Source organism: Paenarthrobacter sp. NPDC058040, assembly GCF_042885775.1.
Taxonomy (GTDB): Bacteria; Actinomycetota; Actinomycetes; order Actinomycetales; family Micrococcaceae; genus Arthrobacter.
The window spans coordinates 530754-586220 of record NZ_JBHVRN010000001.1; the positions used below are offsets into that span (position 1 = coordinate 530754).

Sequence of the window (55467 nt, forward strand, 5' to 3'; positions counted from 1 at the left end):
CCTCCATGACGTGGCTGGACACCAGGAGCGTGGTTCCGGCCTCGGCCATGGTGGCAAACCGTTCCCACAACTCCGCGCGGAGCACCGGGTCCAAGCCCACCGTTGGTTCATCCAGGACCAGCAGCCTGGGATGGGCCACCAAGGCGCAGGCAAGCGAAACGCGGCTGAACTGTCCGCCGGACAGGTCCGCGGCCTTCTGGCGGGCAAAGTCCTGGAGTCCGACGGCGGCAATCGCCTCAGCGACGTCGGCCGCCGTCGCGCTGTGCATCGCGCCGAAGTACCTGACGTTCGCCTCGACGCTCAAGTCGCCGTAGACGCTGGCTCCTTGGGTGACGTACCCGACGTCGTGCCTGAGCGCCGCGTTGCCTGCAGGCCTGCCCAGGACCGTGAGCGTGCCACGCGTCTGCCGCTGGACGCCCACGATGCCGCGCATGAGCGTTGTCTTGCCGCTGCCCGACGGGCCCAAAAGCCCGGTGATCCGCCCTCCGTCCACGGTGAAATCGAGCCCCCGAAGAATCTTGGTCCGGCCACGGGAGATGTGCAGTCCTGACGCCTCGATGGCAGTGGCCGGCGTCGCTCCAGCGTGCTTGGCGACGTGGGACATGGCGACCTCCCAGCTGGTAATTCATCACCTGATGAAATAAAAGTAGGCCGGTGTGTTCAGCTTTTCAAGGGCCCCGAGGGACCGTGAATCCTTGAAAAGGTGTCGCCAATCACATACATTCGTCCCTAGCCGTGTCGTTGGGGTGCGGGTGGCGAGGGGGAAAATCATGACTTTGACCTTGAAGGTTGCTACACGCAGCTGTGCCATCCGCGAGTTCGGCAATGACCAATGCTTCCCAGTCGCAGGCGATCCCATTCCGCTGGAGGGAATGGGGCACTAGTCCCCGGACACAGTCTGCGGCCGGCCGGCCGTTGAGCCACGCCATTGCAGGATGACCAGCCGGGTTCGGCCAGGGGCTTCCAGACGCAAGGGCGTGGCTCTTCTGTGTCCCGCGTTCCAGAGGGGCAGCCCGCAGCCGGTAGATTAGTACACAGTTCTTTTTGCCCTGACTGCCATAGAAACGGATAGGTACCCGTGGTCCTTCGCCTTTCCCAGTTGTTCCTGCGCACCCTGCGCGAAGATCCCGTCGACGCCGAGGTCGCCAGCCACAAGCTCCTGGTCCGTGCCGGCTACATCCGCCGGGCCGCTCCCGGCATCTACACGTGGCTCCCGCTGGGCCTGAGTGTGCTGCGCAAGGTCGAGGAAATCATCCGCCAGGAAATGGCCGCCATTGGTGCCCAGGAAGTCCACTTCCCGGCATTGCTTCCCCGCGAACCGTACGAGGCCACCAACCGCTGGACCGAATACGGCGAGGGCCTGTTCCGCCTCCAGGACCGCAAGGGCGCCGACTACCTCCTCGCGCCCACGCACGAGGAAATGTTCACGCTGCTGGTCAAGGACCTGTACTCGTCGTACAAGGACCTGCCGCTGAGCCTGTACCAGATCCAGAACAAGTACCGCGACGAAGCACGCCCCCGGGCAGGCCTGCTCCGCGGCCGCGAGTTCATCATGAAGGACTCCTACTCCTTCGACGTCGATGACGCCGGTTTGGACGCCAGCTACGCCGCGCACCGCGCTGCCTACCTGAAGATCTTCGACCGGCTGGGCCTGGAAGTTGTTCCGGTCGCGGCTACGGCCGGCGCCATGGGTGGATCCAGGAGCGAAGAGTTCCTGTTCCCCACGGAGATTGGCGAGGACACCTTCGTTCGCTCCGCCGGCGGATACGCCGCCAACGTGGAGGCCGTCACCACCGTTGTTCCGGCGGACATCGACTTCAGCAACGCGCCCGCCGCAGAGGTCCTGGACACCCCGAACACGCCCACCATCGACACCTTGGTGGACGCCGCGAACCAGCTTGCGTCCCGCAGCGAGGCCGACGGCGGTGCCTGGACGGCCGCCGACACCCTCAAAAACGTCGTCCTCGCCGTGACGCTGCCCACGGGTGAGCGCCAGATCGTCGTGATCGGCGTGCCGGGCGACCGTGCAGTGGACCTCAAGCGCGTTGAGGCCAACATCGGCGCCTTCCTGCCCATCGCCGGCGAAATCGGCCTCGAAGCAGCCAACGAGGAAGACCTCAAGAAGCTGCCGTGGCTGGTCAAGGGGTACATCGGCCCCGGCCTGTCCAAGGAAGAACCCGTCCTTGGTCTCGAAGGTTCCTCCAAGCTCCTGTTCCTGGTTGATCCCCGCGTTGTGCCGGGAACCGCCTGGGTCACTGGCGCCAACCAGGACGGAAAGCACGTCTTCGGCCTGGTGGCTGGTCGCGACTTCTCGTGGGACGGCGTGATCGAAAGCACCGAGGTCCGTGCGGGTGACGAAGCTCCGGACGGCTCCGGTCCGCTGGAGACGGCCCGCGGAATCGAAATGGGCCACATCTTCCAGCTCGGCCGCAAGTACGCCGAAGCCCTGGACCTGAAGGTGCTGGACCAGAACGGCAAGCAGGTTGTGGTGACCATGGGCTCCTACGGTGTTGGTGTTACCCGGGCGGTGGCCGCATTGGCCGAGGCGAACCACGACGACCGCGGCCTGGTGTGGCCGCGCACCGTGGCGCCGGCTGATGTCCACGTGGTGGCCGTTGGCCGTGGCGACGAAATCTTCGAGGCTGCGGAGAAGCTTTCCGCCGAGCTGGAGGAAGCCGGCCTCGAGGTCATTTACGACGACCGTCCCAAGGTTTCCCCGGGCGTGAAGTTCGGGGATGCCGAATTGCTGGGCGTGCCCACCATCCTGGCTGTCGGCCGCGGACTGGTTGACGGCGTCGTTGAGATCAAGGACCGCCGCAGCGGCGAAGCCGAGAACGTCTCGGTGGACAAGGCCGTGGACTACGTGGTCAACGCCGTCCGCAGCCGTTGATTTCCGGCTTCGAGTCGATCCAGGCCACCACGCTCATCCTGATCGTGGTGGCCGGATTCGCAGCCGGTTGGATCGACGCCGTGGTTGGAGGCGGGGGACTGATCCAGCTCCCCGCCCTGCTCCTGGTACCGGGCATCACGCCGGTCCAGGCGCTGGCAACGAACAAGATGGGCTCCATTTTCGGCACCACCACGAGTGCTGTCACCTTTTACCGGCGCGTTGGACCCGACCTCAAGACGGCCATCCCCATGGCCGTTATCGCTTTGGCCGGCAGCTTTGGCGGAGCCATCCTGGCGGCTTCATTGCCGGCCAGCGTGTTCAAGCCCATCATCGTGGTGGCGCTCATCGCCGTCGCAATTTTCACCGCCCTGCGCCCCAACGCCGGTGAGCTGACGGCGCTCCGGCATGATGGCCACAAGCATTATGTGGTTGCGTGCCTGATCGGGGCAGTCATTGGGTTCTATGACGGCCTGATTGGCCCGGGCACGGGTTCGTTCCTGGTCATCGCCCTGGTGTCGGCCATGGGGTACGCCTTCCTCGAAGCCAGCGCCAAGGCGAAGATCGTCAACATGGCCACCAACGCGGGCGCCTTGATCTTCTTCCTGCCGCACGGCTCCCTGCTGTGGGGCGTGGGGCTGGTGCTCGGCCTTTCCAACATGGCCGGCGGCTACCTCGGTGCACGGACGGCGGTGGCCAGGGGAAGCCGCTTTGTCCGCATCGTGTTCCTTGTGGTGGTTGCCGCCCTCATCATCAAGCTCGGCGCGGACGTCCGGAACGACAACTTCGCCTAGGCGTCAGGTGGCCGCCTGGCCTGGGTCGGGGAGATCATGGGCGGCCGGGAGGCCCTCCAACGTCTTTCCGGCGAGCGTGCTGGCCACCCAGAGGGAACGGGCCAAATCGCCGGAGTGTCCTGGTTTCCGGGCGTACCACAAGGCGTTCTCCACTTCCCTCGCGACGCTCCATTGACGGGCGGTTTCCGGGTCCAGGCCCGCGGCGAGGCTGAAGTCGGAGCACCGCTCACGGAGTGCGGCTTCCGGTTGGCTTGCCGGCAGGTCCCGGATGCGGTTCCACAGGACCGGTGCAACCGCGAACTCGGCTTCGCCCACCTGTGGCTGGGGGTCGATGGCAAGGTATTCGGCGCCGTCACGCGAGGCAAGGATATTCATGTAGTGCAGGTCAGTGTGTACCAGCACGTCCCTGCCGGAGCGGCGGCCGACTGCTCCTCGCGTCTGGCAGACCTCCAAGGCCGCCTCCAGCAACCATCGGGGGAAGGGCCGGTCAAGCTGTTCCCAATCCTGCGGAAGTTCGTCGCTCCAGCGTTCCGCAGTGGCGGCCACATGCTCAAACGCCCGCCACTCGGCCCGCTCATCGGGGCTGATGGAGAGACGGCGCACAATGCCACCCCATGTGTCGCGGGCGATATCCAAGGGGGCGTCCTGCAGCCAGGCCGCCGCGTCAAGGCGTTCAAGGAGCATGGAGCAGCTGACCCCATCCGACTCCAGCATCCGGACCGCGCCGTGACCATTCCACAGGGACAACGCGTACCGCTCCACTATGGCTTCGTCGTGGGGATACGCAATCTTGAGGGTGCCCTGGACGTCACCGCGCAGCACGGGAATCACCAACGCGCCATGGCCGTTCCAGGGTTCGGCGCCGGGAGGCAAGTCAACAGTCAGGTCCCACCGGTCCAGGGAGTCCCGGATGAGCCCCGGAAGGCTCGCCAGCCAGTCGCGTCCTGCGGAGTCGCGGTTGTACCGGGCATGCAGATCGCCCGGAATAGGGATCACGGCGTGGATTCTCACGCGATCAGCCTAGCGCCGGGAAGCTCCCGGGCTGTCAGAAAACGCCGCTGGCGCCCAACAGGCTGCCGATCGAGAACGTGGCGGCCAAGGCAAGGGCACCGCCAAGGACCACCCGCGCGGCGGCCCGGAATCTCGAGGCCCCGCCGATCCATGCGCCCACTGCGCCCGTGATCGCCAATGCGAGCAGCACCGCCGCGAACGTCAATGGCACGCGCAGGCCAGGAGGCGGAAGCAGGATGGCCAACATCGGGAGGATGGCCCCAAGGGTGAAGGCAACCGCGGAGGCAAAGGCGGCATTCCATGGGCTGACGATGTCGTCCTCATGGATATTCAGTTCCGCGGACAAATGGGCGGCCAGCGCGTCATGCTCAGTCAACTCCCGGGCCACCGTCCGTGCGGTTTCCGGGCTCAGTCCCTTGGCCTGGTAGATCGCCGTCAGCTCTTCCAGCTCTTCATCCGGCTGTTCTGCGAGTTCCCTGCGCTCCTTTTCAATGAGGGCTTTCTGGGTGTCGCTTTGGCTGCTGACCGAGACGTACTCGCCCAATGCCATGGAGATCGCACCACCCACCAGTCCGGCCGTCCCGGCGGCCAGGATGCTGCCTGTATTGGTGGTGGCACCGGCAACGCCCACCACGATCGCGGCAACGGAGACGATCCCATCGTTCGCCCCAAGTACCCCGGCACGCAGCCAATTGAGTCGGTGGGCGAGGTCGTCGCGGTGTGGTTCATTCTCGTGCATCGTGGCAGGTTCTGCTGAGGCCATGGTCCCAGCCAAGCACCGCCATGGCGTCTCCGCCAGCATGGAAAGGCTGGCCTATCCCCGGCCGGTTGTGGGCGAAGGCAGTTGCGGCAAGTTCCCGACGTCGAGGGTGAGTCCCGGCAGGGACGGAAGCGCTGCGCCCCAAGCGGCGCCGCGGCGGGCCGCGGCAAGAAGCGCGTCCATGGACCACTCCCGCATTGGGCCGGTTGAGAGGGCCACGAGGTCGCCGAACACCGGCAGGGAGTCCGCTTCCAAAGCGCCCAAGGAAGCGGCGGGGTCGGCGGCGAACTGCGTCGGGAGGCTGTAGCCGGCCTCGCGGGTGGGAACGTCGCCGCAATTGATCCTTGTGAGGGATTCGGCCTGTTCCAGGAGGCGCTCATGCATGTCGAGCCCCTTGGAGGCGGTCACGGCGGCCGATGCATCGAGCCGCTTCAGCGCTACCTGATGGACATACACAGCCTGGTGCTCGAAACGGACAGCGGCAGCCAAGGCTGCATCGGTTGTGGCCTCGGTGGGCGCGGGCGTTGGACTGACGGAGGGGCACGAGGCCTGGCCCTGCGCGGATGCGGTTGCGTTGGTGACCTGTTCTGCGGCCGGGGCGGGCAGCTTCAACAGCTTCGCCAGCCTTTCGGCGTCGAGCACTTGGGAGGTTCCGACGGCGGCAAGCAGCCGGGCGATGCCGGCGTCGGACTCTTTGGCGTCCTCGAGTCGCTTCCGCCCGCTCGCTGCCAGGTCGGCGATGAAGGACGCGGCCGTAGGTCCTGCCACGGAGGCAAGGCTGGAAGCAGCTGTTGCCGAGCCGGACGCTGCCGGCATGAACAGTGCGCGCGCATGCGTTGTCAGCAATGTCACAGAAGCCGTCCACGTATCGGCTCCGACGCCGGGTGCGGGCGATGCAGCGAGGGAGGAGGCCGAATCACGCAGGGAAAGCGCGTCCTCGAAAGCGCTGCTCCGTGCCGTTTCCGAGAAGGGAATGGCCGCCGGAGCCCCGGAATCCCGGGGAACAAGGACGATTCCGGTGCCGATCACCAGGAGTGCGACGATCGAAACGAGCACGATCCGGGCCCAGTGGCGGGGTGGCCGTTTTTCACCTTTTTGCTCGTTCACAACACACCATGGTGTCACGTGTGCGGCAAACTCCGTGCACCATGTTGTTCTGAAAATCGTTAGGCTAGTACTCACAACAACATCTATCGGGAGGCGGCGGGCAGCGTGAGTGACTCGGAAGCCACGACTTCAACAGACCGTACAGACACCAACTCGACGGCCACCATCCGCAACCCGGAAGAAAGCAGGCTCAAGGCCCTGCTGGAACCGGCTGTCCTCGCCAACCGCCTTTACCTCGAGGATGTCGCCATCCACGTCGCAGGCTCCCACCGCACCGTCCACGTCGTCGTGGACCTCCCGCAGGAAGAAACGGGGGGAGTGAGCCTGGATGCAATCGCGGATGTCTCCCGCGGGCTGTCCGATATCCTGGACAACGATCCCCACGACGACGGACGCCCTTACGATCTCGAGGTGTCCTCGCCCGGCGTGGGCCGCCCCCTGACCGAACCCCGCCACTGGCACCGCGCCCGCGGACGCATGGTCAAGGTGAATGTCATCCAGGGCGAGAACCTCACCGGCCGGATCGCATCGGTGGACGAAGACGCCGTGACGCTCATCCCCGAGCACGAGGTCAAGAAGGGCATGAAGCCCAAGCAGGGCGACCCCATCACCATTCCTTTCGACAGGATCCGCCACGGAAAAGTCGAGATTGAATTCAGCCACCTCCACGAGGCCGGGCTGGCAGACGAACACAATGGACCTTCCGAGGAGGCCTAATGGATATTGACATGAGCGCACTGAGACTCCTGGAGCGTGAGCGTGAAATCCCGCTGGACCTCCTGATCCCCACCATTGAGCAAGCGCTCCTGGTGGCCTACCACAAGACGCCCGGCGCCTTCGAGAAGGCACGTGCCGAGCTCGACCGCAAGAGCGGCCATGTGACCATCTGGGCCACCGAACTCGACGACGACGGCGAGGCCGTGGGGGAATTCGAGGACACCCCGGCCGGCTTCGGCCGCATTGCCGCCAGCACCGCGCGCCAGATCATCCTCCAGCGCCTGCGGGACGTTGAGGACGACAATGTGCTCGGTGAGTTCAAGGGCCGCGAAGGCGAGCTCGTGGCGGGCATGATCCAGCAGGGCAACAACCCGCACATGATCCAGGTCAACCTCGGCACGGTGGAGGCCCTTCTTCCGCCGCCCGAGCAGGTTCCCGGCGAGAAGTACCTCCACGGCAGCCGGCTCCGCGCCTTCGTGGTGGATGTCCACCGCGGCGCCAAGGGCCCGTCCATCACTCTGTCCCGTTCGCACCCCGGCCTTGTCCGCAAGCTCTTCGAAATGGAAGTTCCGGAGATCGCTGACCGCTCGGTGGAGATCGTCGCCTTGGCCCGCGAAGCCGGGCACCGTACCAAGATCGCCGTCAAGGCCAACGCCGCCGGCGTCAATGCCAAGGGCGCCTGCATCGGGGAAATGGGTTCGCGTGTCCGTGCCGTCATGACGGAACTGAACGACGAAAAGATCGACATCGTCGACTTCAGCGACGATGCCGCCACCTTCATTGCCAACTCGCTGTCGCCGTCGAGGGTGACTTCGGTCACCATTACGGACGAGGCCACCCGCTCGGCCCGCGTGGTGGTTCCGGACTACCAGCTCTCGCTGGCCATCGGCAAGGAGGGCCAGAATGCCCGGCTCGCAGCGAAGCTGACTGGTTGGCGGATCGACATCGTCTCCGACGCGGCACCGGCGAAGGCCGACTAGGAAGGACGGCGCGACGCCACCACGCCGGTCTGGAAAGCCCCCGGTTTCGGCTGTCCGGGGTGGGGGGCTAGAATAGATGGAACCGGGCTTACGTCCGGTATCCGTACGTAGAGGGGCATGTGCAGCTTGGGACACATCGTGGCTGAACTGCCTGGACGTGGCCGTGACCAAGTGGCCGGTCCTGTTCGCACCTGTATCGGATGCCGGAAGCATGGCTCCCGGTCCGAGCTTGTCCGGCTGGTCGCCCAAGGCAGCGGTTCTCCCGTTGTCGTGGTGGATGAACGACGCCGGATGGCCGGCAGGGGTGCGTGGCTGCACCCCGACCAAAAGTGCCTGGCATTGGCGATCAAGCGGCGCGCTTTCGGAAGGGCCCTTCAGGGCGCTGCCGAAACCACCGCCGTCGAACGCCGTTTCATGTCCGGCATGCCACTTGTGGAGGCCCCGGCCGCCGCAGGAAAACCGTCCAAACCTGAAAGCGGGTCAGAAATCTGATGGAAACCCGATGAGTTCCCAGCGATGAGTGCGTAACGATGACAACTTTGTTGCGCTCTGCAATGGGCCTTTCCGCCGTGGAAGCGGCAAGGGCCTGCAGTAAGAAGTAGACGGTTCGTGCCTGGCTCGGTGCGGACCGAGACAGGAGAAATGTGGCCAAGGTCCGCGTACATGAGCTCGCCAAAGAGCTCGGTATCACTTCCAAAGATGCAGTAACCAAACTGCAGGAATTGGGCGAATTCGTTCGCTCCGCCTCTTCCACCATTGAGGCCCCCGTCGTGAAGAAGCTTCGCGACGCCTACCCGGGTGCAGGTGCCGCAAAGTCGGCAGCACCCGCCGCCCCCGCTGCAAGCCGTCCCGCAGCTCCCGCTCCGTCCCGTCCGGTTGCTCCGGCTCCGGGTCCGGCGACCCCCAAGGCTCCCGCAGCTCCCGCTGCGGCAGCCCCTGCGGCTCCGGCAGCGCCCGCTCCCGCAGCGCCTGCGGCACCGGCAGCCCCTGCTGCTTCCACCCCGGTTTCGGCAAAGCCGGGAGCCCGTCCTGCCCCGAAGGCTGACGCTCCCGCTCCCGGACGCCAAGGTGGCCAGGCTCCCCGCCCCGGGGGTCCGCGACCCGGCAACAACCCCTTCGCTACCTCGCAGGGCATGCCCCGCGGCCGTGGTGGCGACGGCGAGCGTCCGCCGCGTCCGGGCAACAACCCGTTTGCAACTTCCCAGGGCATGCCCCGTCCGGGTGGCCGCTCTGAGGGCGAACGCCCCGGTGGTCCGCGCCCCGCGGCCGGTGCAGGCGGTCCCCGTCCCGCTGCCGGTTCCGGTGGCCCGCGTCCGGGTGCACCGCGCCCTGGCGCTCCCCGTCCGGGTGCCCCGCGTCCCGGCGGCGGCCCTGGTGGAAACCGTCCTACTCCGGGCATGATGCCCAACCGCACCGAGCGTCCGGCACCTACGGGTGGCCGTCCCGGTGGTCCGGGCCGTCCTGGTGGTCCCGGCCGTCCAGGTGGCGCACCCGGTAGCGGCACCGGTGGCGGGGCTCCCGCCGGCGGTGGCTTCGGCAAGGGTGGCCGCGGACGCGGTGGTACCCAGGGTGCATTCGGCAAGGGCGGCGCAGGCCGTGGCAAGCAGCGCAAGTCGAAGCGCGCAAAGCGCCAGGAACTTGAGCAGATGAGCGCTCCGTCGCTGGGCGGCGTAACCGTACCCCGCGGCGACGGCGAGACGATCATCCGCTTGCGTCGTGGCTCGTCCATCACGGACTTCGCCGAGAAGATCGATGCGAACCCCGCTTCGCTCGTGACGGTGCTGTTCCACCTCGGTGAGATGGCCACTGCCACACAGTCCCTCGACGAAGACACGTTCGCACTGCTCGGCGCCGAACTCGGCTACAAGCTGCAGGTTGTCTCTCCGGAAGACGAAGAGCGCGAACTGCTCGACTCGTTCGACATCGACCTCCAGGGTGAACTGGATGCCGAAGGCGACGACGTCCTCGAAGCCCGCCCGCCGGTAGTTACCGTCATGGGCCACGTTGACCACGGTAAGACGCGCCTCCTCGACGCCATCCGCAACTCCAACGTTGTGGCCGGCGAGCACGGCGGCATCACCCAGCACATCGGTGCTTACCAGATCAGCCACGTCCACGAGGGCACAGCCCGCGACATCACCTTCATCGACACCCCGGGCCACGAGGCGTTCACCGCCATGCGTGCTCGTGGTGCGAAGGTCACGGACATCGCGATCCTGGTTGTCGCAGCCGACGACGGTGTCATGCCGCAGACGGTTGAAGCGCTCAACCACGCACAGGCCGCCAGCGTGCCGATCGTGGTTGCCGTGAACAAGATCGACAAGGAAGGCGCCAACCCGGACAAGGTCAAGGGCCAGCTGACCGAGTACGGCCTGGTTCCCGAGGAATACGGTGGCGACACCATGTTCGTCGAGGTTTCTGCCCGCCAGAACCTGAACATCGACGAACTGATCGAAGCCGTGCTCCTGACCGCAGACGCAGCGCTGGACCTCCGTGCCAACCCGGACAAGGACGCTCGAGGCATTGCCATCGAAGCGAACCTTGACAAGGGCCGCGGTTCCGTGGCCACCGTCCTGGTGCAGTCCGGTACCCTGGCCGTCGGTGACACGATTGTGGCCGGCACTGCCCACGGCCGTGTCCGTGCCATGTTCGACGAGAACGGCGAGGCACTGGACATCGCCCTGCCGTCCCGTCCGGTCCAGGTCCTCGGCCTGTCCAACGTGCCGCGTGCAGGTGACACCTTCCTGGTGACGCCTGACGAGCGTACTGCCCGCCAGATCGCCGAGAAGCGTGAAGCTGCGGACCGCAACGCCGCACTGGCCAAGCGCCGCAAGCGCATCAGCCTGGAAGACTTCGACCAGGCCGTTGCCGAAGGCAAGATCGACACCCTCAACCTCATCCTCAAGGGTGACGTTTCCGGTGCCGTGGAAGCCCTCGAGGACGCCTTGCTCAAGATCGACGTCGGAGACGACGACGTTCAGCTCCGTGTCATCCACCGCGGTGTGGGTGCCATCACGCAGAACGACGTCAACCTGGCGACGGTGGACAACGCCATCATCATCGGCTTCAACGTCAAGCCTGCCGAGCGTGTGGCCGAACTGGCCGACCGCGAAGGCGTGGACATGCGCTTCTACTCCGTCATCTACGCAGCAATTGATGACATCGAGATGGCCCTCAAGGGCATGCTCAAGCCGGAGTACGAGGAAGTCCAGCTGGGTACCGCCGAGGTCCGCGAAGTGTTCCGTTCCTCCAAGTTCGGAAACATCGCAGGCTCGATCGTCCGTTCGGGCATCATCCGCCGTAACACGAAGGCCCGCGTCAGCCGCGATGGCAAGGTCATCGGTGACAACCTCACCGTCGAGACCCTCAAGCGGTTCAAGGACGACGCCACCGAAGTCCGTACCGACTTCGAGTGTGGTATCGGCCTGGGCTCGTACAACGACATCGTCGAAGGCGACATCATCGAGACCTTCGAGATGCGCGAGAAGCCGCGCGTCTAGGTTCCGTTCGGAGCGGGTCCGCCAGGGTTTCCCGGCGGGCCCGTTCCGTTCCCGTTTCTACTTTCCAGGAGGAAGTCATGGCTGATCCGGCACGCGCTGCCAAGTTGGCACAACGGATCAAGGTGGTGGTTGCCGAGGCCCTCGGCCGTCGGGTCAAGGATCCGCGCGTTGAACCCATCACCGTTACCGACGCACGCGTCACCAACGATCTCCAGCACGCCACCGTCTATTACACGGTGTTCGGCGACGAGGTTGCCCACGCAGACGCCGCGAAGGCCTTGGAGAAGGCCAAGGGCGTGCTGCGCCAGGAAGTCGGCCGCAACATCACGGTGCGTTTGACCCCAACCCTCGAATTCGTGGCCGACCAGATTCCGGTCAACGCCTCGAACCTTGAGGAACTGCTGCGCGAGGCCAAGCGCCGCGACGCCGAGGTTGCCGCCCTGGCTGCCGGCGCAAAGCATGCGGGCGAGGCCGATCCGTACAAGAGCGATTCCGCCCAGGAGATCGACGAAGACGACTTCGACGAAGAGGACATTGACCTCACCGACGATGACGACCTCGACGAGGACGCCAACCGCTGAACCGCTAGGATCGTTGCATGTCCGCGCACAGTGACCAGCAGCGAGCCGAATATCTTGAGCGTGCCATAGGGCTCGCCGTCCGGAATGTATCCGAGGGCGGCGGGCCCTTCGGCGCAGTGGTTGTCACCGCGGATGGCCGCGTCCACGAGGGCGTCAACCGGGTGACCCGTGACAACGACCCCACGGCCCACGCAGAGGTAGTGGCGATCCGTCGGGCCGCTGCGGAATCAGGGAACTTCGACCTGTCGGGGGCCGTGCTGTATGCCAGTTGCGAGCCGTGCCCCCTGTGCCTCTCGGCTACCCTCTGGGCCAGGATCGGACGCGTGTACTTTGCAGCCGACAGGCACGGGGCTGCCCGTGCGGGCTTCGATGACGCCCTGTTCTACGAGTACTTCTCCGGTGAGCGCCCCGAATTGCTGCCGGTGGAGCATTCCCCATTGGCCTCGGCCGACTCGCCTTTTGACGCCTGGCGGAGCAACACCGGTCGCACCGACTACTGAACGCACGACGGCGGCTGCCGGGTTCAGCAGGCCCGCGTCACTTACGCCCGCGCGGGCAGGCGACGAACGCCGTCGAGCAGTTCAGCCTGGCCACCGCAGAGCGCAATCCTGATCCAGCCCTCGCCGATGGACCCGAAGGCCGTCCCCGGTGCGAAGGCAACCCCCGATTCTGCCAGGAACGCGCGTACCCATGCCCGGACGTCGCCGCCGCTGACGTGCGAAACGTCGGCCCACAGGTAGAAGGCGCCCTGCGCTCCGAGGAACGGAATTCCCTTGTCCGCGAGGATGGCCGACGCCGCATCCCGGTTTCCGCGGTAGTGTTCGCGCGCGGCATCGACGTAGTCCTGCGGCCCTGTCAAAGCCGCCAACGCCGCATATTGGGACGGCGAAGCCACGCAGGAGACGATCGACTCCATCACGTTGTTCATGGTCTTCTCCAAGCCCGGAGGGCAGATCAACGCGCCGATGCGCAAACCAGTCAGCCCGTAGGTCTTGGACAAGGTCAGTGACGTAAAGACCCTGGCCTTACCGGGGAGGGTGCTGTCGAACCGGGCCGGACTCACATGCGGCACGTCGAAGGTGAAGGCCTCGTAGCACTCGTCGGAGATGATCCAGAGGTCATGCTTCTCAGCCAGTTCCACCAGCTGCCGGGTTGCCTTTTCGCTGATGACGGCGCCCAACGGATTGGACGGCGAGTTCAGCATCAGGACCCTGGTCCGCGGCGTGATGAGGGCCTCGATGTCCTCGATATGAGGCTGGAAATCATTCTCCGGATACAGCGGGTACTGCACCGGCACGGCGTGCAGGAGGTGGCTCGTCATGGCGAAGGTCGGGTAGCCCGGGTTGGGAATCAGGATCTCGTCGCCGGCGGAGAGGAGCATGCTCATCACAAAATGCAGGCCCTGCTGGGCTCCATCCACCACGTAGACACGTTCCGCTTGGATGTCCACCTGCTGTTGTGCGCGGAACCTCGAGGCAAACGCTTCGCGCAGTGCGGGGATCCCGGCGTTGGGCGTGTAGTTGGTCTCATCGCGGTCCAGGCACGCGATGCCCGCATCCAGGACATGCCGGGCGAGCGGGAACCCCGGTTCGCCGATGCTCAGCACAATCGCTCCAGGGGTGGCCCAGGCGGCCTCGGTGATCTCTCGGATTTGGTTCACGGGGACGTCGCAGACGTGCTCGGCAAGCTCAGGCATGGGAGCCATCCTAGCCACCGATATACTGGTAAGCGTGCTTTCTGGACTGGTGATCGTTGACAAACCGCAGGGATGGACCAGCCACGACGTGGTTGGACGGATGCGGCGGCTGGCCGGTACCCGGAAAGTGGGCCATGCCGGCACGCTGGATCCCATGGCTACCGGGGTCCTGGTGATCGGCATCAACAAGGCCACGCGCCTCCTGACGTACATCGTGGGTACGTCCAAGACCTACACCGCCACCATCCGGCTCGGCGAGAGCACCATCACCGATGATGCCGAAGGCGACGTCACCCAGGCGCGCAGCGCGGCGGAGGTCACGGATGCGGCCATTACTGCCGGTGTTTCGGCGTTGACCGGTCCTATCCAGCAGGTGCCCAGCAGCGTCAGTGCCATCAAGGTCAACGGCGAGCGGTCTTATGCGCGCGTCCGGTCCGGCGAGGAAGTGAAGCTTGCAGCCCGCCCCGTTACGATCCACCGTTTCGAGGTACACGGCATCGAAAGAATCGACGACGGCAGGGTAGTGGACGTGGATGTCACCGTGGAGTGCTCTTCCGGGACCTACATCCGGGCGCTGGCCCGGGATCTTGGTTCGGCACTGGGCGTCGGTGGGCACCTCACCGCCCTGCGGCGGACCCAAGTGGGGCCGTATTCGATCGATCAGTCCCACACGCTCGAACAGCTGGCCGAGGAGCTCGATGTCCTTGAGATGTCCCTCGCCGCACGTTCCCTCATGCCCAACCGCGACCTGACGGACGACGAAACCACTGAGATCTCCTTCGGCCGCCGCATTGCCGCCGGACCGGGTGCAGGGACGCCGTCAGCGGCTACCGCCGAGAATCCAGCCGCAGCGTTCGCGCCGTCGGGTGAACTCGTAGCGCTCCTGGCCGACACCGGAAGCTTTGCCAAGCCCGTCCTGGTTTTTGCGCCGGGCACGGGGCCGGGTGCCGGAAACGTCCCAGCCGCCGGAACGGGGTCTGACAACTAAGCATGGACGGATACTTCTACTCCATCCTGATCGTCGGGCTGGTCTCCACCATCACGTGCGTGGTGGCCGGTTTGCTGAAAAAGGCCCCCAACGATGTCACCATCTTCTCCGTGCTGGCCGTCGAGCTCGCCCTGCTGGTGTATCTGGTGGGCTCCATTGTCCGCGTTGCCCTGGGGGAGCAGATGGCGGGCGAACCCTGGGAATTCTGGGGCTACCTCATCGTTGCCCTCATGATTCCGCTGGGAGCCGTGTACTGGTCCATCCTGGAACGCACGCGATGGAGCAACTTTGTCCTGGCTGCCGTCGGTGTCACCGCGTTGGTCATGGCGGCCCGCATGAACCAGATCTGGTACTGACCTTGAAAGAAGAACACAACGTGACTGGAACCGAGACCGAAGCCTCCGGAAAGCCGAAGAAGGACACCCGCAACACGGGTCCCGGGCGTTTGCTGATCGCGGTCTATGCCGTCTTTGCGCTCTCGGCTACGGCCCGCGCCGGATACCAGATTGCCACCAAGTTCTCCGAGGCGCCGCTGGCGCACATCCTCTCCGCGTTCGCGGCGCTGGTCTATATCGTGGCCACCATCTCCCTGGCCAAGCCCGGGCGCACGTGGTTCAAGGTTTCCCTGGCTGCCGTGCTTGTGGAGTTGGTTGGTGTCCTGGTGGTGGGGGCTGTCAGCCTCTTCGATCCTGTGGCCTTCCCGCATGACACCGTCTGGTCGCTGTTTGGCCGAGGCTACGGCTTCGTGCCGCTTATCCTGCCGGTGCTGGGCCTCCTGTGGCTCAACCGCCGCCGTCCGTCCAAGACGGACAGCCACAGCGGGTAACCTTAGAATGTTCCGGCGCCGGATGGTTGCCGGGTGCAACGAAAATCAGCAGTAAAAGGCGAGGTTGATGGTCCACATCTGGAACGATCCCACCGAAGTCCCCGAGGACTTCGGCCCGACAGTCGTTACCATCGGGAACTTTGACGGCGTCCATCGCGGCCACCAGCACGTTCTCGCGCAACTCACCCAAACAGCCAGGCGCTACGGCATTCCTGCCGTGGCCGTCACGTTTGATCCACACCCGGCGCAGGTTCACCGGCCGGAATCCGCGCCCGAGCTGATCATGGGCCTGCAGGACAAGCTGGATGCCCTCGGATCCACGGGAGTGGATGCCGTACTGGTCATGAAATACACCTTGGACCTCGCGGCCATGACGCCGCTGGAATTCGTCAATGAGATCCTTGTGGAAGGCCTCCGGGCGGCGCACGTGGTGGTGGGACACGATCTCCGCTTCGGCGCCGGCAATGTGGGCGATGTGGACACCATGCAGGAACTCGGCGATGAGTTGGGCTTCAGCGTGCAGGTGGTCAACGAATACGGCGCGGGAGGCTTCCCGGTTCATGACGACGGCGACACGGACCGCCGTTGCTCCTCCACCTGGGTGCGTGAGGCCCTGGCAGAGGGCGACGTCGTCACGGCGGCCGCCGTGCTTGGCCGGCCGCACCGCATGCGCGGCGAAGTGGTCCACGGTGCTGCACGAGGCCGTGACCTTGGATTCCCCACGGCCAACCTGGCCCACGATTCCACCGGGTATGTACCCGCCGACGGCATCTACGCCGGATGGCTGATCGACCAGGCAGGCACGCGTTGGCCGGCCGCCATTTCTGTTGGTTCGAACCCCACGTTCGATGGCGTGAGCCGTCAAGTGGAGGCCCACGTCATTGACCGTCCCGAAGAAGAAGTGGAAGATTTCAACCTCTACGGGCAGACTGTGGCGGTGGAATTTACCCGGCGGCTGCGCGGCATGGTGGCCTACCGCGGACCTGAGGCACTGGTGGAACAGATGAACCTCGACGTGGCCCAGGCGCACGAGCTCCTGGCCCGGGGATAGTGCTTTCGACAACAATGCTGGCCTGCCGGTAAACTATTGAATGGTTCCGGCCGCAGTCCGTGGCAGCTGGACCTGTTTTTGTGTGCGGTGACGCGCCAAAGGCAACCCGACAGCGAAGCGCTGCATCGGGAAGCACGGCACAACTCTAGGAGTTCACGTGGCACTTGACGCCGCTGTAAAGCAGTCCATCATCAAGGAATACGCAACTTCTGAAGGCGACACCGGTTCGCCCGAGGTCCAGGTTGCAGTCCTTACCCAGCGGATCAAGGATCTGACTGAGCACATGAAGGCGCACAAGCACGACTTCCACACCCAGCGCGGCCTGCTCGCACTGGTTGGTCGCCGCAAGCGCATGCTTTCCTACCTGAAGGACACCGACATCGCCCGCTACCGTTCGCTCATCGAGCGTCTCGGCCTGCGCCGCTAGTCTGCCTTTTGGGGCGGCCCGCTCCCTCCGCGGAACGGGCCGCCTTCTTCACAACAACTAAAAACAGGAATCAACCGCATCGCGCATTCGCGGTCCTCGGTAGTGATTCCCGGGATGGGCATCGGCGACGATGCCGCCCGTGGATCTCGATCGATGACCGGGTGTCGTACAGGCCAGTAATAAAGAAGGGGCCTGGGTTGATGCGGCGGACTTCCGCTAACAGAAACGGAGGTGACTCTCATGGAGGGTCCCGAAATCCAGTTCTCCGAAGCGATCATTGACAACGGCCGTTTTGGCAAGCGCGTCATCCGCTTCGAAACCGGCCGCCTTGCCAAGCAGGCCGCCGGCGCTTCGATGGTCTACATCGATGACGACACCGCACTTCTTTCCGCAACCACCGCAGGCAAGCAGCCGCGCGAAGGTTTCGACTTCTTCCCGCTGACCGTCGATGTCGAAGAGCGCATGTACGCCGCCGGCCGCATCCCGGGCTCGTTCTTCCGCCGCGAGGGCCGTCCGTCCACCGAAGCCATCCTGGCTTGCCGCCTCATGGACCGCCCGTTGCGTCCGGCCTTCGTCAAGGGACTGCGCAACGAGGTCCAGATCGTGGTGACCGTCCTGGCCATCAACCCGGACGAGCTCTACGACGTCGTCGCCATCAACGCTTCCTCCATGTCCACGCAGCTCTCCGGCCTGCCGTTCTCCGGCCCGATCGGTGGCGTGCGCGTCGCCCTCATCGCCGACGAGCAGGGTTCCCAGTGGGTGGCTTTCCCCAAGCACTCGCAGCTTGAGAACGCCGTCTTCAACATGGTTGTTGCCGGCCGCATCGCGGGCGACGACGTCGCGATCATGATGGTCGAAGCCGAAGCGACGGACAACTCCTGGAACCTCATCAAGGAACAGGGCGCAACCGCTCCCACCGAAGAGGTTGTCTCCGAGGGCCTCGAGGCTGCCAAGCCGTTCATCAAGGCCCTGTGCGAGGCCCAGGCTGACCTGGCTGCCCGCGCTGCCAAGCCGACGGTGGAATTCCCCGTCTTCCTGGACTACCAGGACGATGCCTACGCTGCAGTAGAAGCCGCTGCCGCTGACAAGCTTGCTGCTGTCTTCCAGATCGCTGACAAGCAGGAGCGCGACAACGCTTCGGACGAGCTCAAGGACGAAGTCCTCGGGGCACTCGCCGCAGACTTCGAAGGCCGCGAGAAGGAACTCTCCGCAGCATTCCGCTCGGTCACCAAGCACGTGGTCCGCCAGCGCATCCTCAAGGACCAGATCCGCATCGACGGCCGTGGCCTGACGGACATCCGCCAGCTGACCGCCGAGGTAGAGGTCCTGCCCCGCGTTCACGGTTCTGCAATCTTCGAACGCGGCGAAACCCAGATCATGGGTGTCACCACGCTGAACATGCTCAAGATGGAGCAGCAGATCGACTCGTTGTCGCCGGTAACGCGCAAGCGCTACATGCACAACTACAACTTCCCGCCGTACTCCACCGGTGAAACGGGCCGCGTAGGTTCCCCGAAGCGCCGCGAAATCGGCCACGGCGCCCTCGCTGAGCGCGCCCTGGTTCCGGTCCTGCCGACGCGTGAAGAGTTCCCGTACGCCATCCGCCAGGTCTCCGAGGCCCTCGGTTCCAACGGTTCCACCTCCATGGGTTCGGTGTGTGCATCGACGCTCTCCATGCTCAACGCCGGTGTGCCGCTGAAGGCCGCCGTTGCAGGTATTGCCATGGGCCTGGTGTCCGACCAGGTTGACGGTCAGACCCGCTACGCAGCGCTGACCGACATCCTCGGCGCCGAAGACGCCTTCGGCGACATGGACTTCAAGGTTGCCGGTACGTCCGAGTTCGTCACGGCCATCCAGCTGGACACCAAGCTCGACGGCATCCCGGCTTCCGTCCTGGCAGCTGCCTTGAAGCAGGCCCGCGAAGCCCGCCTCCACATCCTCGAGGTCATCAACGCCGCGATCGACACCCCGGACGAGCTCTCCGAGTTCGCACCGCGCGTCATCGCAGTGAAGATCCCCGTGGACAAGATCGGCGAGGTCATTGGCCCCAAGGGCAAGATGATCAACCAGATCCAGGAAGACACCGGCGCGGACATCTCCATCGAGGACGACGGCACGGTCTACATTGGCGCAACCGACGGTCCGTCCGCCGACGCTGCGCGTTCGGCCATCAACGCCATCGCCAACCCGCAGGTTCCGGAAGTAGGTGAGCGTTACCTGGGCACGGTGGTCAAGACCACCACGTTCGGCGCGTTTGTTTCCCTGACCCCGGGCAAGGACGGCCTCCTGCACATCTCCGAACTGCGCAAGCTGGCCAACGGCAAGCGCGTGGACAACGTTGAAGACGTCGTCTCGGTGGGCCAGAAGGTCCAGGTTGAGATCACCAAGATCGATGACCGCGGAAAGCTCTCCCTGTCCCCGGTTGTTGCCGAGGAAGAAGGCGCTTCCGAGGACGCTCCGGCCGAAGCCGCTGAGGCATCCGCAGAGTAGTCTGCAAAGCAGTACCCTGAAGGGGCCGGTGGGCTTTAAGGTCCACCGGCCCTTCCGGCTTATCTGAAAGGCTTTAATGACTGTCGTACCCCTGCCGTTGCAGCAGACGCTTCCCGGTGGCGAATTGATCCATGGAGCCGAGGGCGGTTCCGTTGTGCGGCGCTCCGTCCTTCCCGGCGGCGTGCGTGTCCTCACGGAAGCGATGCCGGGGCAGCGTTCGGCCACGATCGGCTTCTGGGTGGCAGTAGGTTCGCGGGATGAGGCCGAGGGCCAGCACGGCTCCACCCATTTCCTGGAGCACCTCCTGTTCAAGGGGACCAAGCGACGGACTGCCCTGGAAATCGCCTCGGCCTTCGATGAGGTGGGTGGCGAGTCCAACGCTGCAACGGCCAAGGAAAGCACGTGCTACTTCGCCCGTGTCCTGGACACGGACCTGCCGATGGCCATCGACGTGATTGCCGACATGATCACCGGTGCCGTCTTGGATCCCGCCGAATTGGAGCAGGAACGGGACGTCATCCTTGAAGAGATTGCGATGGACAGCGACGACCCCACGGACGTAGCCCACGAGAAATTCGTCGCCGCCGTCCTGGGCAACCACCCGCTGGCCCGGCCGATCGGTGGAACGCCCGAGGCCATCAAGGCTGTGGCCAGGGATTCTGTGTGGGCCCATTACCAACGGTATTACCGCCCCGAAGAATTGGTCATCACCGCTGCGGGCGGCCTGGACCACGACGTCGTTTGCGGACTCGTGCAGAAGGCGCTGGAATCGGCGGGCTGGCAGCTTGAAGCCGAGGCCGCGCCCGTGGACCGCCGTCCCACGGATCGCGCCGTCATCACGGGCACCGCCGGGCTCCATGTGGTCAAGCGTCCCGTGGAACAGGCCAACATCATCATGGGTTGCCCCACCATCGTGGCAACCGATGACCGCCGGTTCGTCATGAGCGTGCTCAACGCAGTCCTGGGTGGCGGAATGTCGTCACGGCTGTTCCAGGAAATCCGGGAGAAGCGCGGACTCGTGTACTCCACCTATTCCTTCACGGCCGCTTACGCCGATGCCGGCTACTTCGGGATGTACGCTGGCTGCACGCCGTCCAAGGTCAAGCAGGTCCTGGAGCTCCTGGGAGTGGAATTGGACAAACTGGCCGCCGACGGAATTACCGAGGACGAGCTGAAGAAGGCTGTTGGCCAGCTCAGCGGCGGGATTGTCCTGGCACTGGAGGACACCGGCTCCCGCATGTCCCGGCTGGGCCGTGCCGAACTGGTTTCGGGAGAATTCCAGGACATCGACGAGACCCTTGACCGGATCAAGTCCGTGACGGTAGACGAGGTGCAGGAACTTGCCCGCGAACTCGCCGCCGCTCCCCGGACCATCACTGTGGTGGGACCGTTCGAAGAGAACGAGACGTTCGGTCTCTAAAGCCGTCCGGAGGCTCTGGACTCGCGACTGTCATCAAGGCAGCATGATCACACGATCATGCTGCCTTGTTTGTTGATTGCCACAGCCGGAGAAGTCATGAACCAGCCGAACACCGAACGTGCCGCGGACCTCCTGGGTCCGTTCATAGGACATTGGCGGGGGATCACGGAGATAGCCCCGTCGCCGTGGGGAGCCGCCAGGACTGCCGAGGCCGAGGTTGCGTTCACGGCGGTCGCGGGCGGACACGCAGTGGTGCAAAGCTACCGACACCGCGAACCGGACGGGGCACACCTTGAGGGCCACGGCATGTTCACGGTAGACCAGGCCCATGGCGGCACGCTTTGGTATTACGTGGACAGTCTGGGACGGCCACCGGCGGCACCTGTCCGCGGCCACTGGGCTTCCGGCGTCTTGACACTGGAGCGCAGGACGGACGACGGCGTGGCCCGCCACACTTTCCGGGTGGAGGACGGCGTCTTGGTGCACACTGCAGAACTGCGCCTGGAAGGCAAGGCTGGCTTCAGCCCGCTCTTGAAGAGCGTCTTCAGGAAGGACTAGGGCCTGCGCTCAGCCGCCGGCGAAAGGGGGCAGGACGTCAATGACGTCATCGGCGCCGAGGGATGCCGAATGGTCCCGGACAACCACTTCGTTGCGGAGGAAGCTGCTGCGTGCCACGATCCTCGCCAGCGTCGGCGTCCCTTCCGGCGGCATCGGTCGTTCGACGGCGAGTGCGGCTTCCAGCAGGGATTCCAGGCTGCTGCCTTCCGGAAGTGCGTGGATTTCTTCTTCGACTCCAGCGGCGGCGCGTGCGGCAGCGAAGTAACGGACTAGCAAGGGTTCAGCCTCCGATTGCGCTCATGCTGCGGTCCGGCTGCACGAAATCGGGTGCACCCAGTCCGGTGTGGTCCATGCCGTGGGCCTTGGGTTTGATCCACATGGCATCCTGCCAGCGTTCTGCAAGCTGCTGGTCCGTCGCTCCTTCGCGGAGGAGTCCAAGGAGGTCGAACTCTTCATGCGAGAACAGGCAACTCATGATCTTGCCTTCGGCAGTGATCCTGGTGCGGCGGCAGTCGGAGCAGAACGGCTCGGTGACGGAGGCGATGATACCGACGGTGCCCAGGACCGGTCCGGTGGCCTCACCGGAAGCCGTGTCCCGGCGTCGGACTTCAAAGCGTTCTGCCGGTGCGCCGTCGCGTTCGCGCTGGTCGGCGCTGAGCACGAAGCGTTCAGACATCAACCCGCGGATCTCTGCCGCGGTGATCATGTTGCGGCGCGTCCAGCCGTGGTCGGCGTCCAAGGGCATTTGTTCGATGAAACGCAGCTCGTAGCCGCGGTCCAAGGCCCAGGCGAGGAGGTCGGGGGATTCGGCGTCGTTGATTCCCCGCATCAGCACGGCGTTCAACTTGACGGGTCCCAAACCGGCAGCCCAAGCGGCATCCACTCCTGCCAAAACGCGATCCAGGAAGGGCCGCCGCGTGAGTTGGGTGAACGTTTCCTCATGCAGCGAATCGAGGGAGACATTGATCCGCGTCAGGCCGGCGGCCTTCAGTGCGGCCGCTTTCTTGTCCAGTCCCACGCCGTTGGTGGTCATGGAGATGGGGAGGTCCGGGTGTTCGCTGCGCAGGGCGGCGATGATGTCCACCAGGTCAGCCCGTACCAAGGGCTCGCCTCCGGTGAGGCGCAATTCCCGTACCCCCAGGGCGTCCACGCCCACCCCGACAATGCGGACAATTTCATCCTTGGTCATGACTGCTTGCTTGGAAAGCCACTCGAGCCCTTCGGCGGGCATGCAGTAGGTGCAGCGCAAATTGCATTTGTCCGTCAGGGAGAGCCGCATGTCCGTGGCCCGACGGCCGTAGCGGTCCCACAGCCCGGTGGGCGCGTCAGCAGGACGGGGCGGCGGAATGGCTGCACCCCCGGCAGCGCCGCCCGAGGGGAGCACCGGCATACCAAGCTGAACACTCATATATCAAGGCTACGGCAAGGTCACGTGATCTGTGACACCGAAAGCTTTCCATTCCGCTGTGCGGACTTCATGACCGGGAGAGAGAGTTCTTACGGAATCCGTACGCTTGGCCCACCAAGGTCCGGATGGCGTGCCCGGCATCCCGTCCGAATCTATGCTGAAGGCGTGACCATCCATGCGGCAACAGCGGCGACGGAACCCGGAAACCGCCGCATCCTCCTCGTCGAGGACGAACAGACCATCGCGGGCGTCGTCCGCGACTATCTCGTCAGTGCGGGCTTCCAGGTGGACCTCGCCGGTGACGGCTTCACGGCGCTCAAGCTGGCCGCGACCCGCCAGCCGGACCTTGTGATCCTGGACAGGATGCTGCCGGGACTGGACGGCGTGGAAGTGTGCAGGAGGTTGCGTTTGACCATGAGCGTGCCCGTCATCATGGTCACTGCCCTGGGAACCGAAGACGACCGGATCCTCGGCCTGGAGATGGGGGCCGACGATTACGTCACCAAGCCGTTCTCGCCGCGGGAACTGGTGCTTCGCGTCAAGTCGGTGCTCCGCCGCAGCATCAGGGAATTCAGTCCGGAGCCCACCGTGGAAGTGGCCGGGTTCGTGTTGGACCCCGCGTCCCGCACGGTGAGCCACTACGGCCAGGCATTGACCTTGACGGTCCGCGAGTTCGATTTGCTGGCGTTCCTGCTCAGGCGTCCCAACCAGGTGTTCAGCCGGGAGGAACTCATCAAGGCCGTGTGGGGCTGGGACTTCGGCGATCTCTCAACCGTGACGGTCCACGTCCGGCGGCTCCGCGAAAAAATCGAGGAGAATCCCACCAAGCCCGAGTTGCTCAAGACCGTATGGGGTGTTGGCTACCGGTTCGATACGGCAGGGGATGGGCATGCAGGGCAATGAGCTCGCCACCATCCTTGCGTGGGTTCTTCTGTGGGCTGTGGTTATTGGCACCGCCACGCTCTTCGGCCTCCGGGCTTTGCGTCGCGCGTCGGTCCTGGCACAGATCTGCCTGGTGGTTGTAGCCACTGTTGCCGTCCTGGTGGCCGGTATGGTGAGCGCCTTCAACGCCATGTTCATCTCAGCGAGGGACCTGGAAGTCATGTGGTACATCCTGGCCGTTGCTTCAGCTGTTGCCGTGACGCTGTCCCTCATGTTGGGGGCCGGAGTGTCCAGGAACGCCGCACGCCTGGTGGACGCGGCCCGCAGGATCGGCCGCGGCGAAACCCTCCACCATGCTCCGGACGGCCAGAGGGCCGCACCGCCCATGACCTCCGAACTCGCCGAGCTCGCCCAGGAACTGGAAGCCAGCAGCCGGAGCCTGGCCGAGTCCCGGGAGCGTGAGGCCGCCATTGAGACGGCCAGACGGGAACTCGTCTCCTGGATTTCGCACGACCTCCGTACGCCGCTGGCCAGCATGCGCGCCATGACCGAAGCCCTGGAGGACGGCATGGCTTCGGATGTCCCCGCCTATTACCGCAAGATCATCGGGCAGACCGAGCAGATGACGGCCATGGTCAACGACCTCCTTGAACTGTCCAAGATCCAGGCCGGTTCGCTCCAATTGCGTGCCGAACCGTTGGACCTCTATGACCTGGTCAGCGACGCCCTGTCAGATGTGGGTCCGTTGGCCGCCAAACGCGGCATCACGCTCGACGGCGGCGGCGACCGTGAGTGCATGGCCGTGGCCGATGGTCCAAGCGTCGCCAGGGCCCTGCGCAACGTTCTCCTCAACGCGATCATCTACAGCAAGCCGGACACGGACGTGCACGTCACCGTGGGCCGCGACGACGGTCACGCCGTGGTTGCCGTCCAGGACCAGTGCGGCGGCATTCCGGCAGAGGACCTGCCGCACTTGTTCGAGACAGGCTGGCAGAAGGACCCGGCGCGCGGAAGCCCCGCCGAACTGCAGGGAAGCTACAGCGGAGCCGGCATTGGCTTGAGCATGGTGGCCGGAATCGTCAAGGCCCACGGAGGAACCGTGAGTGTGGAAAATGTCGACGGCGGCTGCCGCTTCGCGCTGTCCCTGCCGGCCGGCGGCGGTACTGGAACGCACAACGTCCAAGGAGGAACATCATGAAACGGGCCGGAGCCTGGGCTGCGGGGGCCGGAGTGGTTGCCGGTGCCGCAGGGATTGCAGCCGGCGAGTTGACCGCGGGCTTCCTGAGCCCCTTGGTCTCACCGGTGACGGCACTGGGAGGTGCGGTGATCGATTCCGTTCCTCCGGGCGTCAAGGATGCGGTGATCCAGCTCTTCGGAACCGCGGACAAGATCGTCCTGGTTGCCTCGATTGTGCTCGTTGCTGCTGTCCTTGCCGCAGTGGCCGGAGTCCTGGAACGCCGCCGCAAGGGATTGGGGCTGGTGCTGGCCGGCCTGGCAGGGATCGCTGGGCTGACGGCAGTGCTGACGCGTGCCCAATCCACGCCGCAAGCGGGATTTGCTCCGATTATTGCCACCGTGGTGACCATGGCGCTGCTGCGGACGCTGGTGCGACGTCTGCTGGAGTGGGCGCCAGTGGAAGGTACGGGGATCCCAGGAGCTTTCCGTGAGCCGTCGCCGCTTGCCCGGCGCAGTTTCCTTAACGCCATGGCTGTCTCATCCATTGCCGCTCTCGTGGCTGGAACTGTCACCGCGGTACTCACCCGGGCAACGGCCGTCGCCTCCAGTTTCCGCGGTTCTTTGACCTTGCCGGCTCCGGTGGAACCTCCACAGCCCATTCCTTCAGGCGCGTCACTGGACGTGGAGGGCATCAGTCCGCTGGTGACGCCCAACGCGGACTTCTACAGGATCGACACGGCCCTGACCGTGCCGGCGATCGAACCCCCATCATGGAAGCTGAAGGTCACCGGAATGGTGGAGCGCGAGGTTGAGATCGACTTCGCGACCCTCTTGGCGAAACCCATGATGGCAAAGCACATCACCATCGCGTGCGTCTCCAACGACGTGGGCGGGGACTTGATCGGCAACGCGCTTTGGCTGGGCTGGCCGATCCGCGAATTGCTTGCCATGGCGGGTCCCAAACCTGGAGCCGACATGGTGCTCTCCACCAGCAACGACGGGTGGACGGCAAGCACGCCGCTCGAAGTCTTAACCGATGACCGGGACGCCTTGTTGGCCGTGGGCATGAACGGCGAGCCCCTGCCCCTGGAGCACGGCTTCCCTGTGCGCATGATCGTGCCCGGACTCTACGGTTTCGTCTCCGCTACCAAGTGGCTCACCGAACTCAAAGTAACGCGGTTCGCCGACGATACGGCCTACTGGTCAACGCGGGGATGGAGCGATCACGGACCCATCAAGACGCAATCACGCATCGATGTTCCCCGCAGCGGCCGGACGGCCAAGGCCGGGGCAGTCCAGTTCGGCGGCGTAGCATGGGCACAGCACCGCGGGATCAGCCGCGTGGAACTGCGCGTCAACAGGGGAGCCTGGCAACAGGCAACGCTGGCGGCCGGAATCTCCAACGACACGTGGTACCAGTGGCAGCTTGGCCTCCAGATGACGCCCGGAGACTACGAGATACAAGTCCGTGCCACCGACTCAACGGGTCAGCCCCAAAGCGAAAACCGCACTCCGGTGGCCCCTGACGGAGCCACCGGTTACCACACGATCAACCTCAAGGTGGCTTGAGGCCCTACTCTGGGTAGGTCCGGACCACTTCGGATGCAAACGTGACAACTGCGTAAACACAGGAGGACATCCGTGCCCAGATCTGTTGCCGCCCACCGTGCCGCCGTGGTGGAGCTGCTCACTGCGCAGCTGCTGGACGGGGCCCAGCCCGCAGGCAGTGCCGCCCTTCCGGACAATGGCAGCGAACACTTGCCGTTGCTGGAGGCATTGGGCCGGGCGCTCGCCGTCGACCTTTACGCCCCCCGCTCCCTGCCGCCGTTCGATAATTCCCAGATGGATGGCTACGCGGTCCGCACGGCTGATCTTCCCGAAGGCGGTGCTTTGTTGAAAGTGTCCGCTCCGGTCCCGGCAGGTGCGGCGCCGGAACCGTTGCAGCCCGGTTTTGCGGTACCGATCATGACTGGCGCCATGATTCCGGAGGGTGCCGACGCCGTCGTGCCCATTGAACGGGCCGTCCCGGACACGTTTCCTGCGGCACATGCCGCCGACGCAACGGTGAAGCTCCCTGCCACGACCGCAGGCACTTATGTTCGTAGCGTGGGCAGCGACATCACTGAGGGTGACCTCGCCCTCGTCGCAGGAACGCACCTTGGCCCCGCGCAGCTTGGTTTGCTCGCCGCGTTCGGCCTGACCTCGGTAGCGGTGCGCAAACCGGTCCGCGTACTCCTGGTCACAACGGGTGACGAAGTGGTTGAACCGGGGGAGGCCCTTACTGCGGGCAAGATCTTCGATTCCAACGGCACGCTGCTGGAAGCGTCCATGCGGCAGGCTGGCCTCGAGGTGGTCCGTACCGGGATCTCCGACGACCGGCCGGCATCCCTGCTTGCGGTCCTTCGGGCGCACGCCGCCCACGTTGACCTGATTGTCACCACGGGAGGCGTCAGCAAAGGGGCCTACGAGGTGGTCCGCCAGGCGCTGGCCGCCGAAGACGTCGACTTCGTACCGGTCGCCATGCAACCTGGCGGTCCGCAAGGCATTGGCCGCTTCCAGGGCGTTCCTTTCCTGGGATTCCCTGGCAACCCCGTCAGTTGCCTCGTCTCGTTCGAAATGTTCCTGCGTCCGGCCCTTTTCCAGGTGCTCGGAACTCCCTCGCCGCGGCCGGTCCAAAGGGCGCGCCTCGCGGCGGGGCTCACTTCGCCGGACGGCAAGCACCAAGTGCGGCGGGGGAGCCTCTCCGATGGCGTGCTCCGCCTGGAAGGTGGGGCAGGGTCCCACCTGGTCCATGCCTTGGCCCGTTCCAACGCGCTGGTGCAGATCCCCGCCAACGTCACGGAACTGCCTGAAGGCGCCGAAGTGGAAGTATGGGTACTGTGAACCATCTTTCAAATGAGCCGGACGCGCTGACGCATCTCCGGCAAGACGGGACGGCCCAGATGGTGGACGTCTCCGGCAAGGCAGTAACCACCCGCGAAGCAACGGCCACGGCGACGGTCCGCAGCACCCCGGATGTGCTTGCCCTGCTCGGCTCAGGCGACCTTCCCAAGGGCGACGCGCTGGCCGTTGCCCGCGTTGCCGGCATCATGGCCGCCAAGAAGACCCCGGAGCTGATCCCCTTGTGCCACCCCCTGCCGATCTCCAAGGTCACTGTTGACTTTGAGCTTGGCCTCGACTCGGTGACAGTGTTGGCCACGGTCAAGACACGTGGGGTCACCGGCGTCGAAATGGAAGCGCTCACTGCGGCATCGGTGGCCGCGCTCAGCGTCTACGACATGATCAAGGCCGTGGATAAGCACGCCGTGCTGACGGACATCCACGTCCTGGCCAAGAGTGGTGGCAAGAGCGGCGACTGGAGCATCGATGGCCGCGTAGCCGGGGACGGTCCCGCGGCAGGAGCCACCGAATGAGCGCCTGCGAGCCGAACGCCCACGGACCGCGGAAGGCCGGCGTCGTCATTGCTTCCACGCGGGCGGCTGCCGGAATCTACCGCGACGAGACCGGTCCGGTCATCCTGGACTGGCTGGCGGAGCACGGTTTCGAGACGTTCCCCACCATGGTGGTGCCGGACGGCGAACCGGTGGGCGCGGCCTTGCGGGCCCTCCTGACCCAGCAACCCGCCGTCGTGATCACCAGCGGCGGAACCGGACTCAGCCCGGACGATCGCACGCCGGAAATGACGTTGCCGCTCCTTGACCGGGAAATTCCGGGAATCATGGAAGGCATCCGCAGGGCCGGGACCGCCAAGACGCCCATGGCCATGCTGAGCCGGGGCCACGCGGGAGCGGCCGGACAGACGTTCATCATCAATCTGCCGGGATCGCCGAAGGGCGTCATGGATGGCCTGGCCGTCCTCGACCCGGTGATTGGACACCTTTGCGAACAATTGGAAGGAAGCCATGCCCACTGAAACAGATTTCGAAGTGGTCAGCGCCGTGCTCAGTGCCGAGCCAATCTCCGTTGACCAGGCGATTGCCGCCGTCGAGTCGGACACCTCCGGTGCCGTGGTCAGCTTCAGCGGCGTCGTGCGGAACCACGACGGTGGCAAACCCGTGGACCGCTTGAGCTACAGCGCCCACCCGACGGCCCACCGCACCATGACCGAGGTGGTGGCGCAATTGGTGGCCGAGCATTCCGGAGAGGCCTCGCAGCCGGTCCGCATTTGGGCCGCGCATCGGATCGGCACCTTGGAAGTGGGCGATCCCGCGCTGGTCTGCGCCGTGGCTGCCGCCCACCGCGGACAGGCTTTCGCGGTCTGCTCCGAACTCGTGGACCGGATCAAGGCGCAGGTTCCCATTTGGAAGGAACAGTTCTTCAGCGATGGCACCATTGAGTGGGTCGGGGCCGGGGAGTAACGGTTCCTTGGCCTGCCCGCCCCGACGGTAGGCTTAAGGGCATGACCGAACAACTTGCCGTAGCAGTGCTGGGCGCCCACGGGCGCATGGGAATCGAGGCCGTGAAGGCTGTCGAAGCCGCCGAAGATATGAAGCTGGTGGCTGCCCTCGGTCGCGGTGATTCCCTGGAGTCGCTGCTTGAGGCAGGTGCGCAGTACGTGGTCGACTTGACGGTTCCCGACACAACCGAGACCAACGTGCGCTTCGCCGTTGAACACGGCATCCACGCGGTGGTGGGAACCACTGGCTGGGATGCCCGGCGGCTCGAATCCCTGCGGTCGCTCTTGGAGCAGAAACCGGACACCGGCGTCCTGATTGCTCCGAACTTCGCGCTCGGTTCCGTGTTGGCCTCGGCTTTCGCGGCGAAGGCATCGCAATACTTCGAATCCGTCGAAATTATCGAACTGCACCACCCGAACAAGGTGGATGCTCCTTCCGGAACGGCCGTGCGGACGGCCCAGTTGATCGCCGCAGCTCGTCAGGAGGCCGGAGTCCCGGCCAGCCCGGACGCCACCGAGTCGGCGTTGGACGGTGCACGTGGCTGCGACGTGGAAGGCGTTCGGGTCCACAGCGTCCGCCTTCGCGGTCTGGTGGCGCACCAGGAGGTGCTTTTTGGTGGTCCGGGTGAGCAATTGACGCTTCGCCACGATTCGTTCGACCGGGCGTCGTTCATGCCCGGCGTCCTGCTCGGACTTCGGAAAGTCGCAGCACACCCCGGTCTCACTGTCGGGCTTGACGGCTACCTGGACCTGGGGCTCTAGCGGTGGGAAGTTTCTGGCAGGCCTTGAAGAAAAACCGCACCAAGATCTGGGTCGGGGCCATCACACTGCTGCTCGTGCTGTATTTGGTGGTTTCCCTCCAGCGCTCGCTCCTGCTGCTGGGCGACCCCAACCTGGTGGCCAAGGGCATCGGCGCCGCGTACCTGGTGTTGCCGGTCATCGGTGCCTGGGCGCTGATCCGGGAGCTGCTCTTTGGTGCCCGGACCGAGCAGATGGCCAAAGTCCTGGAGGCGGAGGGTGGCCTTCCCGTTGACAACCTGCCGCGCACTCCCGGCGGGCGGATTATCCGAGCCGCTGCCGACGCCGAATTCGAAAAGTACCGGGCTGAAGCTGAGGCCGCTCCCGGCGACTGGCGGTCCTGGTTCCGGCTCAGCTGCGCGTACGACGCCTCGGGGGACCGGAAGCGTGCCCGCGCGTCGATGCGCGACGCCGTGAAGCTGTTCCGCTCTCAGCCCACCGCAGCGGGCCGGTAACTGCCCAGGCGGGATGCCTGATGGGCAAGCCACTCCAGGGGTCCACGGCGCCGGAGCAAGGCGAAACCGACGCCTATGGCCACGGCTGCCAGGGCCTGGGCCCAGTACATTCCTTCGTCCGTCCAGTCTGCAGGCAAGGGCTGGTCGGTGAAGCCGGAAACCACCCAGACGTGGACTGAATAAAGGGTCAGGGTCATGGCTCCGGGACCGCTGAGCACCACCAGGAAATTGACCTTGATGTGTTCGGCCACCTTGCCGAGCAGGAGGAACAGGCCCGTCGCGGCACCGGCCGCCCCGCTGGTGTGGAGCAGGTCCAACGTAGTGCCGGCGTGTGGCGAGGCTGTGGCAAGCCACCACCAGGATCCGGTTTGCTGGAGGCCTGTGAGGTTCACCTGGAGCATGCTCTCCAAGGGGTAGCCGCGGGTTTGCGGGAGTGCTTCCAACGCGGCCCGTCCACCCCACGACTCCATGGCCGCCGTTCCCACGAGTTTTGCCGCGACTGCCACGGCCGTTCCGGCGCCCAGCAGCAGCCACTGGGTGCGGGCGGCCTTGAGGGCGAGGCGGCCGATCACCAGCCCTATGAGCAGGTAGGCGATCCACTGGAAAACGGGGTAGTAGCCCGTGAAGAACAGATCGGCGAGGAGTCTGCCGGGCGTTTGCAGGTCCTCGGTGCCGGGATTGTGCCCCAGTTGCAGGGGCGGAATGGCCTCGAGGAGCCAGGGGCGGACGAGGTAGGCCAGGACCGGGGCTGCCAGGACCCAGCCGATCGCCCAGGCGCACAGCGCCTTGAGCCGCAGCCCGAGAAACGGCAGGATGCACAGGAACAAGACGGCGTAGTGCACCAGGATGATGGCGATGTTGACCTCAAGGCCGCCAAGCATGAGTCCGACGGCGGCGATCACCAGCGCGCGCATCGCAACGCCGCCCCGCGCGGCCCACAAGTCAGCCCCCTGCCGTGGTTCCTGCCTGCCCGTGGAAAGCGCCAGGCCAACGCCGGCGAGGACGGCGAACAACGCCGAGGAACGTCCTGAAAACGTCAGGCCAACCCACGTGGGTGCCCAATCCGGGGCAGGGCCGAAAGTCGGAACCAGGTGGGTTGCCATCATGCCCAGGAGTGCCGCGCCCCTGGCCGCGTCGATGCCGGTGAGGCGCGTTGCGAGCGTGCTTCCGCGGGGAGATTCCCGGGGTGGCGCAGTCTCTCGCGAAGTCATGAAGCGATCGTCTCATGGGCCGCTGTGAAGGGGCTGTGCCGTGGGCGGGAGCCTATCGCCACTCCCAGGGGCAGGCGCAGGCTCTTGTCTTTCGAATATATGTTCGAATACCATGGCTGCATGAACGACGCTCCAAAACCCGCTGATGGCCTCGCTGGCCCCATGAAGGCCATGAGCCCCGGCGTGGTGGATTTCCTCTTCAGGCAACTCGTCGCAGGGGAGCCTCCCGAGGATGTCCAATGGCGTCGCGAGGGAGTGCTCTTGGGGGAGCAGGCTCCCGGGGCGGAGTTGGCCCGGCGCCTGGCTGAAACGGACCTCGAAGCGCTGACCCCGCTCGAACTCTTCGAGTACGTAAGGGCTTCGCAGCGCCTCGTCGCGTGGGCCGGGCAGCTCAAGGAAAGGGCCGTGGCGCACTACTGCGCCGAGGAACCGGCGCGGCCTTCCGTCCGCCCGGCCCGGAACTAATGACGACCATCACGCGGACCGCATTCCCGTAACCGGCGCGGGACAGGGTAACGTTTTTCATATGTCTGACTCCAGCGCCCACATTCCTGCTCTTGGTACCCTGCTGACCGCCATGGTCACCCCGTTCACCGAGGATGGCAAGGTCGATTACGACCAAGCTGCAGCGCTGGCAGAAAAGCTTGTGGCGGACGGCTGCGATGGCCTGGTGGTCACTGGCACCACGGGCGAGACGTCCACCCTTACTGACGACGAAAACATCGGGATGTTCCGGGCCGTCAAGGAAGCCGTCGGCGGCAAGGCTGCCATCATCGCCGGCACCGGCACCAACGACACCGCCCATTCCGTCCACCTTTCCCAGCGCGCCGCTGAGGTGGGCGTTGACGGCCTCCTGATCGTGACCCCCTACTACAACAAGCCGAGCCAGTCCGGTGTGCGGGCGCACTTCGAGACCATCGCGTCGTCCACGGACCTTCCGGTGATGCTCTACGACATCCCCGGCCGCTCTTCCATCCAGATCGCGCCCGAGACCATGATCGCCCTGGCCAAGCACCGGAACATCGTGGCCGTCAAGGACGCCAAGGCCGACTTCGCCGCAGCCACCCGCGTCATGGCCGAGACGGACCTCGTCTTCTACTCCGGTGACGATGGACTGACCCTCCAGTGGATGGCCATGGGTGCCGCCGGACTGGTGGGTGTAACCACGCACGTGGCAACCCGCCGCTTCCGTGAGCTCGTTGACGCCGTCAACGCGAACGACCTCGCTACGGCAAGGGCCATCAACTTTGAATTGGAACCCGTGGTGCGCGCAACCATGACCCGGGTCCAGGGCGCAGTAGCCGCCAAGCAGATTCTCAAGTGGCAGGGAGTCCTGCCCAACTCGGTTGTCCGTTTGCCTCTCGTGGAGCCGGACCAGGCCGAGATCGACACCATCCGCGGGGACTTGGCGGAAGCCGGAATGGACTTCAACGTCTAGGCCGGTTCCGCCGGAAAGTAGCTGAATATGACCCAAACCGCCCTTCCCGGACTGGTTACTCCGCCGAAACTGCCGCAAGGCACGCTGCGGATTGTTCCGCTCGGTGGGCTGGGGGAGATTGGCCGCAACATGGCGGTCTTCGAGATCAACGGCAAATTGCTGGTTGTTGACTGTGGCGTGCTCTTTCCGGAAGAGACGCAGCCGGGCGTGGATCTCATCCTGCCTGATTTCTCGTATATCGAGGACAGGCTGGACGACATCGTGGGCGTGGTGCTGACGCACGGCCACGAGGACCACATCGGAGCAGTTCCCTACCTGTTGCGCCTTAAGGCTGACATCCCGCTGATCGGTTCCCAACTCACTCTTGCCCTGGTGGAAGCCAAGCTGCAGGAACACCGGATCAAGCCGTACACGCTGACCGTGACCGAAGGCCAGGTTGAGCAGTTCGGCCCGTTCGAATGCGAGTTCGTCGCCGTCAACCACTCGATCCCCGACGCCTTGGCCGTGTTCCTCCGCACAGAAGGCGGAACGGTCCTGCACACCGGCGACTTCAAGATGGACCAGTTGCCGCTGGATGGCCGGATCACCGACCTCCGGCATTTCGCCCGGCTCGGCGAGGAGGGCGTGGACCTGTTCATGGCCGATTCCACGAACGCCGATGTTCCTGGATTCACCACTGCGGAGAAAGAGATCGGTCCCACCCTGGACAACCTCTTTGCCCAGGCGAAGAAGCGCATCATCGTGGCTTCCTTCTCTTCGCACGTGCACCGGGTCCAGCAGGTCCTGGATGCCGCGGCCAAGCACGGCCGCAACGTGGCTTTCGTGGGGCGTTCCATGGTCCGGAACATGGCGATTGCCGCCAAGCTCGGGTATTTGGAAGTCCCGCCGGGCATCCTGGTGGACATCAAGAACATTGACGACCTCCCGGACAACCGGGTGGTCCTCATGTCCACCGGTTCCCAGGGTGAACCGATGGCCGCGCTGTCCCGCATGGCCAACGGAGACCACCGGGTGGTGGTAGGCCAGGGCGATACCGTGATCCTTGCCTCGAGCCTGATTCCCGGTAACGAGAACGCGGTCTTCCGGATCATCAACGGACTGCTGAAGCTCGGCGCGGCCGTGATCCACAAGGGAACCGCAAAGGTCCACGTGTCAGGCCACGCTGCCGCCGGCGAGCTGCTCTACTGCTACAACATCCTTGAGCCGCTCAACGCCATGCCCGTGCACGGTGAAACCCGGCACTTGATCGCCAACGGCAAGATCGCCGAGGAGTCCGGTGTTCCCAGCGATGGCATCATCCTCAGCGACAATGGAACGGTCATTGACCTCAAGGACCACAAGGCGGACATCGTAGGCCAGGTGGAAGTCGGCTTCGTCTACGTGGACGGGTCCAGCGTCGGGGAGATCACCGATGCCGACCTGAAGGACCGCCGGATCCTGGGTGACGAAGGATTCATCTCCGTCATCACCGTGATCAACCGCACCACGGGCAAGATCGTCTCCGGGCCGGAGATCCACGCGCGAGGCGTCGCAGAGGACGATTCTGTCTTCGATGAGATCATTCCCAAGATCAACGCGGCGCTGGAAGAGGCCGTGCTGAGCCACGCTGACCACACCAACCACCAACTGCAACAGGTAGTGCGGCGGGTCATCGGCACGTGGGTCAACCGCAAGCTGCGACGCCGTCCCATGATCATCCCGGTGGTCCTGGAGGCCTGACATCCGGCAACATGCATCCCGAAGAGGGCCTGAAATCCGCGGATTTCAGGCCCTCTTCGGGTAGCGTGGCAGATATGGCGACCCGTACCTCCTCCACGCCACGAGGCAGCTCCAGCAGTAAATCCGGCACCGGCCGAGGCGGAGCTGCAAGCAAAAGCACCGCGTCCCGCAGCGGCCGTGGCAGTTCCACGCGGACCAAGCAGGCCGCCGTCGAACCCCATGCGCCGCTACCGGTCCGGATGCTTTCCGGTGCTTGGCAAGGCATCGGCCATGTAGTAGGGGCCGGCGTGCGCCGCATCGGGTCCGACGTCAGTGATCTTGATCCCGAGGACCGCCGGGATGGCGCTGCGCTCTTCAACCTCGTCCTGGGCGTTGCCATTGCCACCTTCGCCTGGTGGGGTTGGACCGGCTGGCTTCCCGATGTGGTTTACAGCGTGGTCAACGGCACCTTCGGGTGGATGTCGTTGCTGCTTCCCTTCATGCTGTTTGTCTGCGCCTTCCGGCTTTTCCGGAAGCCGCAGGACGGCCGGGGCAACAACCGCGTAGGCATCGGCTTCATGGTCATGACCTTTGCCGGTTCGGCACTCGCCCACGTGATAGGCGGCCAACCCACGGTGGCGGACGGCTTTGACGGCCTGCGCCGGGCAGGGGGCATGCTGGGTTTCCTCGCTGCGGCCCCGCTTGCGGCGATCCACGTGGCAGTTCCCGTGCTCATCTACAGCCTGCTTGCCTTCATCTCCCTGCTGATCGTCACGGCCACCCCGTTCGGCGCCATCCCCTCCCGGATCCGTACCGGCTATGAGCACCTCATGGGCGTGGACCTCGAAGAGGCCCGGGCCGGCCAGGACGCCCATGACCGCAGCTACCTCTACGGCGACGATGCTGCGGCCAAGCCGAAAAAGAAGCGCACGCGGCTTTTCGGCAAGGACGATGAATCGGACGCCAAGCTGGAAGGCTACGTCGGAGACGAGGCCTTCGAGCACGCCATCGTTGACGACGACGAGAATCCAGCACCGTCCGCACCGCGCGTCCCGCCGGGGGTGCGTCGCCCTACGCAGGCGGAGATCGCCGTCGGGAAGATCAAGGCGGCCCAGGGGCTCGGCGCGGCACCGGGCCTGGACAATCCCACCGAAGCCATCCCGGTCCTGACGCCGGAAATGACCACGCCCGTGGCTCAGGTACCGGCCAAGCCCGCCGGTGCGCCGCTGCCGCAGGCCCCGATCCCGCAGCGCACGGAACAACTGTCCTTGGCCGGCGACGTCACGTATACGCTGCCCGCCTCGGACTTCCTGACGCCGGGTTCCATCCCGAAGGAGCGTACGGAAGCGAACGACGCCGTCGTCGCTGCCTTGACCGACACGCTGACGCAGTTCAACGTCGACGCGCAAGTGACCGGCTTCAGCCGCGGTCCCACCGTCACGAGGTACGAGATCGAACTGTCCCCGGGCACCAAGGTGGAGCGCGTCACGGCGCTGTCCAAGAACATTTCCTACGCCGTCGCATCCAGCGATGTCCGGATCCTGAGCCCCATCCCGGGCAAGTCCGCGATCGGCATCGAGATCCCCAACACTGACCGCGAGACGGTGTCACTGGGCGATGTCCTGAGGAGCCAGAACGCCCGCCGCACCGACCACCCCATGGTCATGGGCGTCGGCAAGGATGTGGAGGGCGGCTACGTGGTGGCCAACCTCGCCAAGATGCCCCACCTGTTGGTGGCCGGTGCCACCGGTGCCGGTAAGTCCAGCTTCGTTAACTCCATGATCACCTCCATCCTGATGCGGGCCACGCCGGATGAGGTCCGGATGGTCATGGTGGACCCCAAGCGCGTTGAACTGACGGCCTATGAGGGCGTGCCGCACCTCATCACGCCCATCATCACCAATCCCAAGAAAGCCGCCGAAGCGCTCCAATGGGTGGTCCGGGAGATGGATGCCCGCTACGACGACCTCGCCAATTACGGCTACAAGCACATTGATGATTTCAATAAGGCCGTCCGTGCAGGCAAAGTCACGCCGCCGGTGGATTCCAAGCGGGTCATCAAGCCCTACCCCTACCTGCTGGTGATCGTGGATGAACTCGCGGACCTCATGATGGTGGCTCCGAGGGATGTGGAGGACTCGATCGTCCGTATCACCCAGCTGGCCCGTGCCGCCGGTATCCACCTGGTCCTGGCCACCCAGCGACCGTCAGTGGACGTCGTGACGGGCCTCATCAAGGCCAACGTGCCCTCGCGCATGGCTTTTGCCACCTCCTCCGTTACGGACTCGCGTGTTGTGCTTGACCAGCCGGGTGCCGAAAAGCTGATTGGCCAAGGCGACGCCCTGTTCCTTCCCATGGGTGCGTCCAAGGCCATGCGCGTCCAGGGCGCCTGGGTCTCCGAATCGGAAATCCATAATGTGGTGGAGCACGTCAAGGGCCAACTCCAGGCCGTCTACCGGGACGACGTCGCCGCCGAGGCGCCCAAGAAGCAGATCGACGACGACATTGGAGACGACCTCGAGGTGCTGCTCCAGGCCACCGAACTCGTGGTCACGACGCAGTTCGGCTCCACGTCCATGCTCCAGCGCAAGCTGCGCGTCGGTTTCGCCAAGGCGGGCCGCCTGATGGACCTTCTGGAGTCCCGTGGCGTCGTCGGTCCGTCCGAGGGTTCCAAGGCCCGCGATGTCCTGGTCAAGCCGGACGACCTCGCCGCCGTGCTTGCGGCCATGAAGGGCCAGGAAGCACCGGCCGCGCCGGACGCCCAAACGGCTGCGCTGAGCGATAACGCGAACTCGAACATCGCCGTCGGCGGCTATGCCGAAGACCTCGTGGCCGCGGACCTGGACAACCGTACCCAGGCCATCGATTATTACGACGGCGCCGACGGCCCGGATGATGATGAAGGCGGCGAGGACGCCTGGTCGCTGACGGGACGCTGACCGCCAGACGGTAGCCTAGAGGAGTGACTACAGCCGAGGGCGACAACGCCACGTCGAGCGGTTCCGCGCTTTGGAACCTGCCAAATATCCTGACGATGCTTCGCATCGTGCTGGTTCCCTTCTTCGTCTGGTTCCTGCTTGCCGATGACGGCCGGCACGGCCCGTGGCGCTGGGCGGCGGTGGCGGCGTTCGCCGTCGCGATCTATACGGACAAGCTCGACGGCGACATCGCGCGTGCACGTGGCCTCATCACCAATTTCGGCAAGATCGCCGATCCCATTGCCGACAAGCTGCTCATCGGCTCCGCCTTGGTCCTGCTGTCCGCCTTGGGGGAGTTGCCATGGTGGGTAACCATCCTCATCCTGGTGCGCGAGTGGGGCATTACTGCCCTGCGGTTCTTCGTAATCCGCTACGGCGTCATGCCGGCCTCCCGCGGCGGAAAGTTGAAGACGGTGGTCCAAACAGTGGCGATCTTCCTCTACTCCCTGCCGCTCAAGGCGATTGCTCCCTGGCTGGTGGATGTCGCCTTCTGGGTCATGATGGTTGCCTTGGCGATTACCCTGTGGACCGGCGTCGAATATGTCATCCAAGCGCTCAGGCTCCGCGCTGCGGGACGCCGCGCATGAGCACTCCACGCACAGCGGGAACCGCGGCTGAAACCGCGACGGCGGCAGTTGCCGAAGCGATCGAAAAACACCTGACGGTGGCCACCGCCGAGTCCTTGACTGCGGGGATGGTGGCAGCCACCTTGGCGAATACGCCTGGCGCCTCCGGGATGCTGCAGGGTGGCGTCGTCGCCTACCAGAACGCCGTCAAGGCCGGGGTCCTGGGTGTCCGGCAATCACTGCTGGACGCTGTGGGGTCGGTGGACGGGGATGTTGCCGCCGAGATGGCCGAGGGAGCCCGCCGGGCCTGCAGCGCCGATATCGGAATCTCCACCACGGGAGTCGCCGGCCCGGACGCGCACGACGGCAAGGCTGTGGGAACGGTCTTCATCGGAGTGGCCACGAAAGAGGGCAGCCGTTCGTTTGAATACGCGTTTTTGGGGGACAGGCAAGACATAAGGGAACAGGCGTGTACGGGTGCCTTGGCACGGCTCCTTGCCGCTGTGCGTGAGCTTGGTTACCGTTCGTAAAGTAGTCGGGAACAAAAACTGATTGCCAATAGTTGTGTCATTGTGTCGCTTCGGAATGGCCGGGGCGCCTAGGATGTAGAAACCAACCCGGTCCGCCAGCCAGCGGACCGGAAGAACGAGGGAGCAAGGCGATACAGATGGTAAAGCAGCCCGTATCCGTGAACGGCGTTGTCCGCTGGAAGGATGTGGGCTTGGCTGATCAGGCACAGAGCGAACAGAAGGAGCGCAAAATGGTTGTACTACGCCACGAGATCGGTGATGTACTGCGCGATGTCCGCCAGCGTCAAGGCCGCACCCTTCGTGAGGTCTCGCACAGCGCCCGTGTTTCGCTGGGTTACCTGAGCGAGGTTGAACGCGGCCAGAAGGAGGCTTCTTCCGAGCTCCTGTCCTCGATCTGCACCGCATTGGACGTACCGTTGTCCAGCATGCTCCGCGAAGTCAGCGACCGCGTTGCAGTTGCAGAGGGCGTCGCTGTTCCGGACACCGTTCCGCAGGAGTTCTCCCAGCGCTACGGCCGCGATCTCGATCTCACCGACGATTTCGGCCAGGGCATGCTGTCCGGAGCCCGGTAACCAAGCCGCAAGATTCACTGAAAAGGTCCCCAGCCGCGCGGCCGGGGACCTTTTCGCGTTGTGTGGTTCAGCTATTCGGCGGTTTCGCCGGTGTCGGTGTCCTTGAGGGGAACGTCCCGCAAGAGCGGGTCGCTGTAGACGGCATTGAGGCGGCCCATGTAGTCAGCCAGGGCCTTGACGTCCTCGAGCGGCCATTCGCCGAGCCTTTCACGGAAGACCTGCCGGCGTGCGTCCTGCACCTGGTGCATTTTTTCCTCGCCCTTGTCCGTCAACCGGATGGATTGTGCCCTGCCGTCCTGCGGATCGGCCTCCTTGTAGACCAGGCCAATGCCTTCCAGGAAAGCGATTTGCCGGCTCACGGACGGCTTGCCCACCCCAATGCAGGTAGCAAGGTCCGTCAGCCGGATGGGGCCCTCGCGACGAATGATCGTCAGCAGCCCATAGGCGGCAGGCTCCATGTCAGGGTGGACCTGGCGTGACAACTGGTGCGAAATTGACCGGGCGCGGCGCCAGAGCAGGCTCAGCTGGTGTTCCACCTGCTGAAGGGCGTCGTCCACGTCATCATTTTCAACCGCCGGCGCGGGTGCGCTGGGAAGAGGATTGCTCATGGCAACCATTCTAAGGTCCGTCCGGCATGAGAGACTCTATCCGTGAGGGCAAGTGACTTCTGGCGATTGATGGACGACGAATTCGGGGCGGGCTATTCCCGTGTCCTGGCCGGCTCGCTGGTTCTGGCCGGAGTAGGAGGGCGGACCGCGGTGGATGCCCTCGCCGCAGGATTCACGCCCCGCGACATCTGGATCGCTGTCTGCGATGTCCAGGACGTTCCGCCTGAGCGGCGCCTGGGGCGGGACATCAAACCCCTCAACTAAGCCCCGTCGGGTGTACTGCGGAGTGACACGCCGTTGCGTTGTTCGAATATCTGTTCGGATGGGGATATGCTCCTGTGAGAGGAAAATTGATCCTGAACGACGCATTCCACAGCGTTCGGCAGCCGTTTATCCACATAGGGGCAGCCGACTACGAAAAATGTCAGAGCACCGTAATAGCGTCAGGCATGACAGGAAAGCGGCCGTTCAGGCCAGTCCACAGCGAGAAAGCATCAGAGGTGTGAACCATGGCGGCAACCCCGGATCGTGAAAAGGCGCTCGAGGCAGCGCTTGCCCAGATCGACAAGCAGTTCGGCAAAGGCTCCATCATGCGCCTGGGTGACGACACCCGCGCTCCCATTGAGGTCATCCCGACCGGATCCATCGCCTTGGACGTCGCCCTTGGCATTGGCGGCCTGCCCCGCGGCCGTGTCGTGGAGATCTACGGCCCGGAATCTTCGGGTAAGACCACCGTCGCCCTGCATGCTGTAGCCAACGCCCAGCGCAACGGCGGAATCGCGGCGTTCATTGACGCCGAACACGCCCTCGATCCCGATTACGCCGCGAAGCTCGGTGTGGACACGGATGCGCTTCTGGTCTCCCAGCCGGATACGGGTGAGCAGGCCCTCGAGATCATGGACATGCTGGTGGGCTCCGGCTCGCTCGACATCATCGTCATCGACTCCGTGGCCGCCCTTGTTCCGCGCGCAGAAATCGAAGGCGAGATGGGCGACTCGCACGTCGGTCTCCAGGCCCGCCTGATGAGCCAGGCGCTTCGTAAGATCACCGGCCGCCTGAGCCAGACCAAGACCACCGCCATCTTCATCAACCAGCTTCGTGAAAAGATCGGCGTGTTCTTCGGCTCCCCGGAAACCACCACCGGTGGTAAGGCCCTGAAGTTCTACGCCTCTGTCCGCATCGATGTGCGTCGTATCCAGACGCTGAAGGAAGGCGCGGACTCCGTCGGTAACCGCACCAAGGCCAAGATCGTCAAGAACAAGATGGCCCCGCCCTTCAAGATCGCTGAGTTCGACATCATCTACGGCCAGGGCATCTCCCGCGAGGGCGGCATCATCGACATGGGTGTCGAGCACGGCATCATCAAGAAGTCGGGCTCGTGGTTCACCTACGACGGTGACCAGCTCGGTCAGGGTATGGAGAACTCCCGCCGCTTCCTGCGCGACAACCCGGAGCTCGCACAGGAGTTGGAACGCCTGATCAAGGAAAAGCTCGGCGTGGGCGTCAAGCCTGAGGAAGACACCCCGAAGCTGAAGGCCGTTGACGGATAGCTTCGGGCCGGACCCGGATTCACCGATATCAGCCGACCCGGAACCCGATCCGGAGTCTGTCGCGCGCGCCATCGTCTTGAGGCAATTGACCATGGCGCCGCGCAGCCGGCTGCAGCTGGCCCGCAAACTCGCGGACCGAAAGGTTCCCGAGCATGTGGCTGAGGCAGTCCTGGACCGATTCGAGGAAGTCCAGCTCATTGACGACGCCGAGTTCGCCCGCATGTGGGTGCGCAGCCGTTCACAGACCAAGAAGCTCGCCAAGGGTGCCTTGCGTCGGGAGTTGTCGGACAAAGGTATCGAGCTGGAGGACGCCGAAGAGGCCCTGTCACAACTGAGCGACCAGGACGAGGAACTCGCAGCGAGGGAGCTTGTCCAAAGGAAGCTGCGGGCAGGCGTTGATCTTTCGGATCGTGCGGAACGGGACAAATACACCCGGAGGCTGGCCTCCATGCTGGCCAGAAAGGGCTACGCGCCTTCCCTGGCCTTCAGGATCGTCGGTGAGGTACTGGACGAAGCCGGTACCCTTGAGTAGTGAGTTTGACCATTCCTTCCCCTTCAGCAGATGCAATGCAGCCGCCCCTTGAGCCGCGGACGTATCAAGTCCGGACTTTCGGTTGCCAGATGAACGTCCACGATTCCGAGCGCATGGCCGGTCTCTTGGAGGACGCTGGCTACGTGCCGGCTGAAGGCGAGCTTGCCGACGTCGTGGTGTTCAACACCTGCGCGGTGCGCGAGAACGCGGATAACAAGCTCTATGGGAACCTCGGGCAGTTGCGTCAGGTCAAGGCTGCCAACCCCGGGATGCAGATCGCTGTTGGTGGTTGCTTGGCCCAGAAGGACCGCGAAACGATCGTCCGCAAGGCACCGTGGGTGGACGCCGTTTTCGGAACGCACAACGTGGGGGCGCTTCCGGCCTTGCTCAACAGGGCCCGACACAACAACGAAGCCCAGTTGGAAATCCTTGAGTCCCTCGATGTCTTTCCATCGACGCTCCCCACCAAGCGCGATTCCGTGTATTCGGGCTGGGTCTCCATTTCGGTTGGCTGCAACAACACCTGCACTTTCTGCATCGTGCCGTCCTTGCGCGGCAAGGAAAAGGACCGCCGCCCTGGTGAAATCCTCGCGGAAATCCAGGCACTGGTGGACGACGGCGCGGTCGAGGTAACGCTGCTTGGCCAGAACGTGAACTCCTACGGGGTGGAGTTCGGCGACCGCCTGGCCTTCTCCAAGCTGCTGAGGGCCTGTGGCGAAATCGATGGCCTGGAGCGCGTTCGCTTCACCAGTCCACACCCCGCCGCCTTCACCGATGACGTCATTGATGCCATGGCGGAAACGCCGAACGTGATGCCCCAGCTGCACATGCCGCTGCAGTCCGGCTCGGACAAAGTCCTCAAGGACATGCGCCGTTCCTACCGGTCCAGCAAGTTCCTCGGCATCCTGGACAAGGTCCGCGAACGTATTCCCAACGCGGCGATCACCACCGACATCATTGTGGGGTTCCCCGGAGAGACTGAGGAAGACTTCCAGGCCACCCTCGACGTCGTGGAACAGTCCAGGTTTGCCTCGGCCTTCACCTTCCAGTACTCCAAGCGTCCCGGCACTCCCGCTGCCGACTTGCCGGAGCAACTTCCCAAGGCCGTTGTCCAGGAACGCTACGAGCGGCTCACAGCGCTCCAGGACCGCATCGCTGCCGAGGAAAATGCGCGGCAGCTGGGTCGCAGCGTCGAAATTCTTGTTACGGCCCAGTCTGGACGCAAGGCAGGGGAGACCCACCGCTTGTCCGGGCGTTCCAAGGATCAGCGGTTGGTGCACTTCTCCGTTCCTGAGGGCGCTGAGACGCCCCGTCCGGGCGATTTCGTCACGGTGACCATCACTGAGGCAGCCGCCTTCCACCTGGTTGCTGATCCCGCGGCCCCCGCCGACTACGTGCTTCGGCGGTCCAGGGCGGGCGATGCGTGGGATCGTGCCCAGGCCGACAGCTGCGGTGCGCCCGTACCGGGTTCCAGCAGCAGCAAGTCCGGTGTGTCCCTGGGTATGCCGGCCATTCCCGTGCGCCGCAGCTGACCAAGGTTCCGCGCATGCACTCTGAAGGGTCGGACGCTTCGGCGCTGCCCGTCATCGCTGTAGTAGGTCCTACCGGCTCCGGAAAGTCGGATCTTGGCGTTGAGCTGGCATTGGCCTTGGACGGTGAGGTTATCAACGCCGATGCCCTGCAGTTCTACCGGGGCATGGACATCGGTACGGCCAAGATCACTGTGGAAGAACGCAGGGGTGTGCGGCACCATCTGCTGGACACCATGGATGTCACCGAAGAAGCCAGTGTGGCCGGTTTCCAAGCTGATTGCCGACGGACCATCCAGGAAATCCATGCGCGGGGCAAGCAGGCAATCATGGTGGGCGGTTCGGGCCTGTATGTTCGGGCAGCACTCGATGTCCTCGAATTTCCGGGGACGGACCCCGGGATCCGCCAACGCCTTGAGGCTGAATGCGAGGCCACGGGGCTGGCACCTCTCCGTGCCCGCCTGGAAGACGTGGACCCCGTCTCGGCGGCGCGACTGGGTGACGCCAGACGGGTTATCAGGGCCCTGGAAGTGCATGAACTCACGGGCAGGCCATTCAGTTCGTTCATGCCACAGCGTGAGTACTTCCAGCCTGCTGTCCAGATTGGCCTCTCTGTTGACCGGGACATGCTGAAGGAGCGCTTGGCCCGCCGTGTCCATCGGATGGTGGATGCCGGGCTCCTGCAGGAAGTGGAAAGACTGGATGCGGTTGGCCTGCGAGCAGGTAAGACGGCATCACGCGCTCTTGGCTACTCCCAGTTCCTGAAGGTGTTGGATGGCCAGGCAACTGTCCAGGATGCGGCCGAGGAGACGATCGTGGCGACGCGGCAATTCGCCCGCCGCCAATTGACCTGGTTCCGCGCCGACCCCCGCATCGCGTGGCTGGACTGGCAGGACCCGGGACTTCTTGCAAAGGCCGTGGAACTCGTCCGACCAGCCTGATTTCTGGGCGAAGACCAGCGGCAGGTAGCCTAGATCCATGGACCAGACCGCCGCAGTTTCCGCCCAGCAGCCAAGTGCTGCCGAGGCCCCTTTGACCGAAGCCAGCCTGTCCGGACTGGCCTTTTCGAAGGGGCATGGAACCGGCAACGACTTTGTCCTGATCGCCGATCCCGGGGCCATTCACGAGATCACACCGGCCCAAGTAGCACAGCTGTGCGACAGGCACCGGGGCATTGGTGGGGACGGATTGATCCGGGCGGTACCGTCACGTGATCTTCCCGAAGGACGCGCCCTCCTGGAACAGGATTCCACGGCTGAGTGGTTCATGGACTACCGCAATGGCGACGGTTCGCTGTCCGAGATGTGCGGCAACGGCGTTCGGGTCTTTGTGCACTTCCTCATCGACCAGGGCCTGGTTGAGCTTGGTCCCGGCGAAGCCCTGACCATCGGAACCCGCGGCGGCATCAAGAAGATCGTCCGCTCGGACAACGGCTACGCAGTGGACATGGGTCCGTGGGAGTTCATCTTTCCGGCCGAGGCCACGTCCAAGGCCATGGACGCCCTGGTGAGCGCAGATGGACTTGAGGTGGCGCGCCCTGGTCTTTCGGTCAGCATGGGAAACCCCCACACAGTGGTGGCGCTGGCCGAGCTCAGTGAACTGTCGGCCACCCAGCTTTTCCGGGCACCCGTGGTTGATCCGAAGCCCGCCAACGGCACCAACGTTGAGTTCGTCGTCCCAGCCGAACCTTTGGTCCATGAGGGTGTCGGATCGATCACCATGCGTGTCCATGAGCGCGGTGTCGGCGAAACCCAGTCCTGCGGCACGGGGGCTTGCGCGGCCGCGGTCGCCATCCGTCACTGGGCCGGAAGCACTGCGCCCAACGCGTGGCACGTCAACGTTCCCGGCGGCGTGGTGGACGTCAAGTTCTTCCCCGGACCGGATGGCCGCGAGCACGTTGAACTCAGCGGCCCCGCTGTCATCGTTGCTAAAGGGACGCTTTCCTGACCCTGAGGATCCTGAACGATTTGGAGGTGCTTTCACGGGACACCGTGAAGGACTTGTCCAGTTCGGCCGCGAGCCAGCGCTGCAGGGAATCCGAACCCAGGTTCTTCTGGACCACCAGCCAGGCATTGCCGCCTGGCGCCAGCCGGGGCAGCCAGGTCAGCAACAGGGAGTGAAGTTCGTCCTTGCCGATCCGGATGGGCGGGTTGGACCAGATGGTGGAAAATTCGACGTCGGCGGCCACCTCGTCGGGGAGGCTCGCCTTGACGTTGCCCAGCCCGAGCGACGCCGCGTTCTCGTTCGTCAGGGCGATGCAGCGCTCGTTGACGTCGACGGCGTACACCTGCGCGGATGGGGCCATCAGTCCCATCGTCAGGGCAATTGGGCCCCAGCCGCAGCCGATATCCAGCAGGTTCCCGCGGGGTGAAGGCGGCGGGACATCAGACAGCAGAATTGCCGTGCCCTTGTCTATGCCATCCGGGCTGAAAATTCCCGAGGAGGTCTGCAGGTGCCGGGTGGCGCCGGCGAGTTCCACCGTCAAGGGCTTGCGGGTGAAGGGACCGGCGGGTTGGGCGCTGAAATAGTGTGCAGACTCCATAATTTGCCAGATTAGTTGGCGATCGGCGGCTTGGGAAACTGCGGGCCGGGTGAGCCGGTTTGACACACGATGCTACTGTGGAAGGCATGTTCTTGATCTTTGAGTAACCAGCCGAACTACGGCACCGCCCGCGATGCAGGACAACGCAACCGGATCACTCTACGTGACCAGCGCCGTCCATTCCGCCCGGTAGGTTCCCCGGCCAGTCTGCTCGCCGTTAGCGGCAGCAGACACTCAGAAGATCTCCCAATTCCCGGTCTTTGCCGCACCCTCCGGTACTGGCTTCACCAGTTCCACTGGATATGCGTGGGCACCTTCGGGAATTTGCGCCTTCTTCAGGTGGACAGGACCTCCCCGCGGATCGAACCGCCACAACTCCGCCATGGCCAGCCAGCCACATTGCCGCCGGCTGCCGGCAGCCCTACAGGAGGCCCACTTGGCCCAAGCACGTCAGCCCAGCGCGAATACCGAAGCGCCGCACAGCAAACAGCACTATTCTGGAATTGCCGAACAGTCTAAGGAGACCATGACCACCCAGAAGCACTCCGGATCCGATTCCGACGCCCAGGACATGAGTCCTGAAGAAATCCAGGCCGTCATCGACCGGATTCTGTCCAAGGATGTACCAGCGCAGGCGTCCGGGGATTCCGACGCCAAGGGCGTGTTTGGCAAAGCCCAAGCAATCTCCACGCTTGATGAAGAGCACAGCATCTACGATGGCGAGCAGGAAGACCTCGCCGAACGCCGTGCGCTCCGCCGGACGGCGGGCCTTTCCACGGAACTCGAGGACGTCACTGAAGTCGAGTACAGGCAGCTGCGCCTTGAACGCGTAGTCCTTGCCGGGCTCTGGACCGAGGGCACGTTGGCTGATGCCGAGAACTCCCTCAGGGAGTTGGCGGCGCTTGCCGAAACCGCGGGCTCCGAGGTACTGGACGGACTGGTCCAGCGCCGTACCAAACCGGATCCCGGAACCTTCCTGGGCTCGGGCAAGGCGCAGGAACTCAAAGCAATCGTTGCTTCCACCGGTGCCGATACCGTAGTGGTTGATACCGAGCTTTCGCCGTCCCAGCGACGTGGCCTGGAAGACATCGTGAAGGTCAAGGTAGTTGACCGGACCACGTTGATCCTGGACATTTTCGCCCAGCACGCAAAGAGCCGCGAAGGCAAGGCCCAAGTGGAACTGGCCCAGCTGGAGTACCTGCTCCCCAGGCTCCGTGGTTGGGGTGACTCCATGTCCCGCCAGGCCGGTGGCCAGGTGGGTGGCGCCGGCGCCGGCATGGGTTCGCGTGGTCCCGGTGAAACCAAGATCGAGCTGGATCGCCGCCGTATCCGTACCCGGATGGCCAAGTTGCGTCGGGAGATCGCCGCCATGAAGCCGGCGCGCGAGACCAAGCGGGCCAACCGCCGTCGTAATGCCGTGCCTTCCGTAGCGATCGCCGGCTACACCAACGCCGGCAAATCCTCACTGCTCAACCGCCTGACGGATGCCGGTGTCCTGGTGGAAAACGCCCTGTTCGCCACGCTGGACCCCACAGTCCGCAAGGCCCAGACGCCGGACGGGATCGGCTACACCCTGGCCGACACCGTGGGGTTTGTCCGCTCGCTGCCCACGCAGTTGGTTGAAGCGTTCCGCTCCACGCTTGAGGAAGTGGCGGACTCAGACCTGATCCTGCACGTCGTTGATGCCTCACACCCGGATCCGGAAGGGCAGATCGCCGCCGTGCGGACGGTCTTCAGCGAAGTCGATGCCCGGAAGGTTCCGGAAATCATCGTCCTGAACAAGGTGGACGTGGCGGATCCCTTCGTGGTTGAGCGTCTCCGGCAGAAGGAGCCGCGGCACGCCGTGGTCTCCACGCGCACGGGGGAGGGAATCGCTGAACTCCTGGAGACCATCAGCCAGTCGATTCCTCGGCCGGGCGTCCGCCTGGAGGTGCTCATTCCCTACAACCGCGGCGAGATGATCAACAAACTCCACAACTCCGATGCCGAAATCCTCAGCCTTGAGCACGAGGAAAACGGCACGCGCGTGGTGGCGTTGGTCCGTGAAGGCCTGGCTGCCGAGCTGGAGTCGTTCGTCAGCAATGGTTGAGAAGGTGGCGGCGGAACCCGCTGCGTCGGTGGGGGAGAAGTTCACCCTGGAGTTGTTGGACAAAGCTGTTGCGGGCATGGGCGGCCAGAGCCGCACAGGCCAGCATGAAATGGCCAAGCGCGTTGCCCGGGCCATCGAGTCCGGCGAGCATCTGCTGGTACAGGCAGGGACGGGGACGGGTAAGTCCTTGGCTTACCTGATCCCGTTGATTGCCCACTCAATGGACAGCAACAAGCCGACGCTGGTGTCCACCGCCACCCTGGCCCTCCAGACCCAGATTGTCGGGAGGGATCTTCCCCGCCTGCTGGAGACCATCAACCCCGCCTTGGAACGGCCGGTAAACGTGGCGCTCGTCAAGGGCCGGGCCAACTATGTGTGCCTGCAAAAGCTCGAGGGGGGCTTTCCCAGCGAAGAACCATCCGAGGGCCAGCTCTTTTCCCTCGGCGAGGACACCAGCGTGCCGCACTTCGCGGCATCCGTGGGCGGGCCGTCGTCACAACTGGGCAAGGAAGTGGTGCGCCTGCGCGAGTGGGCGGAGAAGACCGCCACCGGCGACCGCGACGAATTGATGCCGGGTGTCACGGACCGGGCCTGGCGGCAGGTCTCCGTGACCTCCATGGAATGCCTGGGGGCGCAAAAATGCCCCATGGCTGAAGAATGCTTCAGCGAGCAAGCGCGCGCCCGGGCGGCGGAGGCTGACGTGGTGGTCACCAACCACGCGATGCTGGCCGTGAGTGCCTTCGAAGGATTGGCTGTCCTGCCCGAATATGACGTGGTGGTGGTGGACGAAGCCCATGAACTGCAGGATCGGGTCACCGGGGCTGTGTCCGGGCAGTTGTCCGTAGCCATGATCCATGCTGCTGCGTCCAGCGCGCGCAAGCACACCGCCATTACCGTCGATGCTTTGAACGCCGCTGCCGACAGGCTGGATATGGCCATCATGGGCGTGCCCAACGGGCTGGTGCCCAGCGGTCTCAACGACGAACAACTCGACTGCCTGGACCAGTTGCGCGACGCCACCAGGGCAGCGCTGTCCGATTCGAAGACGGATTCGTCCAACGCGGTGGACGGTGGACGCCAGCTGGCCCGTTCGCGGCTCATGCTCATCCTTGAACTGTCTGAGCGTTTGCTTGCCGCAAAGGAAAACCGTGAAGTGGTGTGGTTCTCAAGAAACAGCACCTTCGACCCCCAGCAGGGTTACTCGCAGCCCGATGAGACTGCTCCCGCACTCATCAATATCGCACCGCTGAGTGTCGCCGGCCGCTTGCGGGAAGGCCTGTTCGCTGGCCACACGGTGGTCCTGACCTCCGCCACGCTGGCCATCGGTTCCGCCTTCGAGCCTGCTGCCGGCGGGCTTGGCCTGCTGGGGGACGGCGCACCAAGCTGGACTGGCCTGGATGTGGGGTCACCTTTCGACTACCCGAAGCAGGGCGTCCTCTACGTGGCGAAGCACTTGCCGAAGCCCGGCAGGGGAACGTCCCCGGAAGCACTGGACGAACTGGAGGACCTCATCAGGGCATCCGGCGGAGGAGCATTATGTCTGTTCTCCTCCCGGCGCGCAGCCGAGGAAGCCGCTGACGCCATGCGTTTGCGCCTTGATGTGGACATCCTGTGCCAAGGCGAATCCACCATGGCAGCCCTGGTGAAGCAATTCGCCGACGAACCTGACACGTGCCTCTTCGGCACCATGTCACTGTGGCAGGGCGTGGATGTGCCGGGTGGCTCGTGCCGCCTGGTGGTCATCGACCGGATTCCTTTCCCGCGGCCCGACGATCCCCTCATGACGGCGCGCTCACGAGCTGTTGCCCAATCCGGTGGAAATGGGTTCATGGCCGTTTCGGCGACGCACGCTGCCATCCGCCTCGCCCAGGGCGCCGGACGACTGATCCGGTCGACGGGAGACAAGGGCGTGGTGGCGATCCTCGATCCGCGGCTTTCCACTGAAAGGTACGGGGGATTCCTGCGGGCCGCACTGCCGCCCTTCTGGGCCACGACGGACCGTAAGATCGTCCATGGTGCGCTGGAAAGGCTGGCCCGGACGGGGCGCTGAGTCCGCCGTGTGCGCCCTTGCCTCGGCTGTTGCGGGCGTCGCTGCCCGCAGTAACTGCTCCTAGAGGGAGCGCAGTACCGAAACGACCTTGCCCATAATGGTGGCTTGGTCGCCAAGGATGGGTTCGTACTGGGTGTTCTGGGGGAGCAGCCAGGTGTGGCCGTCCCGCTGGCGGAAGGTTTTCACCGTGGCTTCGTCGTCAAGCAGGGCTGCGACAATGTCGCCGTTGACGGCGTCGTTCTGCCTGCGGACAACAACCCAGTCGCCATCGCAAATGGCTGCGTCGATCATCGAGTCACCGGCCACTTTCAGCATGAAGAGTTCGCCGTGGCCCACCAGTTGCCGGGGCAGGGGCAGGACATCCTCAACGGTCTGGTCGGCCAGGATCGGTCCACCGGCGGCGATGCGGCCCACCAAGGGAACCAAGGCGGTGTCGCTGGCACTTGCCAGTTCCGTAACAGCCAGCCCACCGGCGCTGCGCAATGTGGCAGGAGCTTCGACGCCTGGAATGGTGGCACCGCCGTCAAGGGTCAACGGCATGAGGACTTCCATGGCCCGGGGACGCTTAGGGTCCCTTCTCAGGTATCCGAGCTTTTCCAGCTGGGACAACTGGTGGGTGACACTCGACAAGCTGGCCAGCCCAACGGTGTCCCCGATCTCGCGCATGCTGGGCGGGTAGCCATTCTCGTTGACTGAACGCTGGATGGTTTCAAGGATCTTCTTCTGACGGACGGTCAGGCTCTTGGGACTTTTGGGGGGCTGATGGCTCCGCAGGGGTGCCCCGCCGCCTGTGGCTTTCGCTGCCATGTTCGCCATCGCCCTTCCGTTCCGCCCGGTCGCGTTCTGCACGCTTCCGGGGACGTGGGTCCGAAAAATGTCAGACCCTCCTGATGCACTGAATCCGTGCTTGTTTCTTCCCTCAAACCTAGGCCAGGCACAAGCGTTTATCAAACATTTGTTCTAGCGAGTCTCGACACCGTTCGTTGATAAGTGCTAAAAATGTCGTAGCAAGGTTCGAATATGTGTTCTATAAATCCGAAACGCAGCTTCGATGTTCGAAGAAAGTGTTCGAACATCGCCGCCGCGGCGGTGAAGACAAGGTATCGGCAGCAGGGTTCCGGGTTTCCGGGGCCAGGCAATCGCTCAGAAGGGCTCAGCTCATGTCCGCAGTAACAACGTTCCAAGAGTTCCGCAACGCGCCGGCACCCACCCGCATCCGGCTCACACGGCGCGGGCGGATCGTTTTCTTTGGCATCCCCGCGATGTTGCTGGTGGCCGCACTGCTGAGTTTTGCGGGCTTCCTCACCTCGCCTGCCAAGGCTTCGGATTCGCAGTCGCAGCTTCAGCCGCCGGTTGCCGTCAGCGTGACCGTGCAGCCGGGACAGTCATTGTGGGGCATTGCAGGCGCTGCTGCTCCCGAGCGCGATCCGAGGGATGTCATCGCGGAGATCATCCAGTTGAACGACCTCCGCGGTGGACGGATCACCCCGGGCCAGCAACTGTTCGTACCCGCCAATTAGCCGGTCCAGCCGGCAAAGGGAGGTCCCCGTCAGGCCCCGTCCGGCGTCACAGTTACAAGGCAGTCAGCGGCGCCCCTTAAACTGTTGGGGTGACTGACCAGCTTGAGCGACTCGACCGACTTCCCCTCCGGACCAATCTGCGTGGGCTGAGCCCCTACGGCGCACCGCAGCTTGATGTTCCGATTCTGCTCAACGTCAACGAGAACACCCATGGGGTCCCGGCCGACGTCCAAGCCGCGATCACCGAAGCAGTTGCTGCCGCCGCTACCGGATTGAACCGCTACCCGGACCGTGAATTTACCGAGCTCCGCGAAGCGCTGGCCGGGTTCCTGGGCCACGGACTGACTCCCGCAAATATCTGGGCCGCCAATGGATCCAACGAGGTGCTCCAGCAGATCCTGCAGGCCTTCGGTGGTCCTGGCCGCAAGGCCCTCGGCTTCCCTCCCACGTATTCCATGTATCCACTCCTGGCCAGCGGTACGGACACGGAATACGTTCGTGGCGTGCGGGGCGAGGACTTCAGCTTGGATGCCGCATCTGCAGCCGCGCAAGTGGCGGAGACGGGAGCCAATATCGTGTTCCTGTGCTCGCCCAACAACCCGACCGGAACGGGTCTTGGCCTGGACGTCGTGGAGGCTGTCTATGAAGCCGGAGAAGCAAGCCAGGCAATCGTGATCGTGGATGAGGCGTACCACGAGTTCGCCCACGACAATACGCCCAGCGCCCTGACCTTGCTGCCAGGCCGCCAGCGGCTCATCGTTTCGCGCACCATGAGCAAGGCTTTCGCCTTGGCGGGGGCACGCCTCGGTTACATGGCCGCGGCTCCCGAGGTCACCGATGCCCTCCGGCTGGTCCGTTTGCCGTACCACCTGTCGGCAGTGACCCAGGCTACGGCTCTGGCGGCCCTGCAGCACCGCGAGGCTTTGATGGCCGACGTCGAGGACATCAAGGTCCAGCGGGACCGCATCGTTACAGAGTTGCTTCGCATGGGCCTGAAGCCTGCGGCCTCGGACTCCAACTACGTTTTCTTCGGTGGACTGGAGAACCCGCACGCCATCTGGCAGGGGCTGCTGGATGCGGGGGTCCTGATCCGTGACGTTGGAATCCCTGGCCACCTGCGGGTTACCGCCGGCACCGAACCGGAGACCACGGCCTTCCTGGAAGCGCTGGAAGCCCTCCTGGCCGGCGACGCCAATGCGGCGTCCGGGCAAGGCTGAAAGCCACCCACTTAGACTTATCCATAGATCCATTTCCCATTTCGTGTTAAGGACGTTCCTCCCATGAGCGAAACCGGCGCCACGCCGTCCGCTGCCCGTACTGCGCGCATGGAGCGCACCACCAGTGAGTCTTCTGTCCTGGTGGAGATCAACCTGGATGGTTCCGGTGTCTCGGACATCAGCACCTCGGTCCCGTTCTACGACCACATGCTGACGGCGCTGTGCAAGCACTCCCTGATCGACATGACGGTCAAGGCGACGGGGGACACCCACATCGATGCCCACCACACGGTGGAGGATGTGGCCATCACCTTCGGCGAGGTCCTTCGTACGGCTTTGGGAAACAAAGCCGGTATCCGACGTTTCGGCGAAGCCACCGTCCCGCTCGATGAAGCACTGGCACACGCCGTGGTGGACGTCTCGGGCCGACCCTACCTGGTACACGGCGGCGAGCCTGCGGGCCAAGAGTACCACTTGATCGGCGGGCACTTCACAGGCTCGCTGACCCGGCACGTGTTCGAGGCCATCACCCTCCACGCGGGTATCTGCCTGCACATGAACGTCCTGGCCGGACGCGACCCGCACCACATTGTCGAAGCGCAGTTCAAGGCCTTTGCCCGCGCTCTTCGTGCCGCTCTTGAGTCCGACCCCCGCGTGGAGGGCATTCCTTCCACCAAGGGAGCACTATGAGCAACCAGATCCTCAAGGACGGTGCGGTGACGGATGCGTCCGCTGCCGCCAAGCCGGAGTCGCCCGACGGGAAGCCCACGGTGACCGTCCTGGATTACGGTTCCGGGAACGTGCGCTCGGCTGTCCGTGCCCTGGAACGCGCGGGTGCCCACGTGGTGTTGAGCGCCAAGCCCGAGGACGTGCTGAACGCCGATGGGCTGGTGGTTCCCGGCGTCGGCGCCTTCGAGACTGTCATGAAGGAACTCAAGGCGGTGGACGGCATCCGGATGATCGGTCGCCGTGTAGCAGGCGGTCGCCCGGTCCTCGCCATCTGTGTTGGCCTTCAGGTGCTCTTCGAGGCCGGCGTGGAGCACGGCACCGAATCCGAAGGAATGGCCGAGTGGCCGGGCAAGGTGGAGCTCTTGCCCGCTCCCGTGGTTCCGCACATGGGATGGAACACGGTGGATGTGCCCGAGGGGTCCAAGCTCTTCGCGGGCGTTGAGGACGAGCGGTTCTACTTTGTGCACTCCTACGGCGTGCAGGAATGGAACTTCGACGTGGTCCAGCCCCGGATGGCCCCGCCCAAGGTGACCTGGTCCGAGCACGGGGCACGGTTCATCGCGGCAGTGGAAAACGGACCGCTGTGCGCAACCCAGTTCCACCCGGAAAAATCAGGCGATGCCGGGGCGCGGCTGCTGCGCAACTGGGTTGACGGCCTCCGAAAGCCCGAAGGCGCCGCCTGAATGTGGTCCGTAGTGCTCATGGGGTTGGCCGGCCTCTTGGTTGGCGGAGGCATCTCCTTCCACCAGCAGAAAAAGCCCCTCTGGGTTTCCATTTCCTTTTACGCGCTGGCCGGGATGTCCCTCCTGGCCGCCTACCTCCTGACGCTTCCGGGCAACTGACCCGGCGTTCCCATCAACTGCAAGGATCCACATGACCACCTCCGCACAGTCCGTTCTGGAACTCCTTCCCGCCGTCGATATTGTTGACGGCCAAGCGGTCCGCCTCCTGCAGGGGGAGGCAGGCTCGGAAACCAGCTACGGGACGCCCCTGGAAGCAGCCCTGAACTGGCAGGAAGCCGGAGCCGAGTGGGTGCACATGGTGGACCTGGACGCCGCCTTTGGCCGGGGCAACAACGCGGACCTGATCAGCGACGTGGTGTCCCAGCTCAACGTGAAGGTGGAACTCTCCGGTGGGCTGCGGGACGACGAGTCGCTGGAGCGTGCCCTGGCCCTTGGTGTTGCCCGCGTGAACCTCGGC

The 55467-nt window shown here is 64.6% G+C and carries 57 protein-coding genes (2 of these 57 running past the window's edge); 46 read left to right on the top strand and 11 right to left on the bottom strand.

The window, feature by feature from the left end; translation table 11 throughout:
• Nucleotides 1-604 carry the 5' portion of an ABC transporter ATP-binding protein gene (locus tag ACFVSJ_RS02330; RefSeq protein ID WP_387433896.1) on the bottom strand. The gene continues 188 nt to the left of window position 1, outside the view, so only the first 604 of its 792 coding nucleotides appear in the window; the start codon lies at nt 602-604; its stop codon lies off the left edge, out of view.
• Nucleotides 605-1078: 474 nt separating this feature from the next.
• Between ACFVSJ_RS02330 and ACFVSJ_RS02335 the strand changes: the two genes are divergently transcribed.
• A complete protein-coding gene (locus ACFVSJ_RS02335; RefSeq protein WP_387433898.1) occupies nt 1079-2890 on the top strand; it encodes a proline--tRNA ligase in 1812 nt (603 codons plus the stop codon).
• Nucleotides 2887-3681: a sulfite exporter TauE/SafE family protein gene (locus ACFVSJ_RS02340; RefSeq protein ID WP_387433901.1), complete on the top strand. Its 795-nt coding sequence runs from the start codon at nt 2887-2889 to the stop codon at nt 3679-3681. The genes ACFVSJ_RS02335 and ACFVSJ_RS02340 overlap by 4 nt, the downstream gene beginning before the upstream one ends.
• A 3-nt stretch (nt 3682-3684) precedes the next feature.
• Here ACFVSJ_RS02340 and ACFVSJ_RS02345 read toward each other — a convergent pair whose 3' ends face one another.
• From ACFVSJ_RS02345 to ACFVSJ_RS02355, 3 genes are read right to left on the bottom strand one after another with little or no spacing between them, the layout of a single operon-like run.
• Complete coding sequence (locus ACFVSJ_RS02345) at nt 3685-4692, bottom strand: aminoglycoside phosphotransferase family protein (RefSeq protein WP_387433904.1); 1008 nt, start codon at nt 4690-4692, stop codon at nt 3685-3687.
• Between the two features lie 34 nt (nt 4693-4726).
• Nucleotides 4727-5455: a VIT family protein gene (locus ACFVSJ_RS02350; RefSeq protein WP_387433905.1), complete on the bottom strand. Its 729-nt coding sequence runs from the start codon at nt 5453-5455 to the stop codon at nt 4727-4729.
• Nucleotides 5456-5506: 51 nt separating this feature from the next.
• Nucleotides 5507-6559 (bottom strand): DUF4439 domain-containing protein, encoded by a 1053-nt coding sequence (locus ACFVSJ_RS02355; RefSeq protein ID WP_387433907.1) that lies wholly within the window; start codon nt 6557-6559, stop codon nt 5507-5509.
• Between the two features lie 105 nt (nt 6560-6664).
• On the opposite strand from ACFVSJ_RS02355, the gene rimP reads away from it, so the two are divergent.
• The 6 genes from rimP (at nt 6665) to ACFVSJ_RS02385 (ending at nt 12837) form a co-directional block, all read left to right on the top strand.
• Nucleotides 6665-7276: a ribosome maturation factor RimP gene (rimP, locus tag ACFVSJ_RS02360; protein ID WP_387433909.1), complete on the top strand. Its 612-nt coding sequence runs from the start codon at nt 6665-6667 to the stop codon at nt 7274-7276.
• Nucleotides 7276-8256 (top strand): transcription termination factor NusA, encoded by a 981-nt coding sequence (gene nusA / locus ACFVSJ_RS02365; protein WP_387433911.1) that lies wholly within the window; start codon nt 7276-7278, stop codon nt 8254-8256. The genes rimP and nusA overlap by 1 nt, the downstream gene beginning before the upstream one ends.
• Before the next feature lie 138 nt (nt 8257-8394).
• On the top strand, nt 8395-8748 hold the full coding sequence (locus ACFVSJ_RS02370; RefSeq protein ID WP_387433914.1) for a YlxR family protein: 354 nt from the start codon (nt 8395-8397) through the stop codon (nt 8746-8748).
• 152 nt (nt 8749-8900) lie between these two features.
• Complete coding sequence (gene infB / locus ACFVSJ_RS02375; protein WP_387433916.1) at nt 8901-11756, top strand: translation initiation factor IF-2; 2856 nt, start codon at nt 8901-8903, stop codon at nt 11754-11756.
• Nucleotides 11757-11833: 77 nt separating this feature from the next.
• Nucleotides 11834-12337 (top strand): 30S ribosome-binding factor RbfA, encoded by a 504-nt coding sequence (rbfA, locus tag ACFVSJ_RS02380; protein WP_387433918.1) that lies wholly within the window; start codon nt 11834-11836, stop codon nt 12335-12337.
• A 17-nt stretch (nt 12338-12354) separates the two neighbouring features.
• A complete protein-coding gene (locus ACFVSJ_RS02385) occupies nt 12355-12837 on the top strand; it encodes a nucleoside deaminase (RefSeq protein WP_387433920.1) in 483 nt (160 codons plus the stop codon).
• A 41-nt stretch (nt 12838-12878) separates the two neighbouring features.
• On the opposite strand, the gene ACFVSJ_RS02390 is transcribed toward ACFVSJ_RS02385, so the two are convergent.
• Nucleotides 12879-14033: a pyridoxal phosphate-dependent aminotransferase gene (locus tag ACFVSJ_RS02390; protein WP_387433923.1), complete on the bottom strand. Its 1155-nt coding sequence runs from the start codon at nt 14031-14033 to the stop codon at nt 12879-12881.
• 34 nt (nt 14034-14067) lie between these two features.
• Here ACFVSJ_RS02390 and truB point away from each other — a divergent pair, with 34 nt between their 5' ends.
• The 8 genes from truB to ACFVSJ_RS02430 all read left to right on the top strand — a co-directional run bounded on the left by truB (nt 14068) and on the right by ACFVSJ_RS02430 (nt 21793).
• Entirely contained in the window at nt 14068-15021 is a 954-nt protein-coding gene (gene truB / locus ACFVSJ_RS02395; RefSeq protein ID WP_387433924.1) for a tRNA pseudouridine(55) synthase TruB, read from the top strand.
• 2 nt (nt 15022-15023) lie between these two features.
• Nucleotides 15024-15377 carry a hypothetical protein gene (locus ACFVSJ_RS02400; protein ID WP_387433926.1) on the top strand — a complete coding sequence of 118 codons (354 nt, stop codon included), beginning with the start codon at nt 15024-15026 and terminating at the stop codon, nt 15375-15377.
• Between the two features lie 2 nt (nt 15378-15379).
• Nucleotides 15380-15847, top strand: a complete 468-nt coding sequence (locus tag ACFVSJ_RS02405) for a hypothetical protein (protein ID WP_387433928.1) — start codon at nt 15380-15382, stop codon at nt 15845-15847.
• Between the two features lie 67 nt (nt 15848-15914).
• A complete protein-coding gene (locus ACFVSJ_RS02410) occupies nt 15915-16898 on the top strand; it encodes a bifunctional riboflavin kinase/FAD synthetase (RefSeq protein WP_387433929.1) in 984 nt (327 codons plus the stop codon).
• A 157-nt stretch (nt 16899-17055) separates the two neighbouring features.
• Nucleotides 17056-17325 (top strand): 30S ribosomal protein S15, encoded by a 270-nt coding sequence (gene rpsO / locus ACFVSJ_RS02415; protein WP_387433932.1) that lies wholly within the window; start codon nt 17056-17058, stop codon nt 17323-17325.
• Between the two features lie 240 nt (nt 17326-17565).
• A complete protein-coding gene (locus ACFVSJ_RS02420; protein WP_387433934.1) occupies nt 17566-19815 on the top strand; it encodes a polyribonucleotide nucleotidyltransferase in 2250 nt (749 codons plus the stop codon).
• 76 nt (nt 19816-19891) lie between these two features.
• Nucleotides 19892-21235 (top strand): M16 family metallopeptidase, encoded by a 1344-nt coding sequence (locus ACFVSJ_RS02425; RefSeq protein ID WP_387433937.1) that lies wholly within the window; start codon nt 19892-19894, stop codon nt 21233-21235.
• Nucleotides 21236-21331: 96 nt separating this feature from the next.
• Nucleotides 21332-21793, top strand: coding sequence for a DUF1579 domain-containing protein (locus ACFVSJ_RS02430; protein ID WP_387433939.1), 462 nt, complete (start codon nt 21332-21334; stop codon nt 21791-21793).
• 9 nt (nt 21794-21802) lie between these two features.
• Here ACFVSJ_RS02430 and ACFVSJ_RS02435 read toward each other — a convergent pair whose 3' ends face one another.
• Both ACFVSJ_RS02435 and moaA read right to left on the bottom strand, forming a co-directional pair.
• Nucleotides 21803-22069 carry a MoaD/ThiS family protein gene (locus ACFVSJ_RS02435; protein ID WP_387433940.1) on the bottom strand — a complete coding sequence of 89 codons (267 nt, stop codon included), beginning with the start codon at nt 22067-22069 and terminating at the stop codon, nt 21803-21805.
• 4 nt (nt 22070-22073) lie between these two features.
• Entirely contained in the window at nt 22074-23201 is a 1128-nt protein-coding gene (gene moaA / locus ACFVSJ_RS02440) for a GTP 3',8-cyclase MoaA (RefSeq protein ID WP_387433942.1), read from the bottom strand.
• Between the two features lie 69 nt (nt 23202-23270).
• On the opposite strand from moaA, the gene ACFVSJ_RS02445 reads away from it, so the two are divergent.
• From ACFVSJ_RS02445 to ACFVSJ_RS02485, 9 genes are all read left to right on the top strand, one after another.
• Nucleotides 23271-24104 (top strand): response regulator transcription factor, encoded by an 834-nt coding sequence (locus ACFVSJ_RS02445; protein WP_387433945.1) that lies wholly within the window; start codon nt 23271-23273, stop codon nt 24102-24104.
• Entirely contained in the window at nt 24091-25281 is a 1191-nt protein-coding gene (locus tag ACFVSJ_RS02450) for a sensor histidine kinase (protein WP_387433947.1), read from the top strand. The genes ACFVSJ_RS02445 and ACFVSJ_RS02450 overlap by 14 nt, the downstream gene beginning before the upstream one ends.
• Complete coding sequence (locus tag ACFVSJ_RS02455) at nt 25278-26828, top strand: molybdopterin-dependent oxidoreductase (RefSeq protein WP_387433949.1); 1551 nt, start codon at nt 25278-25280, stop codon at nt 26826-26828. The genes ACFVSJ_RS02450 and ACFVSJ_RS02455 overlap by 4 nt, the downstream gene beginning before the upstream one ends.
• A gap of 72 nt (nt 26829-26900) precedes the next feature.
• The gene (gene glp / locus ACFVSJ_RS02460; RefSeq protein ID WP_387433951.1) at nt 26901-28142 is read left to right on the top strand and encodes a gephyrin-like molybdotransferase Glp; all 1242 of its coding nucleotides are present in this window, start codon (nt 26901-26903) and stop codon (nt 28140-28142) included.
• Complete coding sequence (gene moaC, locus ACFVSJ_RS02465; RefSeq protein WP_387433954.1) at nt 28130-28672, top strand: cyclic pyranopterin monophosphate synthase MoaC; 543 nt, start codon at nt 28130-28132, stop codon at nt 28670-28672. The genes glp and moaC overlap by 13 nt, the downstream gene beginning before the upstream one ends.
• Nucleotides 28669-29172 (top strand): MogA/MoaB family molybdenum cofactor biosynthesis protein, encoded by a 504-nt coding sequence (locus ACFVSJ_RS02470; protein WP_387433957.1) that lies wholly within the window; start codon nt 28669-28671, stop codon nt 29170-29172. Before moaC ends, ACFVSJ_RS02470 begins: the two co-directional genes overlap by 4 nt.
• Nucleotides 29162-29617, top strand: coding sequence for a molybdenum cofactor biosynthesis protein MoaE (locus ACFVSJ_RS02475; RefSeq protein WP_387433959.1), 456 nt, complete (start codon nt 29162-29164; stop codon nt 29615-29617). The genes ACFVSJ_RS02470 and ACFVSJ_RS02475 overlap by 11 nt, the downstream gene beginning before the upstream one ends.
• Nucleotides 29618-29658: 41 nt before the next feature.
• Nucleotides 29659-30417, top strand: coding sequence for a 4-hydroxy-tetrahydrodipicolinate reductase (gene dapB, locus ACFVSJ_RS02480; protein ID WP_387433962.1), 759 nt, complete (start codon nt 29659-29661; stop codon nt 30415-30417).
• Nucleotides 30418-30419: 2 nt separating this feature from the next.
• Nucleotides 30420-30908, top strand: a complete 489-nt coding sequence (locus ACFVSJ_RS02485) for a hypothetical protein (protein ID WP_387433964.1) — start codon at nt 30420-30422, stop codon at nt 30906-30908.
• Here the strand turns inward: ACFVSJ_RS02485 and ACFVSJ_RS02490 are convergent.
• Nucleotides 30884-32119: a heparan-alpha-glucosaminide N-acetyltransferase domain-containing protein gene (locus ACFVSJ_RS02490; RefSeq protein WP_387433965.1), complete on the bottom strand. Its 1236-nt coding sequence runs from the start codon at nt 32117-32119 to the stop codon at nt 30884-30886. The two genes, ACFVSJ_RS02485 and ACFVSJ_RS02490, sit on opposite strands and share 25 nt — an antisense overlap.
• A gap of 120 nt (nt 32120-32239) precedes the next feature.
• On the opposite strand from ACFVSJ_RS02490, the gene ACFVSJ_RS02495 reads away from it, so the two are divergent.
• The 7 genes from ACFVSJ_RS02495 to ACFVSJ_RS02525 all read left to right on the top strand — a co-directional run bounded on the left by ACFVSJ_RS02495 (nt 32240) and on the right by ACFVSJ_RS02525 (nt 39901).
• Nucleotides 32240-32584, top strand: coding sequence for a hypothetical protein (locus ACFVSJ_RS02495; RefSeq protein WP_387433967.1), 345 nt, complete (start codon nt 32240-32242; stop codon nt 32582-32584).
• A 61-nt stretch (nt 32585-32645) separates the two neighbouring features.
• The gene (gene dapA, locus ACFVSJ_RS02500; protein WP_387433970.1) at nt 32646-33557 is read left to right on the top strand and encodes a 4-hydroxy-tetrahydrodipicolinate synthase; all 912 of its coding nucleotides are present in this window, start codon (nt 32646-32648) and stop codon (nt 33555-33557) included.
• Nucleotides 33558-33584: 27 nt separating this feature from the next.
• Nucleotides 33585-35276, top strand: coding sequence for a ribonuclease J (locus ACFVSJ_RS02505; RefSeq protein WP_387433973.1), 1692 nt, complete (start codon nt 33585-33587; stop codon nt 35274-35276).
• A 74-nt stretch (nt 35277-35350) separates the two neighbouring features.
• The gene (locus tag ACFVSJ_RS02510; protein ID WP_387433976.1) at nt 35351-38194 is read left to right on the top strand and encodes a DNA translocase FtsK; all 2844 of its coding nucleotides are present in this window, start codon (nt 35351-35353) and stop codon (nt 38192-38194) included.
• 23 nt (nt 38195-38217) lie between these two features.
• The gene (gene pgsA / locus ACFVSJ_RS02515; RefSeq protein WP_387433978.1) at nt 38218-38820 is read left to right on the top strand and encodes a CDP-diacylglycerol--glycerol-3-phosphate 3-phosphatidyltransferase; all 603 of its coding nucleotides are present in this window, start codon (nt 38218-38220) and stop codon (nt 38818-38820) included.
• Nucleotides 38817-39329 (top strand): CinA family protein, encoded by a 513-nt coding sequence (locus tag ACFVSJ_RS02520; protein WP_387433981.1) that lies wholly within the window; start codon nt 38817-38819, stop codon nt 39327-39329. Before pgsA ends, ACFVSJ_RS02520 begins: the two co-directional genes overlap by 4 nt.
• Before the next feature lie 137 nt (nt 39330-39466).
• Nucleotides 39467-39901 carry a helix-turn-helix domain-containing protein gene (locus ACFVSJ_RS02525; RefSeq protein ID WP_021472656.1) on the top strand — a complete coding sequence of 145 codons (435 nt, stop codon included), beginning with the start codon at nt 39467-39469 and terminating at the stop codon, nt 39899-39901.
• Between the two features lie 71 nt (nt 39902-39972).
• On the opposite strand, the gene ACFVSJ_RS02530 is transcribed toward ACFVSJ_RS02525, so the two are convergent.
• Nucleotides 39973-40509, bottom strand: coding sequence for a MarR family winged helix-turn-helix transcriptional regulator (locus ACFVSJ_RS02530; protein WP_387433984.1), 537 nt, complete (start codon nt 40507-40509; stop codon nt 39973-39975).
• Between the two features lie 69 nt (nt 40510-40578).
• Here ACFVSJ_RS02530 and ACFVSJ_RS02535 point away from each other — a divergent pair, with 69 nt between their 5' ends.
• From ACFVSJ_RS02535 to dapF, 6 genes are all read left to right on the top strand, one after another.
• A complete protein-coding gene (locus ACFVSJ_RS02535; RefSeq protein WP_387434173.1) occupies nt 40579-40773 on the top strand; it encodes a DUF3046 domain-containing protein in 195 nt (64 codons plus the stop codon).
• Nucleotides 40774-41018: 245 nt separating this feature from the next.
• Entirely contained in the window at nt 41019-42059 is a 1041-nt protein-coding gene (gene recA / locus ACFVSJ_RS02540) for a recombinase RecA (protein ID WP_387433986.1), read from the top strand.
• On the top strand, nt 42049-42591 hold the full coding sequence (locus ACFVSJ_RS02545) for a regulatory protein RecX (RefSeq protein WP_387433988.1): 543 nt from the start codon (nt 42049-42051) through the stop codon (nt 42589-42591). Before recA ends, ACFVSJ_RS02545 begins: the two co-directional genes overlap by 11 nt.
• Nucleotides 42591-44123: a tRNA (N6-isopentenyl adenosine(37)-C2)-methylthiotransferase MiaB gene (gene miaB, locus ACFVSJ_RS02550; protein ID WP_387433991.1), complete on the top strand. Its 1533-nt coding sequence runs from the start codon at nt 42591-42593 to the stop codon at nt 44121-44123. The genes ACFVSJ_RS02545 and miaB overlap by 1 nt, the downstream gene beginning before the upstream one ends.
• 14 nt (nt 44124-44137) lie before the next feature.
• The gene (gene miaA, locus ACFVSJ_RS02555) at nt 44138-45061 is read left to right on the top strand and encodes a tRNA (adenosine(37)-N6)-dimethylallyltransferase MiaA (RefSeq protein WP_387433994.1); all 924 of its coding nucleotides are present in this window, start codon (nt 44138-44140) and stop codon (nt 45059-45061) included.
• 37 nt (nt 45062-45098) lie between these two features.
• A complete protein-coding gene (gene dapF, locus ACFVSJ_RS02560; RefSeq protein WP_387433997.1) occupies nt 45099-46067 on the top strand; it encodes a diaminopimelate epimerase in 969 nt (322 codons plus the stop codon).
• Here dapF and ACFVSJ_RS02565 read toward each other — a convergent pair.
• On the bottom strand, nt 46048-46662 hold the full coding sequence (locus ACFVSJ_RS02565; protein ID WP_387433999.1) for a class I SAM-dependent methyltransferase: 615 nt from the start codon (nt 46660-46662) through the stop codon (nt 46048-46050). The two genes, dapF and ACFVSJ_RS02565, sit on opposite strands and share 20 nt — an antisense overlap.
• Before the next feature lie 526 nt (nt 46663-47188).
• Between ACFVSJ_RS02565 and hflX the strand changes: the two genes are divergently transcribed.
• Together hflX and ACFVSJ_RS02575 are read left to right on the top strand one after the other, a co-directional pair.
• A complete protein-coding gene (gene hflX / locus ACFVSJ_RS02570; RefSeq protein ID WP_387434002.1) occupies nt 47189-48751 on the top strand; it encodes a GTPase HflX in 1563 nt (520 codons plus the stop codon).
• On the top strand, nt 48744-50801 hold the full coding sequence (locus ACFVSJ_RS02575; protein ID WP_387434004.1) for an ATP-dependent DNA helicase: 2058 nt from the start codon (nt 48744-48746) through the stop codon (nt 50799-50801). The genes hflX and ACFVSJ_RS02575 overlap by 8 nt, the downstream gene beginning before the upstream one ends.
• 60 nt (nt 50802-50861) lie before the next feature.
• Here the strand turns inward: ACFVSJ_RS02575 and lexA are convergent, their stop codons facing one another.
• Entirely contained in the window at nt 50862-51608 is a 747-nt protein-coding gene (gene lexA, locus ACFVSJ_RS02580) for a transcriptional repressor LexA (RefSeq protein WP_387434176.1), read from the bottom strand.
• A 353-nt stretch (nt 51609-51961) separates the two neighbouring features.
• Here lexA and ACFVSJ_RS02585 point away from each other — a divergent pair, with 353 nt between their 5' ends.
• From ACFVSJ_RS02585 to priA, 6 genes are all read left to right on the top strand, one after another.
• The gene (locus tag ACFVSJ_RS02585) at nt 51962-52321 is read left to right on the top strand and encodes a LysM peptidoglycan-binding domain-containing protein (protein ID WP_387434006.1); all 360 of its coding nucleotides are present in this window, start codon (nt 51962-51964) and stop codon (nt 52319-52321) included.
• Nucleotides 52322-52410: 89 nt separating this feature from the next.
• Complete coding sequence (locus tag ACFVSJ_RS02590) at nt 52411-53538, top strand: histidinol-phosphate transaminase (protein ID WP_387434009.1); 1128 nt, start codon at nt 52411-52413, stop codon at nt 53536-53538.
• A 63-nt stretch (nt 53539-53601) separates the two neighbouring features.
• Nucleotides 53602-54228: an imidazoleglycerol-phosphate dehydratase HisB gene (gene hisB, locus ACFVSJ_RS02595; RefSeq protein ID WP_387434011.1), complete on the top strand. Its 627-nt coding sequence runs from the start codon at nt 53602-53604 to the stop codon at nt 54226-54228.
• The gene (gene hisH, locus ACFVSJ_RS02600) at nt 54225-54950 is read left to right on the top strand and encodes an imidazole glycerol phosphate synthase subunit HisH (protein ID WP_387434013.1); all 726 of its coding nucleotides are present in this window, start codon (nt 54225-54227) and stop codon (nt 54948-54950) included. Before hisB ends, hisH begins: the two co-directional genes overlap by 4 nt.
• On the top strand, nt 54951-55109 hold the full coding sequence (locus ACFVSJ_RS02605) for a hypothetical protein (protein WP_387434016.1): 159 nt from the start codon (nt 54951-54953) through the stop codon (nt 55107-55109).
• A gap of 31 nt (nt 55110-55140) precedes the next feature.
• Nucleotides 55141-55467, top strand: the 5' portion of a protein-coding gene (gene priA / locus ACFVSJ_RS02610; RefSeq protein WP_387434018.1) for a bifunctional 1-(5-phosphoribosyl)-5-((5-phosphoribosylamino)methylideneamino)imidazole-4-carboxamide isomerase/phosphoribosylanthranilate isomerase PriA. Its footprint extends 417 nt past the window's final position; 327 of the gene's 744 nt are visible here — the first part of the coding sequence; its start codon is at nt 55141-55143; the stop codon falls past the right edge of the window.

Bases quoted from the DNA above. Each gene is read 5' to 3' on its own strand.
- ACFVSJ_RS02390 (WP_387433923.1), bottom strand. From the start codon at position 14,033: ATGCCTGAGCTTGCCGAGCACGTCTGCGACGTCCCCGTGAACCAAATC.
- ACFVSJ_RS02410 (WP_387433929.1), top strand. From the start codon at position 15,915: ATGGTCCACATCTGGAACGATCCCACCGAAGTCCCCGAGGACTTCGGC.
- ACFVSJ_RS02470 (WP_387433957.1), top strand. From the start codon at position 28,669: ATGAGCGCCTGCGAGCCGAACGCCCACGGACCGCGGAAGGCCGGCGTC.
- ACFVSJ_RS02495 (WP_387433967.1), top strand. From the start codon at position 32,240: ATGAACGACGCTCCAAAACCCGCTGATGGCCTCGCTGGCCCCATGAAG.
- ACFVSJ_RS02450 (WP_387433947.1), top strand. From the start codon at position 24,091: ATGCAGGGCAATGAGCTCGCCACCATCCTTGCGTGGGTTCTTCTGTGG.
- ACFVSJ_RS02350 (WP_387433905.1), bottom strand. From the start codon at position 5,455: ATGGCCTCAGCAGAACCTGCCACGATGCACGAGAATGAACCACACCGC.
- ACFVSJ_RS02510 (WP_387433976.1), top strand. From the start codon at position 35,351: ATGGCGACCCGTACCTCCTCCACGCCACGAGGCAGCTCCAGCAGTAAA.
- nusA (WP_387433911.1), top strand. From the start codon at position 7,276: ATGGATATTGACATGAGCGCACTGAGACTCCTGGAGCGTGAGCGTGAA.
- ACFVSJ_RS02525 (WP_021472656.1), top strand. From the start codon at position 39,467: ATGGTAAAGCAGCCCGTATCCGTGAACGGCGTTGTCCGCTGGAAGGAT.
- hisB (WP_387434011.1), top strand. From the start codon at position 53,602: ATGAGCGAAACCGGCGCCACGCCGTCCGCTGCCCGTACTGCGCGCATG.
- rbfA (WP_387433918.1), top strand. From the start codon at position 11,834: ATGGCTGATCCGGCACGCGCTGCCAAGTTGGCACAACGGATCAAGGTG.
- ACFVSJ_RS02535 (WP_387434173.1), top strand. From the start codon at position 40,579: ATGGACGACGAATTCGGGGCGGGCTATTCCCGTGTCCTGGCCGGCTCG.
- hflX (WP_387434002.1), top strand. From the start codon at position 47,189: ATGACCACCCAGAAGCACTCCGGATCCGATTCCGACGCCCAGGACATG.
- ACFVSJ_RS02385 (WP_387433920.1), top strand. From the start codon at position 12,355: ATGTCCGCGCACAGTGACCAGCAGCGAGCCGAATATCTTGAGCGTGCC.
- ACFVSJ_RS02490 (WP_387433965.1), bottom strand. From the start codon at position 32,119: ATGACTTCGCGAGAGACTGCGCCACCCCGGGAATCTCCCCGCGGAAGC.
- ACFVSJ_RS02455 (WP_387433949.1), top strand. From the start codon at position 25,278: ATGAAACGGGCCGGAGCCTGGGCTGCGGGGGCCGGAGTGGTTGCCGGT.
- ACFVSJ_RS02430 (WP_387433939.1), top strand. From the start codon at position 21,332: ATGAACCAGCCGAACACCGAACGTGCCGCGGACCTCCTGGGTCCGTTC.
- dapA (WP_387433970.1), top strand. From the start codon at position 32,646: ATGTCTGACTCCAGCGCCCACATTCCTGCTCTTGGTACCCTGCTGACC.
- ACFVSJ_RS02575 (WP_387434004.1), top strand. From the start codon at position 48,744: ATGGTTGAGAAGGTGGCGGCGGAACCCGCTGCGTCGGTGGGGGAGAAG.
- ACFVSJ_RS02400 (WP_387433926.1), top strand. From the start codon at position 15,024: ATGGACGGATACTTCTACTCCATCCTGATCGTCGGGCTGGTCTCCACC.
- dapF (WP_387433997.1), top strand. From the start codon at position 45,099: ATGGACCAGACCGCCGCAGTTTCCGCCCAGCAGCCAAGTGCTGCCGAG.
- hisH (WP_387434013.1), top strand. From the start codon at position 54,225: ATGAGCAACCAGATCCTCAAGGACGGTGCGGTGACGGATGCGTCCGCT.
- ACFVSJ_RS02565 (WP_387433999.1), bottom strand. From the start codon at position 46,662: ATGGAGTCTGCACACTATTTCAGCGCCCAACCCGCCGGTCCCTTCACC.
- ACFVSJ_RS02505 (WP_387433973.1), top strand. From the start codon at position 33,585: ATGACCCAAACCGCCCTTCCCGGACTGGTTACTCCGCCGAAACTGCCG.
- ACFVSJ_RS02520 (WP_387433981.1), top strand. From the start codon at position 38,817: ATGAGCACTCCACGCACAGCGGGAACCGCGGCTGAAACCGCGACGGCG.
- ACFVSJ_RS02425 (WP_387433937.1), top strand. From the start codon at position 19,892: ATGACTGTCGTACCCCTGCCGTTGCAGCAGACGCTTCCCGGTGGCGAA.
- ACFVSJ_RS02475 (WP_387433959.1), top strand. From the start codon at position 29,162: ATGCCCACTGAAACAGATTTCGAAGTGGTCAGCGCCGTGCTCAGTGCC.
- moaC (WP_387433954.1), top strand. From the start codon at position 28,130: ATGGGTACTGTGAACCATCTTTCAAATGAGCCGGACGCGCTGACGCAT.
- lexA (WP_387434176.1), bottom strand. From the start codon at position 51,608: ATGGCAGCGAAAGCCACAGGCGGCGGGGCACCCCTGCGGAGCCATCAG.
- ACFVSJ_RS02445 (WP_387433945.1), top strand. From the start codon at position 23,271: ATGACCGGGAGAGAGAGTTCTTACGGAATCCGTACGCTTGGCCCACCA.
- moaA (WP_387433942.1), bottom strand. From the start codon at position 23,201: ATGAGTGTTCAGCTTGGTATGCCGGTGCTCCCCTCGGGCGGCGCTGCC.
- ACFVSJ_RS02420 (WP_387433934.1), top strand. From the start codon at position 17,566: ATGGAGGGTCCCGAAATCCAGTTCTCCGAAGCGATCATTGACAACGGC.
- dapB (WP_387433962.1), top strand. From the start codon at position 29,659: ATGACCGAACAACTTGCCGTAGCAGTGCTGGGCGCCCACGGGCGCATG.
- ACFVSJ_RS02585 (WP_387434006.1), top strand. From the start codon at position 51,962: ATGTCCGCAGTAACAACGTTCCAAGAGTTCCGCAACGCGCCGGCACCC.
- recA (WP_387433986.1), top strand. From the start codon at position 41,019: ATGGCGGCAACCCCGGATCGTGAAAAGGCGCTCGAGGCAGCGCTTGCC.
- ACFVSJ_RS02530 (WP_387433984.1), bottom strand. From the start codon at position 40,509: ATGAGCAATCCTCTTCCCAGCGCACCCGCGCCGGCGGTTGAAAATGAT.
- ACFVSJ_RS02605 (WP_387434016.1), top strand. From the start codon at position 54,951: ATGTGGTCCGTAGTGCTCATGGGGTTGGCCGGCCTCTTGGTTGGCGGA.
- miaA (WP_387433994.1), top strand. From the start codon at position 44,138: ATGCACTCTGAAGGGTCGGACGCTTCGGCGCTGCCCGTCATCGCTGTA.